The 42,032-nt window shown below is 50.8% G+C and carries 39 protein-coding genes (1 of these 39 only partly in view); 34 read left to right on the forward strand and 5 right to left on the reverse strand.

The features are described from left to right. Together OXH16_06925 and OXH16_06930 are read left to right on the forward strand one after the other, a co-directional pair. Positions 1-58 carry the 3' portion of a hypothetical protein gene (locus tag OXH16_06925; GenBank protein ID MCY3681111.1) on the forward strand. Its footprint begins 185 nt before the window's first position, so 58 of the gene's 243 nt are visible here — the last part of the coding sequence; its start codon lies beyond the left edge, outside the window; it ends in the stop codon at positions 56-58. Continuing rightward, positions 58-318 carry a type II toxin-antitoxin system RelE/ParE family toxin gene (locus tag OXH16_06930; GenBank protein MCY3681112.1) on the forward strand — a complete coding sequence of 87 codons (261 nt, stop codon included), beginning with the start codon at positions 58-60 and terminating at the stop codon, positions 316-318. Before OXH16_06925 ends, OXH16_06930 begins: the two co-directional genes overlap by 1 nt. Positions 319-384: 66 nt before the next feature. Here OXH16_06930 and OXH16_06935 read toward each other — a convergent pair whose 3' ends face one another. Both OXH16_06935 and OXH16_06940 read right to left on the reverse strand, forming a co-directional pair. Continuing rightward, positions 385-1,743: a sulfatase-like hydrolase/transferase gene (locus tag OXH16_06935; protein ID MCY3681113.1), complete on the reverse strand. Its 1,359-nt coding sequence runs from the start codon at positions 1,741-1,743 to the stop codon at positions 385-387. 25 nt (positions 1,744-1,768) lie between these two features. Continuing rightward, positions 1,769-3,682, reverse strand: coding sequence for a HEAT repeat domain-containing protein (locus OXH16_06940; protein ID MCY3681114.1), 1,914 nt, complete (start codon positions 3,680-3,682; stop codon positions 1,769-1,771). Positions 3,683-3,810: 128 nt separating this feature from the next. Between OXH16_06940 and OXH16_06945 the strand changes: the two genes are divergently transcribed. The 8 genes from OXH16_06945 (at position 3,811) to OXH16_06980 (ending at position 12,171) form a co-directional block, all read left to right on the forward strand. Beyond that, a complete protein-coding gene (locus OXH16_06945; GenBank protein MCY3681115.1) occupies positions 3,811-4,491 on the forward strand; it encodes a TIGR04282 family arsenosugar biosynthesis glycosyltransferase in 681 nt (226 codons plus the stop codon). 52 nt (positions 4,492-4,543) lie between these two features. Beyond that, positions 4,544-5,512, forward strand: coding sequence for a substrate-binding domain-containing protein (locus OXH16_06950; protein ID MCY3681116.1), 969 nt, complete (start codon positions 4,544-4,546; stop codon positions 5,510-5,512). 8 nt (positions 5,513-5,520) lie between these two features. After that, positions 5,521-6,699, forward strand: coding sequence for an ABC transporter permease (locus OXH16_06955; GenBank protein ID MCY3681117.1), 1,179 nt, complete (start codon positions 5,521-5,523; stop codon positions 6,697-6,699). An 8-nt stretch (positions 6,700-6,707) separates the two neighbouring features. After that, complete coding sequence (locus OXH16_06960) at positions 6,708-7,490, forward strand: ATP-binding cassette domain-containing protein (protein ID MCY3681118.1); 783 nt, start codon at positions 6,708-6,710, stop codon at positions 7,488-7,490. Continuing rightward, positions 7,463-8,845, forward strand: coding sequence for an MATE family efflux transporter (locus OXH16_06965; protein MCY3681119.1), 1,383 nt, complete (start codon positions 7,463-7,465; stop codon positions 8,843-8,845). Before OXH16_06960 ends, OXH16_06965 begins: the two co-directional genes overlap by 28 nt. Before the next feature lie 120 nt (positions 8,846-8,965). Next, a complete protein-coding gene (locus OXH16_06970) occupies positions 8,966-10,192 on the forward strand; it encodes an SO_0444 family Cu/Zn efflux transporter (GenBank protein MCY3681120.1) in 1,227 nt (408 codons plus the stop codon). Positions 10,193-10,250: 58 nt separating this feature from the next. Continuing rightward, positions 10,251-11,084 (forward strand): ZIP family metal transporter, encoded by an 834-nt coding sequence (locus OXH16_06975; protein MCY3681121.1) that lies wholly within the window; start codon positions 10,251-10,253, stop codon positions 11,082-11,084. 79 nt (positions 11,085-11,163) lie between these two features. Continuing rightward, entirely contained in the window at positions 11,164-12,171 is a 1,008-nt protein-coding gene (locus OXH16_06980) for a Gfo/Idh/MocA family oxidoreductase (GenBank protein ID MCY3681122.1), read from the forward strand. A gap of 2 nt (positions 12,172-12,173) precedes the next feature. Here OXH16_06980 and OXH16_06985 read toward each other — a convergent pair whose 3' ends face one another. After that, entirely contained in the window at positions 12,174-13,424 is a 1,251-nt protein-coding gene (locus OXH16_06985) for an amidohydrolase/deacetylase family metallohydrolase (GenBank protein ID MCY3681123.1), read from the reverse strand. 106 nt (positions 13,425-13,530) lie between these two features. On the opposite strand from OXH16_06985, the gene OXH16_06990 reads away from it, so the two are divergent. The 9 genes from OXH16_06990 (at position 13,531) to OXH16_07030 (ending at position 20,677) form a co-directional block, all read left to right on the forward strand. Then, the gene (locus OXH16_06990) at positions 13,531-14,367 is read left to right on the forward strand and encodes a glutaminyl-peptide cyclotransferase (GenBank protein MCY3681124.1); all 837 of its coding nucleotides are present in this window, start codon (positions 13,531-13,533) and stop codon (positions 14,365-14,367) included. A gap of 108 nt (positions 14,368-14,475) precedes the next feature. Continuing rightward, positions 14,476-16,458: a hypothetical protein gene (locus OXH16_06995; protein MCY3681125.1), complete on the forward strand. Its 1,983-nt coding sequence runs from the start codon at positions 14,476-14,478 to the stop codon at positions 16,456-16,458. A 19-nt stretch (positions 16,459-16,477) separates the two neighbouring features. Next, entirely contained in the window at positions 16,478-17,224 is a 747-nt protein-coding gene (locus tag OXH16_07000; protein MCY3681126.1) for a phytanoyl-CoA dioxygenase family protein, read from the forward strand. A gap of 55 nt (positions 17,225-17,279) precedes the next feature. After that, positions 17,280-18,392 (forward strand): amidohydrolase family protein, encoded by a 1,113-nt coding sequence (locus OXH16_07005; protein MCY3681127.1) that lies wholly within the window; start codon positions 17,280-17,282, stop codon positions 18,390-18,392. After that, on the forward strand, positions 18,392-18,766 hold the full coding sequence (locus OXH16_07010; GenBank protein MCY3681128.1) for a Rieske (2Fe-2S) protein: 375 nt from the start codon (positions 18,392-18,394) through the stop codon (positions 18,764-18,766). Before OXH16_07005 ends, OXH16_07010 begins: the two co-directional genes overlap by 1 nt. Before the next feature lie 45 nt (positions 18,767-18,811). Beyond that, a complete protein-coding gene (locus OXH16_07015; protein ID MCY3681129.1) occupies positions 18,812-19,582 on the forward strand; it encodes a sugar phosphate isomerase/epimerase in 771 nt (256 codons plus the stop codon). Positions 19,583-19,590: 8 nt separating this feature from the next. Further along, positions 19,591-19,980 (forward strand): adenosylmethionine decarboxylase, encoded by a 390-nt coding sequence (gene speD / locus OXH16_07020; protein ID MCY3681130.1) that lies wholly within the window; start codon positions 19,591-19,593, stop codon positions 19,978-19,980. Positions 19,981-20,102: 122 nt separating this feature from the next. After that, positions 20,103-20,354, forward strand: coding sequence for a hypothetical protein (locus tag OXH16_07025; protein ID MCY3681131.1), 252 nt, complete (start codon positions 20,103-20,105; stop codon positions 20,352-20,354). Between the two features lie 17 nt (positions 20,355-20,371). Continuing rightward, a complete protein-coding gene (locus tag OXH16_07030) occupies positions 20,372-20,677 on the forward strand; it encodes a cupin domain-containing protein (protein MCY3681132.1) in 306 nt (101 codons plus the stop codon). Positions 20,678-20,685: 8 nt separating this feature from the next. On the opposite strand, the gene OXH16_07035 is transcribed toward OXH16_07030, so the two are convergent. Next, positions 20,686-21,825, reverse strand: coding sequence for a hypothetical protein (locus OXH16_07035; GenBank protein MCY3681133.1), 1,140 nt, complete (start codon positions 21,823-21,825; stop codon positions 20,686-20,688). A gap of 139 nt (positions 21,826-21,964) precedes the next feature. On the opposite strand from OXH16_07035, the gene OXH16_07040 reads away from it, so the two are divergent. The 4 genes from OXH16_07040 to OXH16_07055 all read left to right on the forward strand — a co-directional run bounded on the left by OXH16_07040 (position 21,965) and on the right by OXH16_07055 (position 26,606). Next, entirely contained in the window at positions 21,965-23,440 is a 1,476-nt protein-coding gene (locus tag OXH16_07040; GenBank protein ID MCY3681134.1) for a sulfatase-like hydrolase/transferase, read from the forward strand. Positions 23,441-23,452: 12 nt separating this feature from the next. After that, the gene (locus OXH16_07045; protein ID MCY3681135.1) at positions 23,453-24,463 is read left to right on the forward strand and encodes an Ldh family oxidoreductase; all 1,011 of its coding nucleotides are present in this window, start codon (positions 23,453-23,455) and stop codon (positions 24,461-24,463) included. Between the two features lie 104 nt (positions 24,464-24,567). Further along, a complete protein-coding gene (locus tag OXH16_07050; protein ID MCY3681136.1) occupies positions 24,568-25,860 on the forward strand; it encodes a sulfatase-like hydrolase/transferase in 1,293 nt (430 codons plus the stop codon). Between the two features lie 47 nt (positions 25,861-25,907). Next, complete coding sequence (locus OXH16_07055; protein ID MCY3681137.1) at positions 25,908-26,606, forward strand: ion channel; 699 nt, start codon at positions 25,908-25,910, stop codon at positions 26,604-26,606. On the opposite strand, the gene ppk1 is transcribed toward OXH16_07055, so the two are convergent. After that, on the reverse strand, positions 26,580-28,700 hold the full coding sequence (ppk1, locus tag OXH16_07060) for a polyphosphate kinase 1 (protein MCY3681138.1): 2,121 nt from the start codon (positions 28,698-28,700) through the stop codon (positions 26,580-26,582). The two genes, OXH16_07055 and ppk1, sit on opposite strands and share 27 nt — an antisense overlap. A gap of 307 nt (positions 28,701-29,007) precedes the next feature. Between ppk1 and OXH16_07065 the strand changes: the two genes are divergently transcribed. The 11 genes from OXH16_07065 to OXH16_07115 all read left to right on the forward strand — a co-directional run. Beyond that, positions 29,008-29,961 (forward strand): hypothetical protein, encoded by a 954-nt coding sequence (locus tag OXH16_07065; GenBank protein ID MCY3681139.1) that lies wholly within the window; start codon positions 29,008-29,010, stop codon positions 29,959-29,961. 96 nt (positions 29,962-30,057) lie between these two features. After that, positions 30,058-31,035, forward strand: coding sequence for a PstS family phosphate ABC transporter substrate-binding protein (locus OXH16_07070; protein MCY3681140.1), 978 nt, complete (start codon positions 30,058-30,060; stop codon positions 31,033-31,035). A 157-nt stretch (positions 31,036-31,192) separates the two neighbouring features. Further along, the gene (locus OXH16_07075; GenBank protein MCY3681141.1) at positions 31,193-33,367 is read left to right on the forward strand and encodes an ABC transporter permease subunit; all 2,175 of its coding nucleotides are present in this window, start codon (positions 31,193-31,195) and stop codon (positions 33,365-33,367) included. Between the two features lie 16 nt (positions 33,368-33,383). Beyond that, positions 33,384-34,985: a phosphate ABC transporter permease PstA gene (gene pstA / locus OXH16_07080; protein MCY3681142.1), complete on the forward strand. Its 1,602-nt coding sequence runs from the start codon at positions 33,384-33,386 to the stop codon at positions 34,983-34,985. Between the two features lie 23 nt (positions 34,986-35,008). Continuing rightward, entirely contained in the window at positions 35,009-35,818 is an 810-nt protein-coding gene (pstB, locus tag OXH16_07085; protein MCY3681143.1) for a phosphate ABC transporter ATP-binding protein PstB, read from the forward strand. Between the two features lie 16 nt (positions 35,819-35,834). Next, a complete protein-coding gene (phoU, locus tag OXH16_07090; protein MCY3681144.1) occupies positions 35,835-36,512 on the forward strand; it encodes a phosphate signaling complex protein PhoU in 678 nt (225 codons plus the stop codon). Positions 36,513-36,754: 242 nt separating this feature from the next. Beyond that, complete coding sequence (locus OXH16_07095) at positions 36,755-37,294, forward strand: NUDIX domain-containing protein (protein MCY3681145.1); 540 nt, start codon at positions 36,755-36,757, stop codon at positions 37,292-37,294. Further along, on the forward strand, positions 37,288-38,199 hold the full coding sequence (locus tag OXH16_07100; GenBank protein MCY3681146.1) for a MoxR family ATPase: 912 nt from the start codon (positions 37,288-37,290) through the stop codon (positions 38,197-38,199). Before OXH16_07095 ends, OXH16_07100 begins: the two co-directional genes overlap by 7 nt. Before the next feature lie 8 nt (positions 38,200-38,207). Then, positions 38,208-39,344: a VWA domain-containing protein gene (locus OXH16_07105; GenBank protein ID MCY3681147.1), complete on the forward strand. Its 1,137-nt coding sequence runs from the start codon at positions 38,208-38,210 to the stop codon at positions 39,342-39,344. Positions 39,345-39,353: 9 nt separating this feature from the next. After that, the gene (locus OXH16_07110) at positions 39,354-40,445 is read left to right on the forward strand and encodes an XdhC family protein (protein MCY3681148.1); all 1,092 of its coding nucleotides are present in this window, start codon (positions 39,354-39,356) and stop codon (positions 40,443-40,445) included. 146 nt (positions 40,446-40,591) lie between these two features. Next, positions 40,592-42,032: carboxypeptidase-like regulatory domain-containing protein (locus tag OXH16_07115; protein MCY3681149.1), on the forward strand; the 1,441-nt coding region annotated here is incomplete at its 3' end.

A 42,032-nucleotide genomic window follows, 5' to 3' on the forward strand; every position in this document is an offset into this window, starting at 1 on the left:
AGCTGGTAAAACTGTACCTGCACAGAAAGTCGCTGAAAGACTGGGGCTGACCTGGTGATGTATGGGGTAGAATTTAAGTCCAATGCCGAATCCGATTTAGGCCGTTTGGATGCGCCAATAGCACAGCGTGTGCTTACAAGACTGCGATGGTTAGCCGAGAATTTTGACGCGATTAGACCCGAAGCACTTAGGGGAGAATGGAGGGGTATGTTCAAGTTGCGAGTTGGCGATTATCGCGTCCTCTATACCTTTAATCGGACAAAACGAGAGATTGTTGTTCACTATGCCAGGCATCGTCGTGAAGTGTACAGAGATTAGATATGCTGGCTGATGAGTTGTTCACTAAAACGGGTCAATTCCATATAAATGCCATCATGTTCTTCTTTAACCGCGCAGCCAGGCACCTTCTTTGAATCTCTCGTCTAACCGCCTGCCAAGTTTCCTCACAATATCCGGGTTTTCACGGGCGATATTGTTCAGTTCATTGGGATCATTTTCCAGGTCGTAAAGCTCATTGATATCGTTGTTGTTTTCGATCAGTTTGTGTGTTTTCGTGCGGATCAACCTGAAATTACGAATTTGGCTCACCGATTCTGTGCGGTGATCATTCGTCTCGCCTCTCAAAACGGGTCCCAGTGATTTTGCGTCGATATTTTCCTGTGGTGGCAACCCGGCCCATTCGCAGATCGTGGCGTTGGTATCGATCAGTTCTACTGGTTCTGCCGATACCCTGCCGCCTTCAATGCCAGGTCCAGCCACAATAAGCGGTACGCGCAACGAAGCCTCATAGGGCACGCTTTTGCCGTAAAGCCCGTGGTCGCCGAGCATTTCACCGTGGTCGCTGGCAAAAATAATGTACGTATTGTCCATCATGCCCCGCTTTTCAACCGCGTCTAATATTTCGCCAATTTGAGCGTCAATCAGTTCGATGTACGCACAATATTGCCGGCGCGTCTTTAGAATCTCGGCCTCGGTTAGACCTTTTCTGCTGCTTTCAATATTTTTGGGTTTACCTTTGCTTGTCGCTGGAATCGGATCTGGCATCTCGGCGTTGCGATATCGTTCAGCATATTCAGTCGGGGGATCAAATGGGCTGTGTGGTCCCACAAAACTCACGAATAAATGCCAGGGGAAATCGTCTGGTATGTCTTCAATCCACTGCACAGATCGCTGTCCGATGTACGTATCTGCAAATGCTTCGGTCGGCAGTACCGAATCATGACACGAGGCGGGGCCACTTCGCGCCGAATAATCATCGACAAATGCATTGAGTAAGCCTTTTTCTTTTAAAAAATGATTGTAGGGTCCCTGGGGAATTCTGCCCCTGCCAGCATGGCTTTTGCCTTCGACTTCAACGGGATGCGTAAAGCCCCACATATACGTAGCTGGCCTATCTCCGTCGCGTCCATTGTACCCATCGGGTTTTGCCAGATCCAGTTTGCCCACGCAGCCTACGTAGTAATTGTGATCGCGTAGCCGTTGGTAATACGTTGTGGCTGTGCGTGGGAGAAAATTGTTGTTACCCAGTGCCCCCAGGCGAACGGGTTGTAGGCCGGATGCGACCGCAATGCGAGATGGCGCGCAAACCGGGCAATTTGTTATACATTGTGTAAACTGTATGCCGCGCTCGGCCAGCCGGTCCAGATTAGGTGTTTTGACAAAATCAGCGCCCATTGATCCCAGATAATCCCATCGGTGCTGGTCGTCCATGATATAGAGAATATTCGGTCGGTCCTGAGACATAGGTTCTCCATTTTTAGGTGTGTTGTCAGGGTTGGTTGAGTTCTGATACGGTGTCCAGGCTAAGGCCTCCGCGGATGAAGGTTTCCCAGCTGTGTACGGGGAGCTCTTTCAAGATATTCAGGAGATTTTTCCGGTTGATTTGAGGAACTTCATTCGGGCTCAATTTGACCAGGCGAATCAGCGCGTCCATGGCGAATCCGACGTCGATGACATTTTTGTCGGTTCGGACAATGTCTTTCAAGGTCTCGATTGTCGGTTCGAGTGTATTGCCGAGGATTTTGGCGCCGTGGGAACAGAGGATGACGATGGACCACAGGGCGTTTTCCCGGACGGTAGAGCGAACGGGATCAAAGCGGTCGAGGCCAAAATCGACGCCACTGCCTTCGCAGACGTCGCAGTCGTCGGTTGGGCGAACAAATTTGATGCTTCGTTTTTGTGCTTTGTCCATGCCAGGGCGGTTTTCTTCTCGGCTGAGGCTTTGTAAGAGCGCATCGATGCAAGCGGGGATTAGATCAGTGCCTTTACCGGTAGCTACTGCACGGCGTCCCAAACAGCCCAGGGTTCCCGCGGCTACAGAACGGACATAGACAGAGGAATCGTTGTGTAAGCAGGTGGTAACTGCGTCGAGTACGTCCTTTGTGAGATGGCTGGCATCGCCCAGGCCATAGACGCCTGCTTTGCGAATCCATTTGATGGGCGATCGGGTTGCTTCGATGAGTGTGTCTGTCGCGTCTGGTCCCACAGCGATCAGGCCGTATGTGGCTGCGCGTCGCACATTTTCGCGGTCGGTGTAGAGGGCGCGTCCGAGAAATTTGGTGGCCAATGCCGGGTCGCCAATTGAGGCGAGTTTGTAAGCTGCTCCAATTCGGACGGGTTCAGCTTCGTCGTATTTGGCGTGGAGTTGTTCGAATAGGGCTTTGGCTGCGCGCTCTTTTTCTGTTTGCGAGGCAGATTTTGATTCGGGACGCGGTGGCGGTGCCTGGCCGGTTTTGATCCAGTGATGATGATAGCGCCACACTTCGGTGGCATCGTCTGGTGCCTCGGAGAGGTTGACGCTGGTGATGGGGTCGATGCCGAGGTCGTTCATTGGTACAGCGGTTGTTAAACCGTTGGGGGATGGATCGGTAGTGCGATAGAGCCAGAAGCGCCACATAAAGCGCGGGTTGTCTTCCCAGGTGCGCCAGTCATCGCGCCGGTGGTTGCCTCTGTGGAAGGTGTTGTGCGAGTAGATGACCACGCTGCCTGCGCGGAGTGGGCCTGCTTCAAAGGGGAGTACGAGAGGCCATTGTGTGTCGGTGACGGCATCGCGCATGCGAATGTCGTGGGCGGTACGCTGGTTGACGATGTCTTCTATATCGTATTTGGATTGGGGACCGCTGACGTGTTCGCTTTGCATGTCGAAGAAGTAGGCAAAATCGAGGTGGTCTGCGCCCGCAAAGTTGTCGTGGTTTTCTTCGTGGTTAAAGGTCCAATATTGTGAGTAGGGGATGGTTGCTGTGGGCCCCATTTCTGCTTTGACGTCTTGAGGATAATACAGCATTTCCAGTTGGACGGCCTGATGATGGCGTTGTTTTCGACTGTTGTAGGGACCGTTGTCGTCTTTGTGCCAGTGTTGATCTCTGGGTCCGCTGGTAAAGACTGCGTTGTGGGTAAAGGGGACGATGGCCCAATTTTTACCTGCGAGTTGGTCACAGGCTGAGACGAGGCCGGGTGCGTTGAGGACTTCGAGTACGTCGGGGATGATGCCCGTTGTGACGCGTTTTTTTTCGCTTAAAGCCTTTTTTTCGTGATCGTAAACGCGTTTGTGGATTTCGGCAGGGATGCCCAGGTCTTCGGGAGCGAGTATGACTATGCCCCGGCTTGCAAAATCTGTGACCAGACGGTCGGGTGTGGTATATGTGAGGGGGGTAAAATCAGATGTTCGGGTGCGGAAACTCATGTTTCTGGTTCTCCTTTGGGATTGAGAGGGCGACTCAATAAGTTGATTTTTAGAGCATTTTCCGGTACTATGTCATTTATCATACAAAAATTTTATGTTTGGGTAAACAGCCTATTCTCACTTCTTATATGACTTCTCTAATCGTTTTTGTCAAAAATCCAATTCCCGGAGCGGTTAAGACCCGGTTGCAGACGCGCTATGCACCCGATCAGGTTGCGGCCCTGTACACCGCGTTTGTGCGCGATGTGCTGGAGCGGGCCGAAAGTATCGATGTTGATCGACGGGTGATCGCTTTTGATCCGTCCGATGCAAGGTCTGAGGTTTGCGCGCTTTTTGGTGGGGGGATGAAGGCGCTATGGGAGTTCGTTCCTCAGGTGCAGGATGATCTTGGTGTTCGTATGCGAGAAGCTCTTGTTCAAGAACTCGACGCTGGTGCATCGGCAGCCGTTCTCATTGGTACGGATATTCCCTCTCTTCCAGCCAGCCATATTACACAGGCATTCGATTTGCTGCGTGCAAAGGATGTTGTTTTAGGTCCGAGTATAGATGGTGGATACTATCTCGTTGGTGTTTCAAAATCTACGCCGGAGATTTTTGAGGATGTGGAATGGAGCACGCCCGGGGTTCTGGCGCAGACTATTGACCGCGTTCAGTGTGCTGGACATACGCTCGGTCTCGTTCCTCCCTGGTTTGATGTCGATACGCCCGATGAACTCGATCTTCTTCTCGCCCATGCGCGTGCGACAATACTCGCTACGGGCATAGATCCCTTACCGCATACCCATGTCTGTTTGTCGAACTTGACTTGATCTTTTTGGGCGCGTATCTTGCGCAGTCATCATTTCGAGATAGGAGTTCTGAATGATTATTCGCTACATTTTTGTGCTTTTCTTTGCTTTCTCTTGTCTGCATCCCGCAATCGCTCAGGAGCGCTATAAATTTGCTTTTGTCACGCATGGGGGACCGGGAAATCCATTCTGGAATGTCGTGATCAAGGGGATGGAAGATGCGGCCAGGCGCTATGATGTGGATGTGCAATGGCTGAGCAATCCCACATTTTCAATTGCGGATATGCCCAATTTCCTCGATGACGCTATTGCAAATAAGGTCAATGGTATTGGTATTACGTGTCCGGATCCCGAAGCTATCCGGGAGAGTGTTGTGCGCGCACACGCGGCGGGTATTCCCATTATTGTGCTCAATACGGCGGATCCCAATGCGGGGGGGGGTGATGCATTGCCCACGCAATTTTACGTGGGTGCCAGCGAGTATCTCGGCGGTCAGTCCAATGCAAGAGCTATTCTCGCGGAGGCGGAAAAGCGCGGGATAGCGGTTCAACGCGCCGTGTGTCCTATCCAGGAGCTCGGGCACAGTGGTCTCGAAGCGCGGTTTGCCGGGTTCTCGAGTATTTTTGAGGAGAGAGGTATTGTAGTTGATGGTTTGACCATATCTAACGATGTCGAGCAGTCTGCAGGCTTGTTGCGCGACTATTTTCTCGGGCATCCCGAAACCAATGCCATCGCCACCCTGGGACCACTGCCAGCTGATGCTTTTTATCTTTTTGTGGAGGAAGAGGGAAAAAAAGCTGGCGAAATTTTGCATGTTACCCACGATACGAGTACGTCTATATTTGACCATATTCGGAGGGGATATACGGTTCAGGCTGTCGATCAACAGCCCTATTTGCAGGGTTATCTGACTGTTTCTTTTTTGTATTTGAATAATGCCTATGGTCTTACGCTCGCACAGGATGTGCTCACAGGTCCGTTCGCCATCAATGCAACAAATGTTGACCGCATTGCCAGATTAGTGGCCGCAGGTTATAGATAGGATTTCTGTTGAAGCCTTATGACGCCATTCGCACCCGCCTTGCGCGCTCGCCAGAAGCCGGCGCCGCAGCGGGTTTTTCTGTTATATTTTTAGTTTTCGCACTCGCCACGCCAGATACATTTCTCTCCCATAGCGCGATTTCTTCCATTCTCAATAGTCAGGCCGTTCCGGGCATCCTCGCGATCGGTATTACGCTGTTGATGATTTCTGGAGAGTTTGACCTTTCAGTTGGTTCTATTCTGGGGGTGTCTTCTCTCGCATTTCTCTATGCAACCGTAAGTGGTGTACCTATTTTACTCGGGGCAGGAATTGGATTAGTTGTCGGCTGTTTGCTCGGTCTGATCAATGGGTTGCTTCTGGTATCCACGGGCATTCCCTCTTTTATTATTACGCTGGGGACGATGCTCGCTTATCGCGCTATTCCACTTACGGCTATTTCCGGTGGGCGCATTATTCGATATGCCGATTATTCGCGCGAGTCTCCGATTCTCGAAGTGCCCGGTCCAGTGGTTTTTATTTTGACGCTCGCACTTTTTTTTCTCGTTCTGTGGATAGCGCGGGATATCTGGCGGGCGAGAAATCAGTCCGTAAAGTCCAAAATCCTGGTTGCTGCAGCGCTTCTTTTTGTCGCTTATCTCGTCATTGAGGCACTTTTACCCCATCCTTTGATGCCGGTTAAAATTGATTTTTTTTACGCGCTCAATGGACGCATTGAACCGGGGAACTACCGCACTGGCATTCTGTGGTGGATAGGGCTGACCGCGGTTTTTGCGATTATTTTGAGTCAGTCTCGTTTTGGCAATGCTGTTTTTGCCACGGGGGGCAATGCCCAGGCGGCGCGTTTGCAGGGTATTCGGATTGACCGCGTGCGCGTGACCAATTTTGTCATTTCGGGATTTCTCGCTGCGCTCGCGGGTATTATTCAGGTCGCACGACTCAAGAGCGTCGATCCGTTGCGCGGTACGGGGCTGGAACTCGAGGTTATCGCCGCGGTTGTCATTGGTGGCACGCTGCTTACAGGGGGGTATGGCAGTTTGATCGGTTCGGCTATTGGCACTGCGCTGACCGGTATGTTGCGCACGGGGCTTGTTCTTATGCAGGTTCCCTCCAATGCTTTTCGGGGTGCTATTGGTGCTATTATGATTGTGGCTGTTGTGATTAACAATTTTGTGCGGAAAGAACGCTGAGGATACATGTGGCTTTGCTCGAACTCAAAAATATCGGTCGGCGCTTTGGGCATATTGTCGCGCTGAAAGGCGTTGATTTCACGCTTGAGGATGGCGAAGTTCTCGCGCTTTTAGGCGATAATGGGGCGGGCAAATCTACGCTGATTAAGGTGATTACGGGTGTTTATCCGCCGAGTGAAGGCGATATGTATTTTGGGGATGAGGTCATTCGGTTCGACTCGCCACAGGATGCCCGAGATTTGGGGATTGAGACCGTTTATCAGGACCTCGCGCTTGTGCCGAGTATGAGCATTGCGCGCAATTTTTATCTGGGGAGAGAACTCGTTAAGCGGGTCGGTCCGTTTGCGCTTTTCGATCAGGCGGCGATGGATACAGGCGCGGCCGCGGCGCTGGGTGAGATAGGTATTCACATTCGCAATGCGAGCGAATCCGTTGCCCGTCTTTCCGGTGGCGAGCGACAATCGATTGCCATAGCCCGCGCCCTTCACTTTGGGTCTCGCGTGCTCATTCTCGATGAACCGACTTCTGCGCTTTCTGTTGGCGAAACGCGCAAGGTGCTGGGCTATATTGCGGCTGCTAAAGAAAAAGGGTTAGGAGTTATTTTTATTACGCATAATATTACCCATGTGTTTGAGGTTGCTGATCGGGCAACTATTCTCAGCCACGGCGAAAAGGTCGGCGATTTTCCGATCTGCGATGTCACGCAGGACGATGTCGCAGCTATGGTGATGGGGCAGGGTATTCCCGAACATCTTTTAACTTTATGTCCAAACCACTCGAAACGACAGTAGAATCCACTGAGCGCAAAGTCGATCTTTCGCTAACAGGGAAGATCCTCGGGATGACCTTACCCGTTGCTGGGGGAGGCATGATCGAGACGGCTGTGCATATGGCGCAACTCTTTATGATCGGGAAGCTCGGTCCCGTAGCCCTTTCTGCGGTGGGTATTGCTCAGGTGTTTACGCGCGTGCTCTTCACTGCGATGATGTCCATTTCGAGAGGCGCGCTGACGATGGTCGCACAGGCGATTGGCGCAGATTCTATGCGCGAAGCCAGTGCAGCGGCGAAGCAGGCGTTTTCCCTGCTTTTTTTGTTTAGTATCGCTTTTGGCCTGGGTAGTTTGGTTCTTTCGCCTTTTTTGATTCCGATGATGACCTCCGATTCCGAGGTGGCGGCTCTGGGTACGCCGTATTTACAGGTTTTCTTTTTGGGCGTTCCCTTTATGACGCTGAATCGCGCGATTGCGAGTTGCTTTCAGGGTGCTGGGGATACGCGTACGCCTTTCTATCTGAGTTTGATCAGTAGTAGTATTCAAATTGTAATGTGTTTTCTTCTTATTTTTGGTCACTGGGGTTTGCCGAAAATGGGCGTTGTGGGGGCTGCTGTGGGCGGTCTTTTGGGGCGCAGTGCGGCAACTTTAATCGGGCTTGGGTGTCTTTATAGCGGGCGTTTTGCGCTCACGCTTTTGCCCGATACATCTTACCGATTTAACTGGGATGTTGCGCGTCGCATCCTCAAGATTGGCGTACCCTCTGGTCTGCAAGGCATATTGCGCAATGGCTCAGGTGTGGTTTATCTCAAACTCATTGCCATGTCCACATTATCTACAACTGCGGTTGCGGCGTATGCTATTGGGGGTCAGGTAGAACACATTTTGCGGCGAACCGGGTTGGCTTTTGGCACGGTTGCAACAGCTATGGTAGGGCAGCATTTGGGGGCGAAAGAGCCCGCTGGTGCAGAGCGCCACGGTTGGACTATTCTCTTTATTTCAGTTGTGACCAATATTGCCCTGTCGCTGCCCGCCGTGGTGTTTGCCGGAGTTTTTATGTCGGTATTTACGGATGCACAAGAGGTGATCAGTACCGGTGTCATTTACCTTTATGCGATGGTCGTTGCCGAACCATTTTTGTGTGCCTCCAATACGAGTAGCGGGAGTCTCAGAGGTGCTGGCGATACGATGCCTCCGATGTATTATACCCTGATTGCCCAGTGGCTCGTTCGCCTGCCCGTCGCTTATGTTCTGGGGTTTACGCTTGGGTTTGATATTGAAGGTATATGGGTCGCGCTTATTGTTTACAGTATTGTACAGGGTGTACTTACCGTTCGCAAATTCGCCCAGGGCCATTGGAAAAAGCATCAGATTTAATTTTTCACTTATATACTTTTAGTATATCGCGATAAAATTTTTCAGCCCGGGTTGATGGCCAGCACGTCATCTGTCTGGCAGAGAGGGTGAGGTCAATTGGTTTTAAAAGTTCTCCAGGTATTGACCAGTTTTCTTGATTTTCTCTGGTTATCGTTTTTGTTGTTAGCGCCTATGCTAATGCTGGGGCTATTTCTTTCTGGCTTGATTCACGTATTTATCTCGCGTGAAGCTATTTTGCGGTGGTTGCGTGAGGATAGCTTGAAATCCGTAAGCACAAGTGCTGCCGTCGGCGTGCCGGTGCCGCTTTGCAGTTGCTCGGTTGTGCCAGTAGTTGCCGAGATGCGCAATAAGGGCGCGTCCCGTTCGTCCTGTATGTCTTTTCTGATCACGGCGCCGGAAACAGGTGCGGATTCGATTCTGGTCACGAACGCATTTTTTGGATTTATTGTCGCTATTGTCAGGCCCATCATCAGTTTTATTACCGCTGTCGTCGCCGGTATTTTTTGTATTGGTCTCATACGAGATGATCGCGACGAGACTGAGAGGAGCGATCGCAGTCGTGACCGTGGTCAAGACTGCGATCATGAATGTGACCACGACCATGGGCACGAACCTCTGGTGTCTGGAAGCGATGATTGCTACGTTAGTCCCTCACAACTGAAGACGTTATTTTTTGGTTGGGTGAGGAAGGTCAAGCACGACAAACGCGATATGGTTCGGGCCAACGACAAACAAATTTCTGAGGACGATTTGACTTTTAAAAAAGTCGTCAGGCATATTTTTCGCTATGGCTTTGTAGAAATAGCGGACGATATTCTGTTTGCGTTGATCGTGGGCATCGCGCTGGGAGGCGTGATCTATCTGGCGATTCCGAGCGATCTGATGTCAAATGCGTATGCGCGCTGGTTGTCCTACCCCGTTATGGTGCTGGTTGGTGTACCTCTCTATATCTGTGCGTCCGCGAGTACTCCGATAGCCGCCGCGCTAGTCGCCAAGGGGTTTAGTCCTGGCGCGGCGATGATTTTTCTGATGACTGGACCGGCGACCAATACGGGCACTATTGCGATTATTGTCAGCCAGTTCGGCACGCGCTTTGCATCCATCTATGTCTCATCGGTGATCGCAGTTACTGTCGTGCTGGGCATTGCGGTTGATCTTCTGCTTCTCGCCCTCGGCGTGACGATTCCCGTGTACCTTGGTCCCTCGGAGTCAGAGACCATTCAACTCATCCAATGGGGCAGTGCTTTTGCCATGATTGCCCTGATTGTTTGGCGATTCCGCGCAGGTGCTTTTAAGAGTGGCTATGAGGATATGTTGTTCAATATCCGCCCTCTGTTCAAACTGTGATATCTATAATCAATCCAGATCATTTGAGTTTTTGGTTTAAATCACTGCGGATTCGAATTTGCTACCTCTTTTTATAGGATACTCTATCGCTATCATTGCCGCGTCTTTGCTCGGCGGATATTTGCCGGCAAAGGTTACCATGACGCATACGCGCATCCAGACGGTGATGAGTTTTGTTGCGGGTTTCATTCTGGGGATTGCCCTGTATCATCTCGTGCCACACGGTCTGGTATGGATTCCCGGGCCAGGTGCTGTCGAAAAAGCCATGGGATTGATGGTGTTTGGCATCGTACTGATGGTTCTGTTGCTGCGTATCTTTCACTTTCACCAGCACGATTTCAGCGATGAGGCAGGTGATTTTCTCCATGAGCATACCAGTCCCGAAAGCAGGGTGATCGGCATTGCTCTGGGGCTGGGGCTGCATACGGTGACCGAGGGCATCGCTTTGGGCACCAGCATCCGGGTTGGTGAACTGCATGAAGGCGAAGCTGGTTTAGCAGGACTCGGAGTGTTTCTTGCGATTCTTTTCCACAAGCCACTCGACGCGTTCTCTATTATCGGTTTGTTGCAGGCCGCGGGTCATAGCCTCCGTGCTCGTATAGCAGTTAATATCGGATTCGCCCTGCTCTGTCCGGTGGTGGCTTTACTGACTTTTTGGGGGATTGGTCTTTTGGGGCATTGGGAGGAACAGGTGATCGGGTATGTGCTGGTCTTTGCAGCCGGCGCGTTTCTGTGTATTTCCCTGAGCGATCTGCTACCGGAAATCCATTTTCACAGTCACGACCGAGTTAAGCTCACTGTGTGCTTTCTCGTAGGGATCGCTCTCGCGTATGGGCTGTATTTTATCGAGTCCGGAGCTATGCACGGGTCGGAGACGCACGAAATGCATTGACGCTGAGGAATGTTAAAAAAAGAAAAGGCGGTCCATTACGCGGTGGATCGCCTTTTTGCTAATCCATAAAGGAGACGTTATGGGATCAATAAAGGCAGCAGTAGTGGGGCTTGGGTTGGGCCAGCATTTTGTTCGTGGGCTGGTTGGGCATTCGGATGTAGATAGGGTTGTCCTGGTAGATCTGGACGCCGATCAAGCCGAAATGGTTCGCAGGGAGCACGACAAGGTGGATGCCGTCTATGAGATGATTGAGGTTATGCTCGAAAAGGAGCGTCCCGACGCGGTGTGTGTCGTGACGCCTGACCATCTTCATCGGCCACATTCAACGGCCTGCTTTGAGGCTGGATCCCATGTGTTGCAGACAAAACCGCTTGCGACGAATCTCGAGGATGCGCGGGCAATTTTGGCTGCGGCGAAGGCGACGGGAAAGAAAGTGATGGTAGCGCACGAGCGCAGGTTCCGGCCACGTTTCAAGCGAATCAAAGCGATTCTCGATGCTGGCGAAGTGGGCGATTTGATTCACCTCCGTATCGATGCGGTCCAGGACAAGCGTGGGCAATTTGCGCGTTCGCCGTGGTATGCGTCGGTAGAGGCGGGTCGGAGCGCGTTGAACGGTTCGGGCATTCACGAAGTGGATCTTGCGCGACATTTCGCAGGACGACCTGTGGAGTCTGTCTGTGCTTTCGCCAATCGGCTCGGCAATCTGGAGTTCCCGAGAGATAAGACAACATCCGCCCTGTTTCAGTTCGCAGGTGGCGTCGTGGGGCAGGTTACGGTGACCTACGAGGCGCGCTGGCCGCGTTCGAATTTTCTCGATGATATGTTCCGAGTGGTTGCTTCTGAAGGCATGATTGTGGGAACGCATGTCTATCGCGAAGGAGCAGAGGAGTGGGAAGATTTAAGCGGTTTGGACAACAGTACAGCGTCGGGGATCACGGGGGCCGTTTGCGCGTTTGTCGATTCGGTTGTGAATGATGCACCGATCGCGGTGACCGGTGAAGATGCCTTCGACTCACTCGCGGCGGCATGTGCGGCCGATACATCGGCCGCACGGGGCGAGATGGTGCGTCCAGAAACGCTGGATTGACGTCATGCCCGCCACAATCTGGGGACCCTGACGGGTGTTTCCGTTACCGGCCAGTATTCGGGTGGCGCATCTTCCCAATGGGGTACGGTGCGCGCGTCTCGATCAAAAATGATTTGTCCATTGCGAATTGTGAGCCGACAGATCAGGCGTTGGTCGGTGTCTATTCGCGTATAGCCGCAGTCCTGAAATGAGTAGTTTCCAGTTTCGAGGGCCAATACTGCGATGTCCGCTTCTGCTCCCACTGATAGTGTGCCCAATTCCGGATGTCCGATGGCTCGCGCTGGCGTCGCGGTTGATCTATAAATGACGTCTTCGAGGGTCATGCCCATTGCCAGACATTTTGACATGGTGTCTTGCATGCTGAATACGGTACCAGAGATATTACCCATGTGCAGGTCTGTGCTGATGGAGTCGGGGGCAAATCCATTGGCAATGGCTCGCGCGCCGTTTCGATACCAGAAGCTCGCAGCGCCATGCCCCAGGTCAAACCAGATTCCGCGTTGTCTGGCTTCAAACATATACGGTTCGACGTTTCCGTTGTTATCTACTACGGGGAATTGCCGCGCATAAACATGGGTGTGAATATCACCTGGGCGGAGTTTTTCGAGAATCAGCGTGGGGTAGGGGCGCTCGGGCCGCGGCCAAAAATCGACCATGACGGGCATGCTGCATCCATCGCCCGCTTCGACTGCTTTTTCCACCGATTCCCAGGGTGGGTGCATGTCGTCAAAGGGCGCGCTTGTCCAGTAATGCGCTGTTTTGATGCCGACGACTACTTCGCTGTGTTCGAGGGCGGCTCGTGCGGCACCATCTACGTCAAAAGTTTGGATGTCCTGCTCGGGTGCGCCCATACCGGGTGCAGAAATATTTATATAGGCCAGGACCCGCGTTTTTGCATGTTCCATGACGGTTTGGCGAAAGTGCGCGATTTCCTCGCATCCCGCGGTTCCCGTATCTACGCATGTTGTTACGCCAGAATGTGGGAAATGTGCGTCTGGATTCAGGCTTGAACTGAAGAGACCCTCTCCTAATGCACGGGTGAAGTAGGCGTGGATATGTATATCGATCAATCCGGGCGTTACTATCAGATCTGATACATCTACCACCTGGTCCGCTTCTTCTGCGGCGATATCTGCTTCTACCTTTGTAATTTTCCCATTTGCAATTCCCACATCGCATAATCCATTTACCTTATTGGCAGGATCAATCACTTGTCCGCCTTTTAACAGCAGGTCGAATTTACCTTCGGCCATGACTTACCTCCAATTGCGTTTTTCGGATATTCATCTACTTGAGTATTATGCATCATAATCGTATATTCAACAAGAGTCGTGTCAACTGACCAATATATGAAAATTTTTGGGAATTAAACCATTGATTGCCAATACCAAAAGATGTGTTCGTGGTTTCTCTATTTGTTGGTGTATTTTCTTTTTTACGACGTGCAACCAGACGCCGCCTCTTCCAGGTGCGGATTCACCCGCTTCTGAATCTGCGCTTCCGTCCAGCTATACCTATACTGTTGTCAATACCTATTTACACGATCCCAATGCTTTTACGCAAGGTTTGGTTTTTGAAGATGGTTTTTTTTATGAAGGTACCGGACAATACGGCGCTTCAATGATTCGCAGGGTTATGCCTGCCACAGGCGCAGTTTTGGCGCAGAAAAGCATTGCTCCCAATTTTTTTGGCGAGGGTGTCGCGATTTTTGGTGATCGCCTGTATCAACTTACGTGGAAGTCGGGTATATGTTTTGTGTACGATAAGAACACATTTGAGTTACAGGCCCAATTTGCATATTCTACGGAGGGTTGGGGGCTTACTCACGATGGCGAAAAGCTGATTATGAGTGATGGTACGAATATTATTTATTTTCGGGATCCGAATACATTTAGAGAAGTTGGGCGTATTGAAGTGACCGATAGTACGGGTCCTGTTCATTATCTCAACGAGCTTGAATATATTAAGGGACAGATTTTTGCCAATGTCTGGCAAACCGATCGCATTGCCCGCATCGATCCCAAAAGTGGTAGGATTACGGGATGGATCAATCTCGCGGGTATTCTCTCTCAAGCCGATCGCTTGCACCACCGCGTTGGTGTGCTCAATGGCATTGCTTATGACGCTGCGACTGACCGCATTTTCGTTACGGGCAAGTGGTGGCCCAAGTTGTTTGAAATTAAACTCGTGCAGTAATAGTAAAGGCTGGGGGAGAGAGGAGGAGGGTATGATGTAATCTGTTTGAAGTGTGTGATTGGGACATAGTTTAAAATAACTTCTAAAATCCAATGAAAGGAAAAACTAATGCGGAAACTGCGGTTCTACACCTGTTTGGCGCAGGTTTTGATCTTTGCAAGCCTATCCATTTTGTTTCTAATTCAACCCCTTCAGAGCGCGTTACAATCGGGCTTCAATCCGGATTTTGATGGAAGCGGTGTTGTCGATTTTCCCGACTTTTTGCAATTTGTAGATAAGTTTGGATTCAGTCGTGGTGATTCGGGATACGAATCCAGGTACGATCTGAATGGCGATGGCGAGATTGCTTTTGACGATTTTCTGTTATTTGTCGAGCATTTTGGTAAAGCGGTGTTTAGAGACACAGAAGATATTTTGCGTCCAATAGGGGAATTAAAACCCTATTCTCTCTCCCCCATTGTTTCGATTGATGAGGTTCGTAATATGCCTGTGGGCACGCCCGTATTCATGCGGACCGAATTTGCCAATGGACAGCTTGCAGATCTCGAAATGACGTTCATTCAGGTGGTTGACGATTTTTTGCCACCAATGCCTGTTTATATGGTTGAAGCTTCCGATCCTGTTTTGATACAACTCGGAGGTATTGCCCAGGGTATGAGTGGTTCTCCCATTTTCACTGAGCAAGGTACATGGGGTGCTATTGCTTATGGTTTTTCTTCTCAAGATAGCCCGCCGTATTATTTTTTTGTAACGCCGATAGAATGGGTGATTGGCAAAAAGGGCGCGATTCCATTGACTAAACTCACAACCACCTGGGAGGGGAACGGTATTAAACCTCTGACTATTCCCCTGCTGGGCACGGGATTCAATCCTGCATACCAGCTATCTGATTCGCCCTTTCAAGGTGAGTTGACGCCAGCGGGGCGAGCCGCACAAAGTCAGGATAGTTTTGAGGCGGGTAGGCCCCTGGCGGTTGGTTTGATGCTGGGTGAGGTTACGTTCGGTGCTTTGGGGACCATATCATACGTCGATGGCAATCGGATATATGGTTTTGGGCATTCGATGGACGATTTGGGTGCGGTCGAACTGCCTATTATAGAAGCAGTGGTGCTCGGTCAAATATCCAATCTAAGAGCGCCGTTTAAGTTTGCAACGGTGAATCCAACGGTGCGGGGGACGCTGACTGAGGACCGTTTGCCTGCGGTTCGCGGTGTGCTTGGCGAGGGGCCAGCATTGATACCTGTCAAGAGCATCTATACGTTTTCTTCAGGGCATGTGCTTGAGCTTACGCACAGGGTAGCGGTTGGTCTTGACCCCTTCGAGACAGCCGATCTCGTTGCGGGGGCTTTGTTCTGGCCTTTGGTTAGCCGAGTTGAAAATGAGCCGAATCACAGTGTGCGCATCAGGACGGATATTTCTTTTGTGGAGACAGATTCAATACTGGCTCGCTCTCGGCTTTATGTAGAGCCAGAAGGACGGCTTTGGTCTTTGGCTGACAATGCTTCTGCTGACCTGAGAAGGATGCTCTCGCAACTCATGACAAGAAATGATTACGCCGTGCAGATGCGCGAGGCAGAGATTCATGTTGATATATTGTCCGAATCTCGTTTTGCAAAAATCGTAGGCGTTGCTGCGGATACGGTTGTCAGTGCCGGGAGTACGTTGTCTGTTGCGACTTCGCTGCGCGTGGGGCGGCGTGAGGACCGGGAAATCGAGATGGCATTTAGCATACCCGATACGCTTCCCGCAGGTATTTATGAACTCGAAGTGGGTTCTGCAGCGACATTAGGGCCAGATTCCGCTGGAGACGGTGGCGGTCCTTTTGGGTTTTTTGATCCTTTTGGGCGTGATGAAACGCTCGAAGATTTTTTTGTTCGCGTGAATGGGATAGATGAAAATGTTATCTTAAAGGCGCGTTTGACATTTGTTATGCCATTTGAGGAAAGCGCGTCGCCTGACAATTCACCAGACTCCCCGCCGCGTGGTCCTCGTCGTATTGAGAACACGGCGCCACCTGTTTCTATGGAGAAAGATGTCGATTTATTTTTGGAAGGTTTTGAAACGCTTCAGATACACGTGATGGGGAATTAACAATACTCAGGAGTTGCCCATGAAATGGACTGACGAACAACTCGCACAATACGGTGAACAGGGTTATCTCTTTATGCCCGGTTTGCTTTCATCCGATGAGGTTGATGCACTCAATGGCGATGTTCCGCTTTTGCTCAGTGGAGAGAATGACGGGTTGCATCGGGAACGGGAACGCGGCGGTGCTGTGCGTCAGGTTTATCTCGCCCATCGGAGTGTTGACGCTTTTCAGGAGCTTATCAGTCACCCGAAAATCCTGCATCCCGTTCGACAGGTTCTCAAAGATGATGTGTATATCTGGCACTCGAAACTCAATGTCAAGGATGCGTTTGAAGGCACGGTCTGGCTGTGGCACCAGGACTATGGGTACTGGATGTGGGATGGGGTTGATCCGCGTCTCGTTTCCGCTATGGTTTTTCTGGATCGGGCTACGCTCAATAACGGCTGTTTGATGGTGGTATCGGGGTCTCATAAATGGGGGCGTCAAGAGCACTATGCGGATACGGTTACGACGAGCTATAAGCAGTGGTGTATTGATACAGGTACCCTGAAAGAAAAAATTTGTGAGGAAGATATTGAGCATATTACGGGAAAGCCGGGCGATGTGCTGTTTTTTGATTGCAATATTGTGCATGGCTCTGGCCACAATATGTCGCCGTTGCCTCGCAAGACATTTATTATCGCGTACAATGCCATATCCAATACACCCCGTGCGGTGGATAATCCCCGACCCGATTGGGTGGTGGCGCGTGCGTTTGATATTGTTTGACTTGACATTGAAAAGGAAGTAATCTATTCTCCTGACCATCACATAGGAGGTTGCGATGTCTGCTACTACAACTGTTCCGCGTACCAATGGCAGGGCTAATGCGCTAACAAAAATGACGATTGTAGATTGCGATGTACATCATTCTTCGGGCAAGGGTGATGCGCTCTATCCGTATATGCCGCGCCACTTTGTCGAGTATATCAAAGATTTTGGTACGATGATGCCCCGGCTTGGGTACACCAATATGCCAGGAGGTGGGGCGCGAAAAGATCTGTGGGACGATCCAAAGGAAAATCCCGCCCATCAGCCACAGGTTTGTATTGAGAAGCACCTCGATGTTTATGATATAGATTACGCGATTCTCACGGGTGGGCCTTATGCAGCAGCTGTTCACAACAACCCGGATTACGCATCGGCTTATTGCAGTGCGTTTAACGATTGGACAAAAGACCACTGGATCAGTGCCGACCCGAGGTTTCGGGCTTCGATCCATATTTGCCCCGTAGATCCGCAACTTGCGGTCAAGGAAATCGATCGTCTGGGTCCCGACCCGGCTTTTGTGCAGGTTATGATGCCCGCGGGCGCCCGCATGCCTTTTGGCAACCGCCATTACCATCCCATTTACGAGGTCTGTGAGAGACACGGGTTGCCCGTTTCGGTTCATTTTGGGGCTGAAGGCGCAGGTCTTGCAGCACCGCCCACTGCTGCGGGATATCCCACCTATTATCTCGAGATGCGGATGGCGCGGCCCCAAATTGCACAGGCTCATGTCACCAGTCTCGTTGTGGAAGGCGTGTTTGAGAAATTCGAGAATTTCCACTTTATATTTGTCGAGATGGATACTTTCTGGCTGCCGGGTCTTATGTGGCACCTCGATCTCGATTGGCGCGCGTTGCGCGACTATACGCCTTGGGTCAAACGCCTGCCCAGCGAGTATATCCGCGAGCATATTCGCCTGGGTACGCAACCTATGCCCGATATACCCGGCGGAAAAGAAGATCTGGAGACGTATTTGCGCTGGATGCACGCCGAGGATACCCTTGTTTTTGCCAGTGATTATCCACATTGGGACTGGGATGAACCCGGTCACGTGCTTCGCAATATTGATCGCGATCTAAAGAAGCGTATTATGGGCGAGAATGCCGGCGAAATATTTGGGCTTTTCTGATGTCGAAACACAGGGTAGCGAAAATAGCGGATTTGCCCCCTGGCGAGCGCAAAATTGTGACGATTAATAAGCGGGAAATTGGCGTTCTCAATGTGGATGGCAATCTCTATGCTTTGCGCAATGTCTGCCCCCATCGCCTGGGTCCGCTCTGCAAGGGGCGCGTACGTCCATTGGTCGTTTGGGAGGGCGAAGAGGTGGGCGATGGGCGCTTTACCGATATCGGCCATGAACGCGAAAACGAAATTATCAAGTGTCCCTGGCACAACTGGGAGTTTGAGCTGAAGACCGGTAAGTCCATTACAGATGACGATTTGCGCGTGCGTACCTATCGCGTGGAGGTCGAGGATGATGATGTTGTGCTTTATCTGAGGTGAGATGTGAGGGGATGAGGGACTGACCACTTTTTAAAGAGATACTTTATGCAACTTACTTTTAGCACGACTGTTTGTCCCGATTTACTTTTGCCCGATGCGCTGAACGTTGCCACAGAAGCGGGCTTTAATCGCATTGAACTTTTTCGCACGTTTACCGAGAGTTCGCCGGTTCACGCGGATACATCGGTGCGTATGGTGCGCGAGCGTCTGGACAATGCGGGCGTTACGCTCACGGGCCTCAATATTCGCAATATTACGGGACGCAATTCCAGCACGGACGAACGCGATTTGAGATACAATATGCGCCAGGTCGAATGGGATATCCATCTTTCTCGCGCTCTGCGGCTACAGTGTGCCAATCTCAAAGGCGGTGATCGCACAGAGGAGGCGCGTGAAGATTTTATTACGGGTATTAATCATGTGCTTGAGCGCATCCCCAATTTTACGCTCAATATAGGCAATCACAAGGGGAATTTGTTCGAGAATATTGAAGATTATCAGGGTATTTTGCCCGAGCTTCCCGATCGCGCCAGGGTGCTGATGGATGCAGGCCATCTCCTTTCAGCAGGCGTTGATGTAAGGGCTTTTGCAGAAGCTTTTGCCGACCGCATTGGTCTTGTTCACCTGAGAGATCAAAAGGGTGAAATACCCGTACCTTTTGGCGAGGGCGATTTGCCTTTTGTAGATGTTATCGGTATTCTCAAGGGCGCGGGTTATGAGGGCGAACTCGTCATTGAGCTGGAAAAAGTCACCTGGGGTGAACCGGTTCAGGCCTGTGCTGCTGCGCGTGAATATGTCGAAAAAATCCTTTCCTGAATGAGCCTATGTCCCATGCACTGAGCAAACATCTGCTCGTCGATCTGTACGGTTGCCCCGCCGATCTGCTCAATGACGTCACTGCGCTTGAAACGGTTATGATTGAAGCCGCCCAACGCGCAGGTGCCACGGTTATCAATAGTATGTTTCATCACTTTTCGCCTTTTGGTGTATCGGGTGTTGTGGTCATTCAGGAGAGCCACCTGACCATCCACACCTGGCCGGAGCAGGGTTTTGCAGCGGTTGACCTTTTTACCTGTGGCACGCAGACAAAACCGCGGCGTGCTTTGACTCACTTAAAACGCGCACTCCAATCCACACGGATCGAAGTCCGACAATTCAGGCGTGGGCAAGGCGATTCATCGGCTGTAAAGACCGACCTTAACTTTAGGGGCTGATGGTGATTCGAACTTGTGAGATCAAAACAGCAAAACGCCCGTTGATTGGTGTACAACTGCGATAGCAGTTCATTTTGACGGGCGTTCTTTAGTTGCAGATCTCTAAATACAATGGAGGGCGTATGACCTCAGATCAAGCTACAGATATTCGATCCACACTTATTGCGATGTTTGAGGCTATTGAGAAAAAAGAAAATATCGCCGAGCATTTGCTCAAACTCGACGATATTCAGCGCAGCCTTGATCGCAATACGCCAGCACAACTCAGACATTTTCTCGAGCGCCGAAGTTATACCAAAGCACTCGAATATCTCAATACGGGCACTTTTATTGACGATCCCAACCGCCCCGACTGCGACGACCATCCCCATTAATTTTCAGGAGTTCAGCTATGTCTGTCACAACCCGCACGGATATCAAGGGCATTTCTCGTTTTCTATTTACCGAAGGCACAGATGCCGACCGTCTGCACTTACATGTTTCAGAAGTTGATCCAGGTCAGCGCGCTCACCCGCCACATCGGCACGATGGGTGGGAAATTTTCTACGTTATTAAAGGCAATGGTGAAGTTCTGTATGGCGACCAAACACATTCGGTCAATACGGGTGAAGCCATGCATCTCGAATGCAGTATTTTGCACGGGATAAAAAATATCGGCGATGACCCGCTTCAATACGCTGTGATTATTAGAAGATGAGTAGGGAATCAGTAGCGTTTTCGCAACACATCCATAATGTGTGCTGAGAGCGATTGCACGGTTTCGTCAAAATTTGCATTCTCAACGGTTATGATGCGATGGGCTTCGCCCACCTCTAAGATATGTTGCTGAATCTGTAAGATGGCATCGAGGTTTTCTACATAGTGGTGCGATGTTCTTTGCGTTGCTTTTTCACTGCGAAATTCAAAACGCTCGACATATTGCTTTTTGTCATCTAAGTACAAGGTCATCCAGATAAATGTTGCCTGATCTTTATAGGTGCTCAAATCGATCAAATCGGGCAGGAGATGTACCCCGTCAATTATCAGGTTGACATGCTCTTCAATGGCGCGCTCAATCATTGCTCGCACGCCAACGCCAACGCGAACAGCCTGTTCGCGAAATGCCTGCACTACTGGTGGATGCTCACCGGCCAACTCTGCGCCTGTATGTTGCCAGGCAGAGAATGAGGAGGTGTGCAATGCGGGCATTAGGTCGGGTGAGATCATCAATCGCATAATCTGCCGAATGGCATCGGTGGATGCGACGCGCGAAATTTTTAGCTGGTTGGCCAATGCCACTCCAACGGATGTTTTGCCCACTCCAGTTGCGCCGCTGATGAGAATGATGAGTGGCTTGTGCTGTCTATCCTTGCGAAATTGATACCAGGCCTCATAGCGCTCGGCATACTGAGACCCATAGCCGTTTTTTAAAATTTTTAGCGTGGTTTTAAAAATCTGTGATCGCTTAATTACCGTGCCTTGTGACCGCGAAAGTTGTTGCTCGACCTCTGAGGCAATCTGGTGTGTTAGGTCGTGATCCAGCCCAATGGCTTCGAGCGAATCGGCGAGCCGCTCCAGAGAAAATAGTGCCCTGTCTTCGCCTTCTTCGATAAAAATTTGCCGCGATGTGGGTTCCCAAAAAATGGCATCGCCAATTATCCGGTCACCAAATTCGCGCTGCACCTGTTTTCGCACCAGGTCGGCCATATCTTCGGCGTTTATGTCTTTCGCTTTTTGAAGTGACCTGCGGATGCCATCTGCGAATTTGTATGCTTCTTGAAATGCGAATCCATGCTCGATTAAATAGTGCGCCAGCATACCCCGCAAAAATGGAATCCTTTTTTTGCCATCAACAATTGTCGCCATGGCAGTCTCCCACAAAACGCAGTTTTTTCAAAAATAACTGCTCATACTCGAACTTAGCGAACCTTTTGTATGGTGTCAAGTCTCTGTATTACGGCTCGCTAAAGAGGCTGACAACCGATACTCAAAATGCGAGGAATTTATGTCTGTACAACCAAATGTATTGTTGATTTCGACAGATCACTGGCCAGCACATCTTTTGGGTTGTGCTGGTCATCCTGTTATTCAGACGCCGACGCTGGATGAATTGGCGCGAAGTGGCGTGCGTTTTTCCAATTGTTATGCCGAATGTCCGGTGTGTATTCCGGCGCGGCGCACGTTGATGACGGGTACCACGCCGCGAACCCACGGGGATCGCGTGTTTAAAGAGACACTCGAAATGCCCGATATGCCAACTCTGGCACAGACCTTTCGCGATGCGGGATATCAGGCGTATGCCGTGGGCAAGTTGCATGTGTTTCCGCAGCGGGATCGCATTGGGTTTGACGATGTGATTTTAGATGAAGAGGGACGCACGCAGTACGGGGTTCTCGACGATTACGAGCTGTTTTTAGGCGATCAGGGCTATGCGGGCGAGCACTTTAATCACGGTATGAGCAATAACGAGTATAGTGTGGCACCCTGGCATTTGTCTGACGAAACCCATGCGACGAATTGGGCGACTCAAAATATGGCGAGATTTATTAAAAGGCGAGATCCCACGCGTCCATCGTTCTGGTTTATTTCCTATCGGCATCCACATCCACCGATTGTGCCGTTGCAGAAGTACCTGGATTTTTATCGGGATATGGAGATGGATACGCCGTTTATGGGCGATTGGGTTCGGTCTGGAGGTCTTCCCTATAGTCTCCAATCGATGACTGCGCGAGGAGATAAGCACAGTGCGGTTCAAATCGAGATGGCGCGGCGTGCGTTTTATGCCCTGTGTACCCATATTGACCACAGCCTGCGCGTGTTGATCGGCACGCTGAGGGAGGAGGGCTTGCTCGATAATACGGTTATTTGTTTTACGTCGGATCACGGCGATATGTTGGGCAATCACAATATGTTGGCGAAGCGGCTTTTCTACGAGGGTTCAGCCAATATTCCAATGATTTTGCTCGGTACTGCTGGCGATGAGCGGGTCGGGTTCAATCGCGTGGATGATCGCCTGGTGGGGTGGCAAGATGTGATGCCCACGTTGTTGGATCTGGCGGGGATAGATATTCCCGATACTGTGGAGGGAATGTCGATGGTTGGCGAGCAAGAGCGGGATTGGTTTTACGGCGAGGTTGGCGAAGATGCCCATGCGACGCGGATGATTTGCGATGGCCGCTACAAGTTGATTTACTATTCTGTGGGAAATTGTCGGCAGCTTTTTGATCTGGAAAACGATCCCTGTGAACTCGTGGATTTGTCGTCCGATCCGCGACACGCCGAGGCCCTGACGCGGTTGACAGCGCTCTTGATTGGCGCGCTTTACGGCGAGGATGAAGAATGGGTTGAGAATGGACAGTTGGTGGGTCTGCCAGACCAGCCATATCACTCCGGTCCCAACCGGGGGCTGACCAGCCAGCGCGGACAGCACTGGCCTCCGCCACCAAAATCCGATATGCCTCAGATTCAATGGCATGCATGAGAAGGAGGAATTATGCCATCGCGATTGTTTAATTCACATCCAGATCACGGGATTCGCGTGCCAGGTGAGGTGATAGAAGCTTATGTGCGTGCGCTCTTTCTCGCTGTGGGTACGTCCGAAGAACACGCGCAGCATATGGCGGTTACGTTGACGGCAAATGATTTGCGCTGTGTGTTCAGTCACGGTACGCGGCAGGTGCGCGACTATATATTGCAAATGAAGAATGGGCATACCAATCCGCGGCCCAATGTGACGGTGGTGTCCGAATCAGAGGCGACGGCTATACTGGATGGGGATGGTGGGTTGGGGTATTTCCCATCGCATCGGGGAACGGAGATGGCGATTGAAAAGGCGTTAAAAGTGGGTGTGAGTACTGTGACGACGCGCAATCACTTCCACTTTGGGGCAGCGGGCAATTATTCCCGTATGGCGCTTGCCAGCGATTGTATTGGGATGGCGCTGTCTTCGCATCGCTATCGCCCGCGTCCAGATGCGACGGTTATGAGTGCGTCGGGCGGGTCGCCGATTAGTATTGCCGTGCCCACTGGTGAACAGCCTCCTCTGGTTATGGATATGGCGGCGAACTTTATTCCATATAGTGAAGAATCATTCGAGGAGTTTCCCGCGGCAGTTTTTAAGGGGTTGGGATTGGCGGCTGTGCTACAGGCGATGGGGGGGATTTTGGCTGGTATCTGGAATGAGGGGTATGAGTTTACAGGTGAAGGCAAAGGTGCAACACCACATCAAGGTGCGTTTATTGCGGTGTTTGATGTGAGGCGATTTGCCGATGTGGAGATGTTTAAGCGGGAGATGGATCGCTATGTCGGCGAGGCGCGCGCCACAAAACCTCTGCCGGGGCACGATCGCGCCGAGTTGGCCGGCGGCATGGAATGGCAATGGGAAAAAGAACACCGAGAGATCGGTATTCCCATGACTGATGATCACCGCGATCTGCTGGAGAAAGTGGGCGATGGTGTCGGGGTTTCGTCACCGTTTGGCGGATTTGAAGGGTCGCGGTTTTAAAAAATAAAAGCACGAATAGACGAATAGACGAACCCCGCTCCACCACCCAAAGTCATTACGAGCTTCGATTCGTAGATTCGTAGATTCGTACAAAGGAGCAACGGATGAGCGATAGACCGAATATTCTTTTTCTTTTTGCCGATCAGATGCACGCTTTTGCGATGGGGTGTATGGGTACGGAGGATATTCATACGCCGAATCTGGATAAGTTGGCGCGAGAAGGGGTTTTGTTTCGCAATTGTTATTCCAATGCGCCGGTTTGTACGCCGTTTCGCGCGACGCTGATTTCGGGGCAGTATGGATCGCAGACAGATACGTTGCGCAATGGGCGGTATATTCCCGAGGGGACGCGCACACTGGCGGGTGCGCTTAATGATGCGGGGTATCGAACCGGTTGGGTGGGCAAGTGGCATTTGGGCGCAACGGGTAATGTGTGGATACCACCTGAGTTGCGGGCGGATTTTACGGAGTTTATCGGGTATCAGTGTTATAACGATTTTTTGCACAGTGTGAAATTTTACGATGAGGCGGGTGATGAGCATTGGTACGATCATCACAGAACAGATGTGACGAGTGATATTGCGATTGAGCGCATGGAGAAGATGGCGGAAGACGCGCCTTTCGCGCTGTTTGTGTCCTATCAGAATCCGCACTATCCCGAGCAACCGGGGTACGAATACGACGAGATGTATTGGGGCGTGACTCTTGCGCGACGTCCAAATTGCGTGGAGGTTGATCCCTATACGAGGACACACAGTCCGCCGAGTCCCAAACCGCAGGAGAATGATCCGATTTATCAGCGCTATGGCAATGATCTCGATGAATATCTGCGCGCGTATTACGCGATGGTGACGCAGTTGGATGCAAATGTGGGGCGGATGATGGATGCGCTGGATCGCATGGGGTTGCGGGATAATACGGTGGTGATGTTTACGTCGGATCACGGGGATTTGCAGGGTAGCCACGGAGAGACGAATAAGGGTAAGGCGTGGGAGGAGTCGAGTCGCATTCCCCTGATTGTTCGCGCTCCGGGGGGCGCGGCAGGTGCGGTGGTGGATGATCTGGTGTCTGGTGTGGATTTTTTTGCGACGTGTGTAGATTATGCGGGGCAACCTTCCGTTCCTTCGGTTGAGGGCGATAGTTTCGCGCCTGTGGTGAGCGATCCTTCGCATACCTTAGACCGACCGGTGTTTTCAGAGATGCAGCCCTGGTGTATGGTGCGTGAAGGAGCGTTTAAGCTGGTGGTGGAGAAAGAGGGTTTTGAGGCAACACATCTGTTCGATTTGGAAAGTGATCCCTATGAGATGAATAATCTGTTGGGCGATCCCGCAAATGCCGAGAAACAGGCGCATTTGTACGATGTGTTGCAAAATTGGTACAGGCGCGTGAAGAGGTGATTGGGGAGCGTGGTGGGGATGGTGGGAAAAGCAAATGGAGGACCGGCGTGGAGAGATCAAATAGTAAAGGTCCAGATTTGAAATTCTGGGAGTACTTTTCGACCTACAAATACACTATTCTCGCCCTTTCAGTGGTTTTTCTTTTTTTTGCAATGCCATTGTTAGACCGCGCAGGACAGGATTTTGCACGGTTTCTCTTCTTAATGCTCCTGGCCACAGTGCTCTGGACTTTAGGCCTTCCCAGATGGTTATTGACGTTGTGTTTGGTGCCCGGACTTATGGGATTTGGCTTTCATTTACTTATCCACAATATTGATCTCTCTGGGGCAGTATTCAGAGTGTTTGAGATGGCAAAAATGGGTACTTATACCCTGTTTTACGGGATATGCCTTTTGATCTTTTTGCACCGGATTTTCTCTGAGACGACGGTTACTATAGATTCTATTCAAGGGGGAATAGCCATTTATTTTTTAAGCGGCGTGTTGTGGGCATTTCTTTATCAAACTCTGTTATTATTTGATCCAGATGCGATTTTGTTTTCGGATCACGTCCTGGGTGCGTTTTCAGATCTAATTTATTTTTCTTTTATAACAATGACCACTCTGGGCTATGGGGATATAATGCCTATAAGCCGGATGGCGAAAAATCTGGCTGTTTTGGAAGCTGTTTGGGGACAAACCTATTTGGCGGTGCTGGTTGCTCGCCTGGTGGGGCTGCATTTAAGTGGCAGCGGTCGATTCAATTGAGGATGGTGTTTGGGCAAAAAAGTCGGGGATATCGACGGGTTCACCCAGAGACAGATTCATGAGCATGTCGTGCATGCAGAATGCGGATTCGTTTTGGGCGGGTGCAATGTGACGGTGTGTGCCATCGGGGAGTATTTCGCGCGATTTGACATTGTCGGCAAAGCATGTGCTGAGGAGTTCTGATTTTATTCGCGTAATCAAATCCGGATCTTCGATGGGGCAAAGCGTTTCTACGCGGCGGCGCAAATTTCGAGGCATCCAATCCGCACTGCCGATGTACACATCGGGATTCCCGTCATTTTCAAAGTAATAGACGCGGCTGTGTTCCAGAAAACGCCCGATGATGCTGCGTACTCTGATGTTGTCGCTTATACCGGGAACTCCCGCACGCAGACAGCATATACCGCGTACAATCAGGTCAATTTGCACACCGTTTTGCGATGCGCGATATAACGCGCGGATCACTTTGGGGTCTTGAAGTGAATTCATTTTCGCGACAATGCGGGCTGTGCGTCCTTTGCGTGCATGGTGGATTTCGCGGTCGATTTTTTGAAGGATGGAATCGAGCATGGTAGAGGGCGCAATGAGAAATTTGCTGACCTGGGGATGCGCAGATTGCGTGGTGAGCAGGTTGAAAACTTCCGCCACATCATTTGTGATGTCTTCGCGTGCTGTGAACAATCCCAGGTCCGTATAAAGCCGGGCTGTTGAGGGGTTGTAATTGCCCGTGCCGATGTGGGCATAGCGCCGCAGGCCATTGTTGGATTCGCGTCTGACCAGCAGGGAGAGTTTGCAATGCGTTTTAAGGCCCACAACCCCATATACGACACATACGCCCGCATCCTGAAGGCGCCGCGCCCATCGAATATTGGATGCTTCGTCAAATCGCGCTTTGAGTTCAACTACCACTGTGACTTCTTTGCCCGCCTCTGCTGCGCGAATCAGTGCATCGATAACGGGTGAATCTTCGCTGGTGCGATAGAGCGTCTGTTTGATGGCCAGTACATCGGGGTCGGTTGCTGCTGAATTGACGAACTGAACAACGGGTGTAAAGGCATCGTAGGGGTGGTGGAGCAGTATATCTTTTTGTTTGATCTGGTCGAAGAGGGTATCGACTTCCTCATACGTCTGGTCGGGCGGGTGATAGGGTGAATATTTCAAATCGGGTCTGGGGGTCGCGCTATAGAGTCCCATCAAACGGTTGAGATTCACTGGCCCGTTGACTTGATAGATCTGGTTGTCTTTGAGACTGTATGTCGATTGTAAGCGCTTGACAAGTGCCCGGCTGGCATCGGCTTCGATTTCGAGGCGGACCGTGTCGCCTTTGCGCCGATTTTGTAACTCGTCTTCAATGGCGAGTAACAAGTCGTCGATTGCTTCTTCGTCCAGGTAGAGATCGCTGTTTCGGGTGATGCGAAAAGCAGCCGAGTCGAGAATTTGATATCCCCGGAAAAGTTCGGGAATATGTGCCTGGACAATGTCGGCGAGGAAGACAAAGTCGATGCGCTGGCTGTCTTCTTCTCGGGGCAAGCGAATCAGACGCGGCAACAGGCGAGGAACCTGTACGACGCCGAGCAGTGTTTCACCTTCGCGGTTTTTGAGCAAGAGGGCGATGCAGAGGGCTTTGTTGATCAAGCGCGGCAATGGGTGTGCGGGGCTGATGGTGAGTGGGGTTAAAACCGGGTAGAGTTCTGCGTGGCAATAGTCGTCGAGGAAGGATTTTTCGCGATCTGAAAGCGTGCTGATGGTGCGAATGTGAACATCTGCATCGCGCAATGCTGGGAGGAGTTCGTCATTCCAGCAGGCGTATTGTTCATCGACCATGCGATGGGCTTCTTTTGATATGGCCGAAAATTGTTCTTCGGGCAAGAGGCCATCGGGTCCGTAATCGGAAATGCCCGCTTCTACTTGCTGGAGCAGTCCCGCTACGCGTACTTCAAAAAATTCGTCGAGGTTGTTGGCTACAATGCCCAGGAATTTGACCCGTTCCAGCAGGGGATTTTCAGGGGTACGGGCTTCTTGTAATACGCGCTGATTAAAACGCAGCCATGAAAGTTCTCTGTTAAAATAGAGACTGGTATCTCCGAGGTCCATAACACACTCCGGGGGAAGATGCGGCGGAATGGCGTTAAAGGTCCGGTAGTATAATGCGATTTGGGGCAGATTGTCAAATGAAAACAGCAATCCTTAAGGTCGGGTGGGCATAAATCCATCCGACCTTTTCTTTTGAGAAGAGAGTTAGTGGAAAGAATTCCTGAAGAAAGGATGAAATGGCGCATTTGTAACACAAATGTCACAATCTTGTGACCAAAGCGTGACCGTTTTGGAGGCGATTTGTAACACTGTAGCGATATCTTATCGCGGAGGACGTCGTTTATCCACCAATTCGGAGGGAGAGCACATGGGCATTTGTAAAGCAATTTGGGGAATACTGTTGTGTTTGGGGTTTGTTTTGGCGGGACAAGGTGAAGCTGTAGATACCAGGCTTCAGGGTGTTATGTTTGCCGATTATTATATCGTCAGAGGAAATGGAGAAGAAGAGAATGGCTTTCGGTTTCGACGCATTTATCTCACCCATGACCTGAAGTGGAGTGATGCTTTTTCTGGACGGGTTCGGCTGGAAGCCAGGGATGCGGGATTTAATAGTGAGAAAAAAATAGAACCTTTTGTAAAGCACGCGTATTTGCGCTATCGCAAAAATGGTCATGCGCTCTATATGGGGCTGTCGGGTACGCCAACATGGAACGTATCGGAGTCTGTTTGGGGTTATCGCTCGGTCGAGAAGACCCTCATGGATAGAAAAAAAGTTGCCTCTTCGGCTGATATAGGTATTGCATATCGCGCGCGATTGGATGAAGCGGGAAAGATGAATGCCCAGATTATGCTGGCCAATGGTAGCGGACAGCAGTCCGAGTCAGATCACTACAAGAAAGTTTACGGTCTGTTGCATTTTGAGCCTGGTACCCTGAATGTGACGACTTATGTAGATTGGGAAAAACGCGCAGGCAATCGAGATCGCACGACTTTTGCTACGTTTATCGGGTTAAAAAAGAAAAATTTCCACGGTGGTTTGGAAGCCTTTATGCAATGGCGCAACCATACCGCACAGATACGGGGGCTTTCACTGTTCGGCGCAGGACAGTTTAGCGAGAAGATAAAGGTGTTTGCTCGCAGCGATTTCTTTGATCCAGACAATAAGTCTGACGACGATGGGGAATATTGCTTTCTCGGAGGGCTTGACATTGAACCGGTAAAGGATATTCACATCATGCCCAATGTGATGGCCACAAATTTTCAGGCTCCAGATGTAGATATTGAGGTGATTCCCCGGCTGACGCTATATGTTAAGTTTTGAGTACAGGTTATCACATAAATGTCGTGTTTTTGTCACATGTGTAACGCGATGCAGGTTTATTTTTTGTATGCTATCACACTACCCAAGGGAGATTGAATGACCAGATTTATTTGTATGATCGCATGTGTGGCTGTTTTGACACAGGCTGCGGCTCAGGCACAGCAGGATTCGCCTGTTTCCGCGTATCAAAAAGTGAGTGGGATTTCCGGAAGTGCCAATAGCATTGGGTCAGATACGATGAATAATTTGATGACGCTGTGGCTGGAGGGGTTCCGCAAGTACTATCCCAATGTAACAATTCAGGTTGAGGGCAAGGGGTCGAGTACTGCGCCTCCCGCACTGATCGAAGGCACCGCGCAATTCGGGCCTATGTCGCGTCCGATGAAGGCTTCGGAAATTGACAAATTTGAAAAGCATTTTGGGTATCCACCAACATTGTTGCGCGCCTCGCTGGATGCACTGGCTATTTTTGTCAATAAGGACAACCCGATTAATGGGTTGACTTTGCAGCAGGTAGATGCGATTTTTTCGAAGACGCGACGCGGTGAGTATAAGGAAAATGTTACGAGGTGGGGGCAGTTGGGTTTGGGGGGCGATTGGAAAAATGCCGCATTCAGCCTTTACGGTCGCAATTCGGCGTCGGGTACTTATGGGTTTTTCAAAGATCACGCGTTGTTTAAGGGCGATTTTAAGGATGAAGTAAAAGAGCAACCGGGGTCTGCTTCGGTTGTGCAGGGTGTGGCCGAAGACAGGTACAGCATGGGTTATAGTGGCATTGGTTACAAGACCTCTGGCGTGCGTGTCGTACCTCTGGCGCTGGAAATTGGCGAACCCTTTAGAGAGGGTACGATAGAAAATGTGATAGATGGATCTTATCCTCTGGGGCGTTTTTTGTATTTGTACATCAACAAGGCACCCAATAAACCCCTCGATCCGCTCGTGAGAGAATTTTGTAAGTTCATTTTCTCCAAAGAAGGGCAAGAGATTGTGGTAAAAGATGGTTATATGCCCGTGCCCTATCAGGTGGTTAAAGAAGAACTCGAGAAGTTACAATTACCCACCCTGAACCCCTGACTCCCTGCGGTGAGACGTTAGAGAGCTACCCAGCCCCTATTTCTCCAGTCCCTGTTCTTTCACTTCTAACCTCTTACGTCTCACCTTTATTATGTCTCTTTCCTCAGAACCAACGTCAAAGCGACAATTGCCCGGTATTACGCCAGGCGCGCGCCTGATGGATCGCACTGGGCGGTGGATAATCACTGCTGGCGGCATCGGGGTGATCCTATCGGTGTTGGGTATTTTTCTTTTTGTGTTGATGGCGTCCTATCCCCTGTTTTTGAAGCCGAGTGTGTCCAGGGTGCATACCTTTGATTTTTCGCACCGTCAGCCCGTCCTGTGTACGGGGGTTGATCCCTATCGGGCGGTGATGTTTGTCGTACATGAAGAGGGGATTGATTTTGTGGATATGACTACAAAGGCGGTGACAAAGTCTGTGTATCCCCCCGAATTACAGGGACGGCGTATTCGGGCAGCTTATCGCGCTCTGGATAACACGCATGTTGGCCTGGGTCTGGACGACGGTACAATGCTGGGCTGCCGCGTGAATTTTGCCGTGGATTACGACGCGGATGGCAAGCAGATTGTGACGCCGTCTTTTTTTGTTGAGTCGGTGATGGACCTGACCGATGAGGCTCTTGTGCATCTCGTATTTCGGCACGATGGAAAATCCCGGGGCACAGTACTTGGCATTGCGGATTCCGGGCAACTCGTTTTGGGAGTTTCCGAAACACAGCGCGGTCTTTTGAGCGGTGGCAAAACGACGATTCGCACATATGATTTGACCGCTGAGATTAAAGGGCGCGCCAGGGTGGGTGCTGTGGCAAAATCGGGACGCTATGTTCTGGTGGGCACAGACCGCGGTGAAGTGTTTCGATGGGAAATTGGACGGGCGAGTTCCAGGCCCAGGCTGTTGGATTATTTTCGGGCTTCCGATCAGGGGGTGACTGCGCTGGATTTTGTGCTGGGTGATGTGTCGCTTGTCGTGGGCGATGTGGGTGGTCGTGTGTCTGTCTGGATGCCCGTCAGAACGAGCGAGGGCGACAATAAAAGGGTGTTCAAAAGGATCCATACTTTGCAGTCTCATCCGGCGGCGGTGACTGCACTGGCGTCGTCTGCTCGCGACAAACAGTTTTTATCGGGCGATGTGTCGGGGGTGGTTGCGTTACATCACATGACATCGGAACAGACGTTTTTTCAATTGCCCGGTGAGGGTGCCATCCAAACTCTGTCTTTTGCGCCAAAAGCAAATGGTTTTTTGACTGCGAGCAAGTCGGGGCAGGTGACGGATTTCGACCTTCAAAATCCACATCCCGAAGTGACGTTACAAACGCTTTTTGGCAAGGTGTGGTACGAGGGATATACGGAGCCTCAATACGTGTGGCAATCCACGGGTGGATCGGATGATTTTGAGCCTAAGCTGAGTATTGTGCCTTTGATATTTGGTACCTTTAAGGGTACGCTTTACGCGATGTTATTCGCGTTGCCTCTGGCTGTTCTTGCAGCGATTTACACATCGGAATTTGCCTCTCCCAACGTGCGTAGTTTAGTCAAACCCGTGGTGGAGTTGATGGCCTCACTTCCCAGTGTGATTCTGGGCTTTTTAGCTGGTTTGTGGTTGGCTCCTCTGCTGGAGACGAGGATCGTCGGTGCGCTGTTGTTGTTGCCCTGTGTGCCCATTGTCGTGGTGATATGCGCGTGGGCGTGGGGGCAGGTGTCCGAAGATTTTGTACGCAGAGTACCGGATCACTGGATTTTAACTTTGTTGGCTGGTATCGCGTTGTTCGCGCTCTATCTGTCGTTCGCGCTCGGTCCGGTAGCCGAGTCGCTTTTGTTTGGCGGCAATTTTCAAGGCTGGTTGCTCGGCACAACGGGTACGCGCTACGATCAGCGCAATTGTCTGGTGGTGGGCTTTGCGATGGGATTTGCCGTGGTACCCATTATTTACACGATCTGCGAGGATGCTCTGTCGAGTGTGCCGCAGCATCTGCGCGCCGGGTCACTCGCGCTTGGCGCAACGCCCTGGCAGACGGCTATTCGCGTGGTGTTGCCCACGGCGAGCCCGGGCATTTTTTCCGCGACTATGATCGGTTTCGGCCGCGCTGTGGGCGAAACGATGATTGTGTTGATGGCTACGGGCAATACGCCGATTCTGGATTGGACCATTTTTAATGGCATGCGCACGATGTCGGCCAATATCGCTGTGGAGATTCCCGAAGCACCCCATGAAGGTACGCTTTATCGCGTGTTGTTTTTGACAGGGGTTTTGCTGGCGGCGATTACTTTTTTGGTGAATACGCTGGCAGAAGTGGTGCGGCAGCATTTGCGCGAGAAGTATAGCAGGATTTGATGTTCTGGAGATGGATGTGAAAAATTTTTGGAAAACAGGTGTGCCATTTGTCTGGTTGACCGGCAGTGCGCTGGCGCTTTGTTTGCTCATGATTACAGGGCTGATCGCGCTGGTTATGTACAATGGCACTGGATTTTTTTGGCCCTCGGATATCGAAGCAGTGGTATTCAGAGATGGTCGGCAGGCGATGGGGCAGCGGTGGGATAAGCAGGAGATTCCCGCGTCGCACCGAACGGGATCCGGGCAATTTCGCATTCAGCTCAAAGTGGGCAATCGCGATGTGTATGGCAGCGATTTTCAATGGATAGATGTATCGGATATTCAATCGACGGATTATCCCGTAGATGCGGTGGTTTTTGAGCGGCGCGAGTGGGGCAATTTTTACGGGTTTATCGAAGCGCTGTACGAAGGTGAAACCCAGGTGTCGAATACATGGGATGTGCTGCAAGCACAATTGGATAATACCCGGGAACGTCACGAACAGATTCGGCAAATTGAAAAAGATGCGATTGGCGACTTAAATCGGCAAATTGAAAGCCTGCGCCTGAAAAAACGCGAGATAGAATTGGGTGATGGAAATGCCGATGAAATTGGCGCGATTGATCGAGAGAGCAGGTCCTATTGGGAAGCTTATGAACAATTGGCCGACCAATTGGCGCAGTTGCGAGCGGCCAACGAGGTTTACCGCATAGATGTGCGGTTAATTGGCGGTGAGGTGCGACAGATTGCCACGGCCGATATCGTGCGCGCCTATCGTCCCAACCGACTGGGCATTTTGGGAAAAACGAGCGTTTATTTTTCGCGCGTCGCGGAATTTTTATTTGATGAACCCCGCGAGTCCAATACAGAAGGCGGGGTATTTCCCGCGATCTTTGGCACTGTTATGATGGTTTTTTTAATGAGTTTGGCGGCTGTGCCATTTGGCATCTTAGCCGCGCTCTATTTGCGCGAATACGCCGGGCAGGGTATCTTAGTTAGAGTGATTCGCATTGCGGTTAATAATCTGGCGGGTGTACCTTCTATTGTTTTTGGGATGTTTGGGCTGGGATTCTTTGTTTATGGCATTGGCGGAAGTATCGATCAGTTCTTTTTTTCTGAATCATTGCCCACGCCTACATTTGGTACTGGTGGCATTTTGTGGGCGTCGTTGACTCTGGCATTGCTGACAGTGCCGGTGATGATTGTTTCAGCCGAAGAAGCGCTTTCTGCCGTGCCGAGTGATGTACGTGCCGGGTCGCTGGCACTGGGGGCGACCAAATTGCAAACTATTTTGCGCGTGGTTTTGCCCGGTGCGTTGCCGGGTATTCTCACGGGGATTATTCTCGTGATTGCACGCGGTGCTGGCGAGGTGGCTCCGCTGATGATTACTGGCGTTGTGAAATTGGCTCCTGCGTTGCCCGTAGATGGTATTTGGCCCTTTTTTCACCTGGAACGCAAGTTTATGCATCTGGGTTTTCACATTTACGATGTGGGTTTCCAGTCGCCCAATGTCGAGGCGGCTCGCCCCATGGTATATACGACGACTTTATTGCTGATGGGGATTGTACTGGCTCTGAATCTGGTGGCAATTCTGGTTCGCAATCGGCTTCGCAGGCGCGTTGGTGGTGCGACGTTTTAAACAGGTGATGGAAAGGAATCTCAATGGCTGAAGCAGTACTTGCAAATACACGGTCCGAAGCAATTGTTCCAGATATTCAGAATCCCATTGTCACCATATCGCATCTGAGCCTGTATTACGGCGAGACGCAGGCCCTTTTTGACATTGATATGCAGATTCCCGAGTATCGGGTAACGGCTCTTATCGGTCCTTCGGGGTGCGGGAAGTCAACGCTGTTGCGGTGTATGAATAGGCTGAACGATTTGATCGATTCGGTGCGTATTGAGGGTGTGGTTGAAATTGACAATGACGACATTTACGATCCCGGATACGATGTAATTTCGCTGCGGCGCCAGGTCGGAATGGTGTTTCAAAAGTCCAATCCCTTTCCCAAGTCGATCTATGAAAATCTCGTTTACGGTTTGAGAATTGCAGGTGAAAATCGGCGGGCGGTACTCGATGAGGTGGTGGAACGCAGTTTGCGTGCTGCCGCGCTTTGGGATGAGGTAAAAGACAGGCTCGATGACAGTGCTCTGGGCCTTTCGGGAGGACAACAGCAGAGGTTGTGCATTGCGCGTGCAATTGCTGTTGAGCCTTCGGTGATCTTGATGGATGAACCCTGTTCGGCACTGGATCCAATTGCGACGGGACGCATTGAAGAGACAATTGAAGAGCTCAAAAAGCAATATACGATCGTGATTGTAACACATAATATGCAGCAGGCATCGCGCATTTCGGACTATACGGCGTTTTTTTATTTGGGACGTTTGATCGAGATGGCCGAAACGAGTGAGATGTTTACCAATCCGCAGCTCAAGCAAACCGAAGATTATGTGACGGGGCGATTTGGGTAAGAACGGAGTGATTATTATGGAGCGTACTCTCGACCAGCATCTCGACCACCTCAAAGGTGAGTTGTTGAAGATGGGTAGTGCGGTAGAAGAGTCTATTGAACAGGCAGTACAATCGCTTGTAGAGCGCGACAATCACCTCGTTGATGTGGTTGAAGAAGGTGGGGATCACATCGACGATTGGGAAGTGGCGATAGAAGAAGAGTGTTTGAAGTTGTTGGCTGTGCAGCAACCCGTGGCTGGCGATTTGCGCCTGGTGGCGGGCATTATGAAGATCAATTACGATCTCGAGCGCATCAATGATCAGGCAGTCAATATCGCTCAGCGCGCCCGCTTGCTCAATCAGATGCCGCAATTGAAACCATTAATTGATATTCCACGAATGGCCGAGTTGGCACGGGGTATGGTCAGGGATGCTCTGGATGCATTTGTCAATCGCGATGTGGAATTGGCCAATAAGGTGCGTCGAATTGACGATACTATGGATGCCTTGCGCGATCAAATTTTCCGCGAGTTGTTGACGTACTTAAACACGGGTATGCCCGCGACTGTGGATCAGGCTATTTTGCTCATTCTCGTGTCCAGGCATCTGGAGCGCATTGGCGATCATTCATCCAATATTGCCGAAAATGCCGTCTATCTCGTTCAAGGGCGCATTGTGAGACATAAAAAGGAGGAATTGCGCGCAGAAGAGTGATCCCCCTTTGTGGCGAACACTGTTGTGTAAACGACACGCGATTGTAACACGGCGATGATATTATACCCAAAGCACGACGTATTCTCCCTCTTGGGAACCGGCTCGCGACCCGGTTCCCATTTTTTTGCCCCGAATTTGAATTCGGGGCTTTTTCGTTGACCCAAAATTGGTACCTGTGTATTTTACTGTCTGGAGAGACTACTATATTATATTAATATTACAAAATAAGGTGGTTGATCTCTTTGTCCAGTTGCATAAAATCCGAAGCCCGATTTTGCGAGCGATGCGGGACTTTGCTGGTTGTAAAAGCAGTTGAAGATCGGGAGAGGCCCTGTTGTCCGTCGTGTGGATTTGTGGCTTATCTCGACCCCAAGGTAGCCGCTGGGGTTATTGTAACTCTCGATGGTGGCGTCGTCTTGCTCAAGCGCAATATTGATCCCGGGTTTGGCAAATGGGTGTTCCCCGGCGGATATGTAGATGCGGGCGAGCCAACCGATGTCGCGGCTGTGCGTGAAACCCGCGAGGAGGTGGGGTTAGAGGTTGAGATTGGCGAGTTGCTCGGCGTGTTGTCTTATGAAGGGGAGCGGGTGGTGCTGATTGTTTATACTGGACGGGTTGTGGGCGGAAAGTTGGAAGGCAATTTTGAATCGCAGGCTGTGGCTACATTTGCCCCTCGGGATATTCCCTGGCGTGATCTGGCTTTTGACACGACCAGAGAGGCATTGCAAATTTGGGTGGCACAGTATGGCGAAATGTACGCAAAAGAAAGGTTATTATGCTGAATTCTATTGAAGATGTTGAAGAGCGGTTTGCCGAGCAGGGGTATATCACGGACCGCACATTGGCAACGACGATTTTTTTGGCGCAGTCGCTTGGCAAACCGATTTTTCTCGAAGGGGAGCCAGGCGTTGGAAAGACGGAAGTGGCCAAAGTTATGGCCGGCATTTTTGATACTGAGTTGATTCGATTGCAGTGCTATGAAGGCATTGATGCCAATACGGCATTGTACGAATGGAATTATCCGCGCCAGATGCTGGAGTTGAGGCTTGAAGAGGCGCGAGGAATCGACAAGGCCGAAATAGGTCAAAATATTTTTCGCGAAGATTTTTTGCTCAAGCGTCCCCTTTTGTCGGCTCTTGAAGGGAGCGCAGAAAAGCAACAGGTGTTGTTGATTGACGAAGTGGATCGGTCAGATGAAGAGTTTGAAGCGTTTTTGCTCGAAGTGTTGTCCGATTTCCAGATTACGATTCCCGAGATTGGTGCGATAAGAGCGATGCAGGTGCCGTTTGTCGTGCTTACGTCCAATCGAACGCGCGAGTTGCACGACGCGCTGAAGCGCCGGTGTTTGTATTTGTGGATTGACTATCCCACGTTTAGCAAAGAGATGGATATTGTGCGGTCGCGTGTGTCGGGTGTGCAGGACGAATTGGCACAACAGGTTTGCGGGTTTATGCAATTGTTGCGCAATCGCGATTTTTACAAAAAACCCGGCGTTGCCGAAACGATTGATTGGGCACTGGCTCTGATGGCTATGCAGGTTGAAGAACTGGATCCTCACACAGTTGATGCGACATTGGGATGTGTTTTGAAGTATAAAGAAGATATTGAAAAAATTCAGGAAGACGGTCTGCCACAACTGATTGAGAAGGCCCGATTGCTGAAAGAGCGCACGCAAGTTGCCGTTTAGGAGATTATATGCCAAGGACCATGCTGGGACGAGTTGTCGGTTTTTCAAGGGCTTTGCACAGTGCAGGCGTTGAAGTCAATGCGGGCAATCTCATTGATTTGTGCGACAGTTTTCGATATATCAATCTGCACAATCGGAGCGATTTTTACGCTGCTGCGCGTGCGACTCTGGTGTCGCGCTATGACGATCTGGAGACTTTTGACGAGGTTTTCAGAGCTTTCTGGGCGCGGCCGATTTTGCCCGACGATATGACGCTGACCGATACGGATGCTGGCGGAGATCCGGATCTCGATGTTCAGGCAGATGTCAATGAGGTGGTGGATACCGCTGATTTGCAGGAGGAGGCTGAGGGGGAGGGCGAATCCGAGGAAGTTGGGTATAGCCCCGATGAGGCTTTGATGGGAAAAGATTTGGCCGCTATGTCCGATCGCGAGATTGAGCAGGCTCGAAAGGTGATCCACGAAATTGTGAATATCATTGCCAATCGCCGAAGTCGCAGGCGCGTGCCCGAGAACCGGGGGGCTGAACTGGATTTCAGGCGCACATGGCGGCGCAATGCGCTATATGGTTCTGATGGTGTCGAATTGATGATGAAGCGGCGGCGGATTAAAAAGACCAAGCTGATGTTGTTGTGTGATGTGAGTGGGTCTATGGATTGTTATAGCCGTTTTTTGATTCGTTTTATCTACGCGCTCAAGCGCGAAATCCGAGATGTAGAGGTCGGGGTGTTTTCCACGCGGATGACCGCAATTTCGCGTTTGCTCAAGACAAAGGGTATTGAAGAATCGCTCGTGGAAGTGGCTGATACAGTACACGATTGGGCGGGTGGCACAGATATTGGCGGGTGTTTGCGCGAGTTTAACGACCAGTTTGCACGCGATATGTTGCACTCGCGCACTGTGATGATTATTGTGAGCGATGGTTGGGACCGCGGCGATCCCGATTTGATGCGGCAAGAGATGGCGCGGTTGCGAAAGCGCGTGCATAAGTTGATGTGGCTCAATCCGCTTTTGGGCACGCCGGGATATCAGCCCCTGTGTTTGGGGATGAAGACAGCACTTCCATATCTGGATTATTTTTTGCCCGCACACAATTTGGAGAGTTTGATTCAACTGGCTCGAACACTGCGATCTGTTTGGAAGTAGGGGGATGTTATGGCTGGTCGAGATGTTTTTCAAGAGGCTTTGACCCTGATTTCTCAGGGGGAAAAGGCCGCCTTATCGACGATTGTGTCGAGCAAGGGGTCTTTGCCGATGAGCAAAAAGGCCAAGATGCTCGTGCGTCCCGATGGTAAAATTATAGGTACGGTGGGCGGTGGTTGTTTGGAAGCCGATGTGTGGGCCGAAGCCCGTCATGTGATGGAAATCGAAGCACCGACGTTGCAGAAGTTTATTTTGACGGAAAAACACGCGGGCGAAAATGGCCTCAATTGCGGTGGCAATGTCGAAATTTTTACCGAGCCTTTGTTGCCCGGGCGCGCAGATGATATGCTCGACGAGATTGCTCGGGTTCGCAAAGTGCGCGGTTCGGCTGTGCTGGCAACGCTGGTTTCGGGCGGGGATCAGGTGGGCGCGAAGTTATTGGTTCATCCCGATGGTAGAACAGTGGGGAGTCTGGACAATGACCTCGCCGAAGCCTGTGTGCGCGAAGAGGTGGCGGCTTTTGAGGCGATTCCAGAGAGTTTGCTCAAGGTTATAAAAATTGGCTCGGAACCCGTTGTGGTCTTTTTGGAGTCTATTTGTCCCGAGCCCACGCTGTTTTTATTTGGCGGGGGTCACGTTTCTTTTGCTATTGCACAGATCGCGCATTCGGTCGGATTTCGGATTGTGGTTATTGATGACCGGCCCATGTTTGCCAATAAAGAGCGGTTTCCCATGGCGAGTGAAACGCTGACGTTGGAGATGGAGACGGCTTTTAACCATATAGTTATTGACGATTTGTCTTATGTGGTGGCTGTGACGCGCGGGCACCAGCACGATAAGCCGGTTATCGAGCAGGCGATTGATACCCAGGCGGCGTATATTGGTATGATTGGTAGCCGCCGGAAGATCGCGCTGATGTGGAAAGAGTTTGAAGCCAAAGGCATTCCGAGAGAAAAATTGGATGCGGTTCATGCGCCGATTGGATTGGATATCGGTGCAGATACACCCGAAGAGATTGCCGTGAGTATTGTGTCCGAACTTATACGGGTGCGCCGATCACAGGGAAAGCCCATACATCAGGGTATGTCGCTGTCATCGGTGTGAGAGATCAAATGGTTTATTGTCGGGGGAGAACAAGGAGGTGATGTAGTAGCGTATAGTTGAAAACGATTTTACGTGAGGGGAAGTGACAGGAGCGCGAGAGCGTCTTTAAGTCTGGTTTTCGAAATTTTTTCAGAAGGGAGTTAACCATGACGAGATGGGTAATCGCATTTGTTGCGATGTCGTTTTTATCCGCATCGGCAATGGCCGGGGTGACGGGTAAAATTGTGGGTCAGATTGTCGATAAAGACGATGGTGGTGGCTTGCCCGGTGCCAATGTGGTAGTTCTGGGCTTGCACAGTGTCTTCGGTGCGACATCAGATCCCGAAGGTAATTTTGCGATTTTGAATGTGCCAGCGGGCACTTTTGACGTAAAATGCAGTTTTATCGGGTATCGTGACGTGGTGCTCAAAGGCATCAAGGTGTTGCCCGATTTGACTACCGAAGTTGATTTTGTGCTCGCAGAACAAGCTCTGGAAGGCGAAACTATCGAAGTGGTAGCGGTGCGCCCGCTGGTGCAGAAAGACAAGACGGCTTCCATGCGTCTTGTAACCAGCGAAGAACTCGAGTATATGCCGGTTCGCGGATATGCAGCGGCCACATCCTTGCAGGCGGGTGTGACAAACAGGAACGGCACACTTTACGTACGCGGTGGGCGGTTTTCAGAAGTCGATTACATCGTCGATGGCGTATCGCAGAAGGATTTGCAGTTCGGCTCATCGACCACGGCCCTGAGCAATGGTGCTATAGATCAGGTATCCGTGATTGTGGGTGGGTTTGAAGCGGAATATGGGCGCGTGATGTCGGGTGTTGTCAAGGTGGTGACGCGCGAAGGTGGACAGAATTATTCGGGGTCTGTGGAATACATTACAGATGAGCTGAATGACCGCAGTTGGGCTGGCGCGCCCTCTTATGGGTATAATACTACCGATGCGACATTTGGTGGTCCGCTCGTTCCTGGAACGAACGGGCCTTCATTTTTTGTCTCCGGAGAATACATCGATCGCCTTGACCGCAGCCCGCGCTGGGGTGTGGAAGCCCACGAGTGGGAAAAAGACCTGTTGTCACAGGAAGAGTACGATTTGCTCAGCGAGGGCATATTGCCGCACTATACGCTCGAAAGATGGGGCTGGCAGGCCAAGCTGGCGTATCGGTTGTCCGACGAAATCGGTCTGAAGGCGGGGATTGTAGGCTCAAAAACGGATCGCTTGAGCTATAGTCACACCTATCGCTATAATTTGCGGCATGCGCCGCGTGTTAAAAGAAATAACAACTCGGCATTTGCCCGCGTGACCTACACGCTCGGAGCAAAGACCTTTTTTACTTTGCAAACAAGTGTTTTTGACCAGAATTTCAAAGTAGGCGACGGAGTTCATTTCGACAATTTACACGACTATGCCCGTCCCCAGGGCAACTCGCGTTATGACGCGGAAAGTTTGTTTGCGCGCGGCGATGTGGATTCCACCGAGATTACGCAGACAACGGAAACCATCAATGATCGCTCTATAACGTATTTTGAAGGCGATGAAGGGCGCGTATATGATGACTTTGAGCAAACCAGCTCATTTTATCTCACGCCTATCGACTTTG

This window comes from Gemmatimonadota bacterium (genome assembly GCA_026705765.1).
GTDB lineage: Bacteria > Latescibacterota > UBA2968 > UBA2968 > UBA2968 > VXRD01.

What these genes read in the sequence shown, in the direction of transcription:
- OXH16_06930 (MCY3681112.1), top strand. Translation starts at nt 58, where the DNA reads ATGTATGGGGTAGAATTTAAGTCCAATGCCGAATCCGATTTAGGCCGT.
- OXH16_06935 (MCY3681113.1), bottom strand. Translation starts at nt 1,743, where the DNA reads ATGTCTCAGGACCGACCGAATATTCTCTATATCATGGACGACCAGCAC.
- OXH16_06940 (MCY3681114.1), bottom strand. Translation starts at nt 3,682, where the DNA reads ATGAGTTTCCGCACCCGAACATCTGATTTTACCCCCCTCACATATACC.
- OXH16_06945 (MCY3681115.1), top strand. Translation starts at nt 3,811, where the DNA reads ATGACTTCTCTAATCGTTTTTGTCAAAAATCCAATTCCCGGAGCGGTT.
- OXH16_06950 (MCY3681116.1), top strand. Translation starts at nt 4,544, where the DNA reads ATGATTATTCGCTACATTTTTGTGCTTTTCTTTGCTTTCTCTTGTCTG.
- OXH16_06965 (MCY3681119.1), top strand. Translation starts at nt 7,463, where the DNA reads ATGTCCAAACCACTCGAAACGACAGTAGAATCCACTGAGCGCAAAGTC.
- OXH16_06980 (MCY3681122.1), top strand. Translation starts at nt 11,164, where the DNA reads ATGGGATCAATAAAGGCAGCAGTAGTGGGGCTTGGGTTGGGCCAGCAT.
- OXH16_06985 (MCY3681123.1), bottom strand. Translation starts at nt 13,424, where the DNA reads ATGGCCGAAGGTAAATTCGACCTGCTGTTAAAAGGCGGACAAGTGATT.
- OXH16_06995 (MCY3681125.1), top strand. Translation starts at nt 14,476, where the DNA reads ATGCGGAAACTGCGGTTCTACACCTGTTTGGCGCAGGTTTTGATCTTT.
- OXH16_07000 (MCY3681126.1), top strand. Translation starts at nt 16,478, where the DNA reads ATGAAATGGACTGACGAACAACTCGCACAATACGGTGAACAGGGTTAT.
- OXH16_07005 (MCY3681127.1), top strand. Translation starts at nt 17,280, where the DNA reads ATGTCTGCTACTACAACTGTTCCGCGTACCAATGGCAGGGCTAATGCG.
- OXH16_07010 (MCY3681128.1), top strand. Translation starts at nt 18,392, where the DNA reads ATGTCGAAACACAGGGTAGCGAAAATAGCGGATTTGCCCCCTGGCGAG.
- OXH16_07015 (MCY3681129.1), top strand. Translation starts at nt 18,812, where the DNA reads ATGCAACTTACTTTTAGCACGACTGTTTGTCCCGATTTACTTTTGCCC.
- speD (MCY3681130.1), top strand. Translation starts at nt 19,591, where the DNA reads ATGTCCCATGCACTGAGCAAACATCTGCTCGTCGATCTGTACGGTTGC.
- OXH16_07025 (MCY3681131.1), top strand. Translation starts at nt 20,103, where the DNA reads ATGACCTCAGATCAAGCTACAGATATTCGATCCACACTTATTGCGATG.
- OXH16_07030 (MCY3681132.1), top strand. Translation starts at nt 20,372, where the DNA reads ATGTCTGTCACAACCCGCACGGATATCAAGGGCATTTCTCGTTTTCTA.
- OXH16_07035 (MCY3681133.1), bottom strand. Translation starts at nt 21,825, where the DNA reads ATGGCGACAATTGTTGATGGCAAAAAAAGGATTCCATTTTTGCGGGGT.
- OXH16_07040 (MCY3681134.1), top strand. Translation starts at nt 21,965, where the DNA reads ATGTCTGTACAACCAAATGTATTGTTGATTTCGACAGATCACTGGCCA.
- OXH16_07045 (MCY3681135.1), top strand. Translation starts at nt 23,453, where the DNA reads ATGCCATCGCGATTGTTTAATTCACATCCAGATCACGGGATTCGCGTG.
- OXH16_07050 (MCY3681136.1), top strand. Translation starts at nt 24,568, where the DNA reads ATGAGCGATAGACCGAATATTCTTTTTCTTTTTGCCGATCAGATGCAC.
- ppk1 (MCY3681138.1), bottom strand. Translation starts at nt 28,700, where the DNA reads ATGGACCTCGGAGATACCAGTCTCTATTTTAACAGAGAACTTTCATGG.
- OXH16_07065 (MCY3681139.1), top strand. Translation starts at nt 29,008, where the DNA reads ATGGGCATTTGTAAAGCAATTTGGGGAATACTGTTGTGTTTGGGGTTT.
- OXH16_07070 (MCY3681140.1), top strand. Translation starts at nt 30,058, where the DNA reads ATGACCAGATTTATTTGTATGATCGCATGTGTGGCTGTTTTGACACAG.
- OXH16_07075 (MCY3681141.1), top strand. Translation starts at nt 31,193, where the DNA reads ATGGATCGCACTGGGCGGTGGATAATCACTGCTGGCGGCATCGGGGTG.
- pstB (MCY3681143.1), top strand. Translation starts at nt 35,009, where the DNA reads ATGGCTGAAGCAGTACTTGCAAATACACGGTCCGAAGCAATTGTTCCA.
- phoU (MCY3681144.1), top strand. Translation starts at nt 35,835, where the DNA reads ATGGAGCGTACTCTCGACCAGCATCTCGACCACCTCAAAGGTGAGTTG.
- OXH16_07100 (MCY3681146.1), top strand. Translation starts at nt 37,288, where the DNA reads ATGCTGAATTCTATTGAAGATGTTGAAGAGCGGTTTGCCGAGCAGGGG.
- OXH16_07105 (MCY3681147.1), top strand. Translation starts at nt 38,208, where the DNA reads ATGCCAAGGACCATGCTGGGACGAGTTGTCGGTTTTTCAAGGGCTTTG.
- OXH16_07110 (MCY3681148.1), top strand. Translation starts at nt 39,354, where the DNA reads ATGGCTGGTCGAGATGTTTTTCAAGAGGCTTTGACCCTGATTTCTCAG.